Annotated in this window: 51 protein-coding genes (2 of these 51 running past the window's edge); 26 read left to right on the top strand and 25 right to left on the bottom strand. The window is 66.3% G+C overall.

What is annotated here, in order from left to right; all coding sequences use genetic code 11:
• Positions 1-469: the 5' portion of a prolipoprotein diacylglyceryl transferase gene (gene lgt / locus EC845_RS11655; protein ID WP_123298464.1), read on the bottom strand. The gene continues 356 nt to the left of window position 1, outside the view; the window shows 469 of its 825 coding nt (coding positions 1-469); the start codon lies at positions 467-469; its stop codon lies beyond the left edge, outside the window.
• 123 nt (positions 470-592) lie between these two features.
• On the opposite strand from lgt, the gene EC845_RS11650 reads away from it, so the two are divergent.
• Entirely contained in the window at positions 593-1561 is a 969-nt protein-coding gene (locus tag EC845_RS11650; RefSeq protein WP_123298267.1) for an aldo/keto reductase, read from the top strand.
• A 55-nt stretch (positions 1562-1616) separates the two neighbouring features.
• Here EC845_RS11650 and otsA read toward each other — a convergent pair whose 3' ends face one another.
• The 4 genes from otsA to EC845_RS11630 all read right to left on the bottom strand — a co-directional run bounded on the left by otsA (position 1617) and on the right by EC845_RS11630 (position 6868).
• Complete coding sequence (otsA, locus tag EC845_RS11645) at positions 1617-3005, bottom strand: alpha,alpha-trehalose-phosphate synthase (UDP-forming) (protein WP_123298266.1); 1389 nt, start codon at positions 3003-3005, stop codon at positions 1617-1619.
• Positions 3006-3048: 43 nt separating this feature from the next.
• Positions 3049-4878, bottom strand: coding sequence for a glycoside hydrolase family 15 protein (locus tag EC845_RS11640; protein WP_123298265.1), 1830 nt, complete (start codon positions 4876-4878; stop codon positions 3049-3051).
• A 46-nt stretch (positions 4879-4924) separates the two neighbouring features.
• Positions 4925-5740 carry a trehalose-phosphatase gene (gene otsB, locus EC845_RS11635; RefSeq protein WP_199739786.1) on the bottom strand — a complete coding sequence of 272 codons (816 nt, stop codon included), beginning with the start codon at positions 5738-5740 and terminating at the stop codon, positions 4925-4927.
• Between the two features lie 189 nt (positions 5741-5929).
• Positions 5930-6868 carry a LysR family transcriptional regulator gene (locus EC845_RS11630; RefSeq protein ID WP_123298264.1) on the bottom strand — a complete coding sequence of 313 codons (939 nt, stop codon included), beginning with the start codon at positions 6866-6868 and terminating at the stop codon, positions 5930-5932.
• Positions 6869-7001: 133 nt separating this feature from the next.
• Between EC845_RS11630 and ilvD the strand changes: the two genes are divergently transcribed.
• Positions 7002-8699: a dihydroxy-acid dehydratase gene (ilvD, locus tag EC845_RS11625; RefSeq protein WP_123298263.1), complete on the top strand. Its 1698-nt coding sequence runs from the start codon at positions 7002-7004 to the stop codon at positions 8697-8699.
• Positions 8700-8748: 49 nt separating this feature from the next.
• Positions 8749-9078, top strand: coding sequence for a c-type cytochrome (locus EC845_RS11620; RefSeq protein WP_123298462.1), 330 nt, complete (start codon positions 8749-8751; stop codon positions 9076-9078).
• Here EC845_RS11620 and pabB read toward each other — a convergent pair.
• Positions 9062-10873 (bottom strand): aminodeoxychorismate synthase component I, encoded by a 1812-nt coding sequence (pabB, locus tag EC845_RS11615; protein WP_123298461.1) that lies wholly within the window; start codon positions 10871-10873, stop codon positions 9062-9064. The two genes, EC845_RS11620 and pabB, sit on opposite strands and share 17 nt — an antisense overlap.
• A gap of 199 nt (positions 10874-11072) precedes the next feature.
• Between pabB and EC845_RS11610 the strand changes: the two genes are divergently transcribed.
• Positions 11073-11897: an amidohydrolase gene (locus EC845_RS11610; RefSeq protein ID WP_123298262.1), complete on the top strand. Its 825-nt coding sequence runs from the start codon at positions 11073-11075 to the stop codon at positions 11895-11897.
• Between the two features lie 66 nt (positions 11898-11963).
• Here the strand turns inward: EC845_RS11610 and EC845_RS11605 are convergent, their stop codons facing one another.
• The 9 genes from EC845_RS11605 to pstS all read right to left on the bottom strand — a co-directional run bounded on the left by EC845_RS11605 (position 11964) and on the right by pstS (position 21965).
• Complete coding sequence (locus EC845_RS11605; protein WP_370451302.1) at positions 11964-12629, bottom strand: LapA family protein; 666 nt, start codon at positions 12627-12629, stop codon at positions 11964-11966.
• Between the two features lie 160 nt (positions 12630-12789).
• Positions 12790-14775, bottom strand: a complete 1986-nt coding sequence (gene acs / locus EC845_RS11600; protein ID WP_123298261.1) for an acetate--CoA ligase — start codon at positions 14773-14775, stop codon at positions 12790-12792.
• Positions 14776-15033: 258 nt separating this feature from the next.
• Entirely contained in the window at positions 15034-16365 is a 1332-nt protein-coding gene (gene phoR / locus EC845_RS11595) for a phosphate regulon sensor histidine kinase PhoR (protein ID WP_123298260.1), read from the bottom strand.
• A gap of 154 nt (positions 16366-16519) precedes the next feature.
• On the bottom strand, positions 16520-17221 hold the full coding sequence (gene phoB / locus EC845_RS11590; RefSeq protein WP_123298259.1) for a phosphate regulon transcriptional regulator PhoB: 702 nt from the start codon (positions 17219-17221) through the stop codon (positions 16520-16522).
• Positions 17222-17294: 73 nt separating this feature from the next.
• Positions 17295-17996, bottom strand: coding sequence for a phosphate signaling complex protein PhoU (gene phoU / locus EC845_RS11585; RefSeq protein ID WP_123298258.1), 702 nt, complete (start codon positions 17994-17996; stop codon positions 17295-17297).
• Positions 17997-18052: 56 nt separating this feature from the next.
• Entirely contained in the window at positions 18053-18874 is an 822-nt protein-coding gene (gene pstB / locus EC845_RS11580; protein ID WP_233598036.1) for a phosphate ABC transporter ATP-binding protein PstB, read from the bottom strand.
• A 27-nt stretch (positions 18875-18901) separates the two neighbouring features.
• Complete coding sequence (pstA, locus tag EC845_RS11575; RefSeq protein ID WP_123298459.1) at positions 18902-19729, bottom strand: phosphate ABC transporter permease PstA; 828 nt, start codon at positions 19727-19729, stop codon at positions 18902-18904.
• Between the two features lie 74 nt (positions 19730-19803).
• A complete protein-coding gene (gene pstC / locus EC845_RS11570; protein WP_123298257.1) occupies positions 19804-20766 on the bottom strand; it encodes a phosphate ABC transporter permease subunit PstC in 963 nt (320 codons plus the stop codon).
• Positions 20767-20924: 158 nt separating this feature from the next.
• Entirely contained in the window at positions 20925-21965 is a 1041-nt protein-coding gene (gene pstS / locus EC845_RS11565; protein WP_123298458.1) for a phosphate ABC transporter substrate-binding protein PstS, read from the bottom strand.
• Between the two features lie 352 nt (positions 21966-22317).
• Between pstS and EC845_RS11560 the strand changes: the two genes are divergently transcribed.
• The 11 genes from EC845_RS11560 to EC845_RS11510 all read left to right on the top strand — a co-directional run bounded on the left by EC845_RS11560 (position 22318) and on the right by EC845_RS11510 (position 32125).
• Complete coding sequence (locus tag EC845_RS11560; RefSeq protein ID WP_123298256.1) at positions 22318-23856, top strand: Ppx/GppA phosphatase family protein; 1539 nt, start codon at positions 22318-22320, stop codon at positions 23854-23856.
• Between the two features lie 236 nt (positions 23857-24092).
• The gene (locus tag EC845_RS11555) at positions 24093-27044 is read left to right on the top strand and encodes a monovalent cation/H+ antiporter subunit A (protein WP_123298255.1); all 2952 of its coding nucleotides are present in this window, start codon (positions 24093-24095) and stop codon (positions 27042-27044) included.
• A 2-nt stretch (positions 27045-27046) separates the two neighbouring features.
• The gene (locus tag EC845_RS11550; RefSeq protein ID WP_123298254.1) at positions 27047-27397 is read left to right on the top strand and encodes a Na+/H+ antiporter subunit C; all 351 of its coding nucleotides are present in this window, start codon (positions 27047-27049) and stop codon (positions 27395-27397) included.
• Positions 27394-29151, top strand: coding sequence for a monovalent cation/H+ antiporter subunit D (locus tag EC845_RS11545; RefSeq protein ID WP_123298253.1), 1758 nt, complete (start codon positions 27394-27396; stop codon positions 29149-29151). Before EC845_RS11550 ends, EC845_RS11545 begins: the two co-directional genes overlap by 4 nt.
• Positions 29148-29645: a Na+/H+ antiporter subunit E gene (locus tag EC845_RS11540; RefSeq protein WP_123298252.1), complete on the top strand. Its 498-nt coding sequence runs from the start codon at positions 29148-29150 to the stop codon at positions 29643-29645. Before EC845_RS11545 ends, EC845_RS11540 begins: the two co-directional genes overlap by 4 nt.
• A gap of 5 nt (positions 29646-29650) precedes the next feature.
• Entirely contained in the window at positions 29651-29929 is a 279-nt protein-coding gene (locus tag EC845_RS11535; RefSeq protein WP_123298457.1) for a K+/H+ antiporter subunit F, read from the top strand.
• Positions 29926-30273 (top strand): monovalent cation/H(+) antiporter subunit G, encoded by a 348-nt coding sequence (locus EC845_RS11530; RefSeq protein WP_370451301.1) that lies wholly within the window; start codon positions 29926-29928, stop codon positions 30271-30273. The genes EC845_RS11535 and EC845_RS11530 overlap by 4 nt, the downstream gene beginning before the upstream one ends.
• A 33-nt stretch (positions 30274-30306) precedes the next feature.
• Positions 30307-30885 carry a flavin reductase family protein gene (locus EC845_RS11525; RefSeq protein WP_123298250.1) on the top strand — a complete coding sequence of 193 codons (579 nt, stop codon included), beginning with the start codon at positions 30307-30309 and terminating at the stop codon, positions 30883-30885.
• A 212-nt stretch (positions 30886-31097) separates the two neighbouring features.
• Complete coding sequence (locus tag EC845_RS11520; protein ID WP_158615682.1) at positions 31098-31532, top strand: RcnB family protein; 435 nt, start codon at positions 31098-31100, stop codon at positions 31530-31532.
• A gap of 65 nt (positions 31533-31597) precedes the next feature.
• A complete protein-coding gene (locus EC845_RS11515; protein ID WP_123298248.1) occupies positions 31598-31816 on the top strand; it encodes a hypothetical protein in 219 nt (72 codons plus the stop codon).
• 84 nt (positions 31817-31900) lie between these two features.
• On the top strand, positions 31901-32125 hold the full coding sequence (locus tag EC845_RS11510) for a hypothetical protein (RefSeq protein ID WP_123298247.1): 225 nt from the start codon (positions 31901-31903) through the stop codon (positions 32123-32125).
• Positions 32126-32193: 68 nt separating this feature from the next.
• Here the strand turns inward: EC845_RS11510 and EC845_RS11505 are convergent, their stop codons facing one another.
• From EC845_RS11505 to icd, 3 genes are all read right to left on the bottom strand, one after another.
• Positions 32194-32517, bottom strand: a complete 324-nt coding sequence (locus tag EC845_RS11505) for a putative quinol monooxygenase (RefSeq protein ID WP_123298246.1) — start codon at positions 32515-32517, stop codon at positions 32194-32196.
• Positions 32518-32521: 4 nt separating this feature from the next.
• Positions 32522-33175, bottom strand: coding sequence for an oxygen-insensitive NAD(P)H nitroreductase (gene nfsB, locus EC845_RS11500; protein ID WP_123298245.1), 654 nt, complete (start codon positions 33173-33175; stop codon positions 32522-32524).
• 184 nt (positions 33176-33359) lie between these two features.
• Positions 33360-34616: an NADP-dependent isocitrate dehydrogenase gene (gene icd, locus EC845_RS11495; RefSeq protein WP_123298244.1), complete on the bottom strand. Its 1257-nt coding sequence runs from the start codon at positions 34614-34616 to the stop codon at positions 33360-33362.
• A 365-nt stretch (positions 34617-34981) separates the two neighbouring features.
• On the opposite strand from icd, the gene EC845_RS11490 reads away from it, so the two are divergent.
• Positions 34982-35476: a DUF192 domain-containing protein gene (locus EC845_RS11490; protein WP_123298243.1), complete on the top strand. Its 495-nt coding sequence runs from the start codon at positions 34982-34984 to the stop codon at positions 35474-35476.
• A gap of 30 nt (positions 35477-35506) precedes the next feature.
• On the opposite strand, the gene xseA is transcribed toward EC845_RS11490, so the two are convergent.
• Positions 35507-36844: an exodeoxyribonuclease VII large subunit gene (gene xseA / locus EC845_RS11485; protein WP_233598035.1), complete on the bottom strand. Its 1338-nt coding sequence runs from the start codon at positions 36842-36844 to the stop codon at positions 35507-35509.
• Positions 36845-37208: 364 nt separating this feature from the next.
• On the opposite strand from xseA, the gene lpxK reads away from it, so the two are divergent.
• From lpxK to EC845_RS11450, 7 genes are all read left to right on the top strand, one after another.
• Positions 37209-38249 carry a tetraacyldisaccharide 4'-kinase gene (lpxK, locus tag EC845_RS11480; RefSeq protein WP_123298242.1) on the top strand — a complete coding sequence of 347 codons (1041 nt, stop codon included), beginning with the start codon at positions 37209-37211 and terminating at the stop codon, positions 38247-38249.
• 67 nt (positions 38250-38316) lie between these two features.
• The gene (locus tag EC845_RS11475) at positions 38317-38523 is read left to right on the top strand and encodes a Trm112 family protein (RefSeq protein WP_123298241.1); all 207 of its coding nucleotides are present in this window, start codon (positions 38317-38319) and stop codon (positions 38521-38523) included.
• Between the two features lie 24 nt (positions 38524-38547).
• Positions 38548-39318: a 3-deoxy-manno-octulosonate cytidylyltransferase gene (kdsB, locus tag EC845_RS11470; RefSeq protein ID WP_123298240.1), complete on the top strand. Its 771-nt coding sequence runs from the start codon at positions 38548-38550 to the stop codon at positions 39316-39318.
• Positions 39319-39615: 297 nt separating this feature from the next.
• Positions 39616-40272, top strand: coding sequence for an adenylate kinase (gene adk, locus EC845_RS11465; protein WP_123298239.1), 657 nt, complete (start codon positions 39616-39618; stop codon positions 40270-40272).
• Between the two features lie 329 nt (positions 40273-40601).
• Positions 40602-41279 (top strand): transcriptional repressor LexA, encoded by a 678-nt coding sequence (gene lexA / locus EC845_RS11460; protein ID WP_123298455.1) that lies wholly within the window; start codon positions 40602-40604, stop codon positions 41277-41279.
• A gap of 155 nt (positions 41280-41434) precedes the next feature.
• Complete coding sequence (locus EC845_RS22640) at positions 41435-41914, top strand: hypothetical protein (RefSeq protein ID WP_233598034.1); 480 nt, start codon at positions 41435-41437, stop codon at positions 41912-41914.
• A gap of 181 nt (positions 41915-42095) precedes the next feature.
• Positions 42096-43103, top strand: coding sequence for a D-2-hydroxyacid dehydrogenase family protein (locus EC845_RS11450; protein WP_123298453.1), 1008 nt, complete (start codon positions 42096-42098; stop codon positions 43101-43103).
• Between the two features lie 123 nt (positions 43104-43226).
• Here the strand turns inward: EC845_RS11450 and EC845_RS11445 are convergent, their stop codons facing one another.
• Positions 43227-44420 carry an enoyl-CoA hydratase/isomerase family protein gene (locus EC845_RS11445; protein ID WP_255416903.1) on the bottom strand — a complete coding sequence of 398 codons (1194 nt, stop codon included), beginning with the start codon at positions 44418-44420 and terminating at the stop codon, positions 43227-43229.
• A gap of 373 nt (positions 44421-44793) precedes the next feature.
• Here EC845_RS11445 and EC845_RS11440 point away from each other — a divergent pair, with 373 nt between their 5' ends.
• Positions 44794-46380, top strand: a complete 1587-nt coding sequence (locus tag EC845_RS11440; protein ID WP_123298237.1) for a TerC family protein — start codon at positions 44794-44796, stop codon at positions 46378-46380.
• A 219-nt stretch (positions 46381-46599) separates the two neighbouring features.
• Here EC845_RS11440 and EC845_RS11435 read toward each other — a convergent pair whose 3' ends face one another.
• A complete protein-coding gene (locus EC845_RS11435) occupies positions 46600-48591 on the bottom strand; it encodes a TonB-dependent receptor domain-containing protein (protein ID WP_123298236.1) in 1992 nt (663 codons plus the stop codon).
• 145 nt (positions 48592-48736) lie between these two features.
• Between EC845_RS11435 and EC845_RS11430 the strand changes: the two genes are divergently transcribed.
• Together EC845_RS11430 and EC845_RS11425 are read left to right on the top strand one after the other, a co-directional pair.
• Positions 48737-49519, top strand: a complete 783-nt coding sequence (locus EC845_RS11430; protein WP_233598033.1) for a response regulator transcription factor — start codon at positions 48737-48739, stop codon at positions 49517-49519.
• 9 nt (positions 49520-49528) lie between these two features.
• A complete protein-coding gene (locus EC845_RS11425; protein ID WP_199739784.1) occupies positions 49529-50962 on the top strand; it encodes an ATP-binding protein in 1434 nt (477 codons plus the stop codon).
• Positions 50963-51156: 194 nt separating this feature from the next.
• Here the strand turns inward: EC845_RS11425 and typA are convergent, their stop codons facing one another.
• The 4 genes from typA to infB all read right to left on the bottom strand — a co-directional run.
• On the bottom strand, positions 51157-52980 hold the full coding sequence (gene typA / locus EC845_RS11420) for a translational GTPase TypA (protein WP_123298234.1): 1824 nt from the start codon (positions 52978-52980) through the stop codon (positions 51157-51159).
• Positions 52981-53110: 130 nt separating this feature from the next.
• A complete protein-coding gene (gene truB / locus EC845_RS11415) occupies positions 53111-54106 on the bottom strand; it encodes a tRNA pseudouridine(55) synthase TruB (protein WP_123298233.1) in 996 nt (331 codons plus the stop codon).
• Between the two features lie 169 nt (positions 54107-54275).
• Positions 54276-54647, bottom strand: coding sequence for a 30S ribosome-binding factor RbfA (rbfA, locus tag EC845_RS11410; protein WP_123298232.1), 372 nt, complete (start codon positions 54645-54647; stop codon positions 54276-54278).
• Between the two features lie 51 nt (positions 54648-54698).
• A protein-coding gene (gene infB / locus EC845_RS11405; protein WP_123298231.1) for a translation initiation factor IF-2 crosses the window boundary here: on the bottom strand, positions 54699-56997 show its 3' portion. Its footprint extends 878 nt past the window's final position; 2299 of the gene's 3177 nt are visible here — the last part of the coding sequence; the start codon falls outside the window, past its right edge — the gene reads right to left on this strand; it ends in the stop codon at positions 54699-54701.

Raw genomic sequence — 56997 nt, 5'->3', positions numbered from 1 at the left:
CGGCAAAACGCCCCCACAGCTCGCCGTTGATGAAGTTGCCCAGCCGGCCCGCCGCCAGGCCCAGCGGCACGCAGGGTGCGATGAGGTCGGTGACCTGCAGCCAGGGCCGCTTGCGGCTGCGCGCAAACAGCACCATCGCCACGATCACGCCCAGCATGCCGCCGTGAAAGCTCATGCCGCCGCGCCACACGTAAAAGATCTCGAGCGGATGGGCCAGGTAGTAGCTGGGCTGGTAGAACAGGCAGAAGCCGATGCGCCCGCCGATCACCACCCCCAGCACGCCCCAGAACAGCAGGTCCTCGATGTCGCGCCGCTGCCAGCCCAACTGGGCATATTGCGGCTGCCGGCAACGCAGGGTGCCCGTCACGACAAACAGGACAAAGGCCACCAGGTACATCAGGCCATACCAGTGGATGGCGAGCGGGCCGACCTGCAGCGCGATGGGATCGAATTGGGGATGTATCAGCATGGTCGCATTGTGCCCAATTCGGCCGGCCTCCTGCATGAAATCGCCATGCGCTGCACAATCGTCCGATCACCGCGCGGCATTCGCGAATGCCGCCTTCCCTTGTTCAGAAGCAGGAGCTTTTTCATGTCCCTCCCCCTCAAGGAACTCGGCCGTTCGGGCCTGCAGGTGTCGCCGCTGGCCTTCGGCGGCAATGTGTTCGGCTGGACGGCCGACCCGGCGCAATCCTTTCGCCTGCTCGATGCGTGGCTGGAAGCGGGCTTCAACTTCGTCGACACCGCCGACGTGTATTCGCGCTGGGTCCCCGGTCATCAGGGCGGTGAATCCGAAACGCTGATCGGCCAGTGGCTGGCCCAGGGCGGCGGCCGGCGCGAACGCGTGGTGCTGGCCACCAAGGTCGGCATGGACCTGGGCGAAGGCCGTGTCGGCCTGCGGCCGGCCCATATCCGACAGTCCATCGATGCCTCGCTCAAGCGCCTGCGCACCGACCACGTCGACCTCTACCAGTCGCATCAGGACGACGCCGAAGTGCCGATCGAGGATGTGCTGGGCACCTATGCCGACCTCATCAAGGCCGGCAAGGTGCGGGCCATCGGCGCGTCGAACTTCACCGCCGCACGGCTGGCCCAAGCGCTGGATGTGGCCGAACAGCAGAACCTGCCGCGCTACGAGAGCCTGCAGCCGCTCTACAACCTGTGCGACCGTGCCGTCTTCGAACGTGAACTCGAACCGCTGGTGACCGCACGCGGCGTCGGCGTGATCAACTACTACGCACTGGCCGCCGGATTCCTGACCGGCAAGTACCGCAGCGCCGCCGATGCGGACAAGAGCGCCCGCGGCAAGAGCACCGTCGACAAATACCTCAATCCCCGCGGCCTGCGCATCCTGGCTGCCCTCGACGCCGCAGCCGAACAGCACGGCGCCACGCCTGCCGAAGTGGCGCTGGCCTGGCAGATCGCACGCCCCGCCATCACCGCCCCGATCGCCAGCGCGACCTCGCTCGAACAATTGGCCAAGCTCGCCAGCGCAGCCACGCTGCAGCTCGATGCGGCCAGCATTGCCGCCATCGACCGGGCCAGCCGCGAAGAAGGCTGATACAACTGCGGCGGTGTGCTGCCGCCGGCCGCTGCGGCCGGGGCCTCGTCGCCGTTCAGGGCGCGGTGACGGGCACGTTCTCCAGCGCCTCGAGGAAACTGCGCTGCCACCAGTGAATGTCGCGCTGCCGCAGCACGTCCATCAGGCGCTGGTGACGATTCACCCGCTCCTGCAGCGGCATCTGCAAGGCCACCTGCATGGCCTCGGCCGTGCCCGCCGTGTCGTAGGGGTTCACCAGCAGGGCATCGGCCAGTTGCTCGGCTGCGCCGGCAAAACGGGAGAGCACCAGCACGCCCGGGTCGGCCGGATCCTGCGAGGCGATGTATTCCTTGGCCACCAGGTTCATGCCGTCGCGCAGCGGTGTGACCAGCGCGACGCGCGCGGCGCGGTAGAGCCCGGGAATCCGCTTGCGCGCAATGGTGCGGTGGATGTAGCGCACCGGCATCCAGTCCAGTTCGCCATAGTCGCCGTTGATGGCGCCGCACAGCGTGTCCATTTCGCGGCGCAGGTCGGCATAGGCATCCACGCTTTCACGCGACGGCGATGCGATCTGGATCAGCGTGCTGTGCCCTCGGTTTTCGGGATACCGCTGGAGCAGTTCGGCAAACGCCTTCAGCCGCTGCGGCAGGCCCTTGCTGTAGTCGAGCCGATCGACCCCCACCAGCAGCCTGCGGTCGCGCGACTGGCGCCGCATGGTCTGGAACGTGTCCATCGACTCGCGGGTCTGGGCCAGGCGCTGGAACTCGTCGACATCGATGCTGATGGGCCAGGCCTGCACCACCACCGTGCCGTTGAACGCACGAAAGCGGTTGTCGTCGAGCCGTTCGGCATTGGCTTCGTTCATCACGTAGCGCGCGAAATGCGTCACGTCGGTCTGGCTCTGCAGGCCGATCACGTCGTACGCGAACAGTGAACGCATCAGCCATTCGTGTTGCGGAATGGCCGCCAGGATCTGGTGCGGCGGCAGCGGCACATGCAGAAAAAAACCGATGCGGTTCTTGCATCCCATGGCACGCAGTTCGCTGGCCAGCGGGATCAGGTGGTAATCGTGGATCCAGATCAGATCGTCCGGCCGCAGCAGCGGCATCAGCTTGCGGGCGAACAGGCGGTTGACCCGGCGATAGCCCTCGAGATGCCGGGGCTCGAACAGCGCCAGATCGAGCCGGTAATGAAAGACCGGCCAGAGCACACCGTTGCTGTAGCCCTCGTAGTAGTCCTGCTCGTCCTCCTGCGCGAGGTCGAGCTCGGCCAGCGTCACATCGCCGGCCTGATGAACATGCAACTCGCCCTCTCCGGGTGTGCCGTCGACGATGGTTTTTCCGCTCCAGCCGAACCAGAGCCCGCCGGTGTTGGCCAATGCATCGCTGAGCGCGACGGCCAGTCCGCCGGCGGCGGCTTTTCGGGGATCTGCCAAGCGATTGGAGACGGCGACAAGTCTTGGCATCGTGCGTAATCTTTCTGTGAAATGACCGGGTGGGCGCTGACGATCAGATCACGCTGTCCCACCGGGCCGACAGGCGCATGGCGCCGTTGATGATGCCGACCATGGAATAGGTCTGCGGAAAATTGCCCCACATTTCGCCGGTCACCGGATGGGTATCCTCGGAAAGCAGGCCCAGCGGATTGCGCACCGCCAGCATGGCCTCGAAGATGGCGCGAGCCTCCTTCTTGCGCCCGATGCGGGCCAGCGCGTCGATGCGCCAGAAAGCGCAGATGTTGAAGGCGGTCTCGGGCCGGCCGAAATCGTCAGGCGCTTCGTAGCGCCGCATGTAGGGGCCGTCGCACAGCACACGCTCGAGCTCGTCGACGGTCGAGATGAAACGCGGATCCTTGGGGTCGACGATGCCGACCTCGGCCATCAGCAGCACCGACGCATCCATGTCGCGGCCGCCGAAGCTCTCGGCGAAGGCCTGCCGCTCCTCGTTCCACGACTCCTTCAGGATACGCTCGCGCATGCCTTCGGCGTGCCCGGCCCAGTAATCGGCACGGTCGGGCAGCTTGAGCGTGGCGGCGATCTTGGCCAACCGGTCGCAGGCGGCCCAGCTCATGATGGCCGAAGAGGTGTGGATGCGGGCGCGCGTGCGCAATTCCCACATGCCGGCGTCGGGCTGGTCGAACACCCGCACGGCCTGCTCGCCCACGCGTTCGAGGGCCCGGAACTCGCGGGCCCCCGCACGATGCAGCAGACGGTGATCGTGAAAAGCCTGCGCCGCACCCAGGATCACGTTGCCGTAGACGTCGTGCTGGAAATGCTCCTGCGCCTGGTTGCCCACGCGCACCGGTCCCATGCCGCGGTAGCCGGGCAGGTTGTCGACGAAGCTCTCGGGCAGCGACTTCTCGAGGCCGATGCCGAACAGCGGCTGGATATGGCCCCCTTGGGAATCGATGACCACGTTGCTCATCCAGCGCAGATAGTCCTCCATGGTGGCCACTTCGGACAGGCTGTTGAGCGCACGCACCACAAAGAAGGCGTCGCGCAGCCAGCAATAACGGTAGTCCCAGTTGCGCGAACTGCCCGGGGCCTCGGGGATGCTGGTGGTCATCGCGGCGATGATGGCGCCGGTGTCCTCGTACAGCGACAGCTTGAGCGTGATGGCCGCACGGATGACGGCATCCTGCCACTCGAGCGGCAGTGCCAGGCGGCGGGTCCACTGGCGCCAGTAATCGGTGGTCTTCTGCTCGAAGTCGCGCGCGGTCTCGGCGATGCCGGTCTGCAGCGTCTCGTCCGATCCGAGCAGAAAGTTGAGCTCGCCCGGCAGCACGAAGGCGGTCTGCGCCAGCACATGCGACAGCGGGGCATTGGTATTGAGGCGCAGCGTCAGATCGGGGCCGACATACCGCAGATGGTTGCTGCCGCGCGTGATGTGGGGCTCGGTCCGGCCCCAGTCGAAACGCGGATTGACGCGCACCCGGATGCGCGGCCAGCCGTGCAGCGGGCGCACGCGCCGCACGATCATCATCGGCCGGAAATCCCGGTCGCGCGAGGTGAACCGGGGCGCGAAATCGGTGATCTCGACCGCCTGCCCGTGCTGGTCGTACAGCCGCGTGCGCAGCACCGCCGTATTGGGCACGTACATCTGCTCGGCATGCGAAAAGGCCTCGAGCTCGATGGCGAAATCGCTGCCCTTCTCGCTGTCGTCGAGCAGCGCATTGAACACCGGATCGCCATCGAAGCGCGGCAGGCAGCTCCAGACCAGACGGCCATGGGCATCGATGAGCGCGCTGAAGGCGCAGTTGCCGATCACGCCCAGGGACAGGGACGCAGGCAGCTTGGCATTGGAGCCGGGAATCGGATCGGGTGTGGGGGCTGATGTCATGTCGGCGGGCCTGGCGGGTGGAACAACATAAAACTCGGAATGCGCTTCAGGAAGCGGCCTGCGGCTGCGGTGCGAGTGCCTGGGCAGCCGCCTGCAGATAGGCCAGCACGGCTTGCGGGCTGGCCAGCCGGGCCTGGGCTGCGCTGGCGCCCTCGCCCACCTTGATGCCTGTGCCCCCCAGTTGCTGCGCCACGGCGATCGCCGCTTCGTCGGTGGTGTCGTCGCCCACGAAGAGCGGCCGGCGGCCGGCGAACGGTGCGCTCTGCATCAGCGCGGCGAGCGCGCGGCCCTTGTCCACTTCGGCGGACTTGAGCTCGACCACGGCCTTGCCGTGCAGCACCACCAATCCAGGCTGCTGTGCGGCCAGCGTATTCGCCAGTTCCAGGCAGGCCGGACCCAAATCGGGGGCGGCGCGGTAGTGCAGCGCCAGACCGTGGCCCTTGCGTTCGACCATCAAGCCGCTGTGCTGGCGCGAGAAATCGTCCATCGCCGCAATGGCACGCATCAGGTCGGGTACCGGTGCGTTCGACAGGACACCATCGGCAGCGCGGCGCACCGCCCCATGCTCGCCGGCTACCGCCAGGACCAGGGGTGCCAGGTAGTGGTCGACCTGATCGAGAGGCCGTCCGGTGATGATGCCCAGCGCACCGCCGAGCGCCTCGTGCAATCGAGCCAGCGTCTGCACCAGTCCGGTCGGCAGCACCACGCCGTCGGGCGTCTGTGCGATGTCCACCAGCGTGCCGTCGAAATCCAGAAACAGCGCGTGCTCGGCGCTGATCGCCGGCACCGGAATCTCCGGCCCTGAGCCTGCATGGGCCACGGGAGAATCGGTCGATGGAGAGGATGGAGAGGGGGTTGTCATCGTCAGCATTCCTCTAAAGATAGCATGGCACATGCTCTGGCCAACACCCTTGCGGCCACGTCCTACGACACAGATCGAAACACATGACGCGGTCCGGCCCCAGCTGTTCCCATCCGCTCATGCCCTCATGCAAACACCTTGCCAGCCCGTGGCGCGGCGTCGCGTGCGGGGCCTCCGGCCGAGCGGAATTCAGGCCGGATGCGGCGACAGCTGTTCGCGAACGAACGCCACGAACCCCAGCACGGCAGCCCGTTTCATGTGCTGCGGCCACACCAGGCTGGTTTCGCACCACAGCACCGGTTCGGACCAGGGCTGGCGGTAGACCACGCCCGGCCGGCGCAGTTGCGTCACGCTCTGCGGCACCCAGGCCAGCCCCAGGCCGGCGGACACCAGATTGACGATGGTCTGCATCTGCACCGCCTCCTGTGCCACCTGCGGACTTTGACCGACCGAGTGGTAGAGACCGAACACGGCGTCGTAGACCGAGGGCAGGCTGTGGCGCGGAAAGATCACCAGGGGCTCGCGCCAGACCTGCTCCAGATCGAGGGCCTGCTCGGCGGGCGTGCGGGCCAGCGGATGGTTGTGCGGCATGGCCAGCCACAGGGCTTCGGTGGCGACCGGCAGGCTGGCCATGCCCTTGGGCACGAAGCCCGGTGCATGCAGCACAAAGCCCGCATCGACCTGCCCCTGCTCGAGGCCCGCCAGTTGCAGGTCGCCGGTGGCCTCGATCAGCTCCAGCGTGACCTGCGGATGCTGGTCCCGGTAGGTGCGGACCCAGGCCGGCAGGCGGTCGTAACCGAAGGTCGAGACAAAGGCCAGCCGCACGCGGCCCACCTCGCCGCCGGCAATGGCACGGGCGCGCTCGGGCAAGGCGTAGGCGCGCGCAATGAGCTCCAGCGCATCCGGCAGCAGCGCCTGGCCTTCGGGCGTCAGCAGCACCCGGCGTTTGTTGCGGTCGAACAGCCGCACCCCCAGCAGGGCTTCGAGCTGCGCGATGGATTGCGTCAGCGGCGGTTGCGTCATGGCCAGGCGGGCCGCCGCGCGGCCGAAGTGCAGTTCCTGGGCCACGGCCACAAAATGGCGCCACGAGCGCAATTCGGGCGGCGGTGGCGGGTAGGGATTGCTCATACGCCAGACATATTAATCAAGAATTTAAAATGGATTGGAAATATTTCTGTCCGCATCGCATACTCGCGCCCCTGGCACCCGCCGGCCCGCACCGCCTGGCGCCGGCGACAACATCCCCCACGGAGACCCACCCATGAGCGACTCTCAGGATCTGGCGATCAACCGCCGCAGCAGAAACATCACGGAAGGCAAGTCCCGCGCCTCCAACCGCTCCATGTTCTACGGCATGGGCTACCAGGAGTCGGACTTCGCCAAGCCGATGGTGGGCGTCGCCAACGGCCACAGCACCATCACGCCCTGCAACTCGGGCCTGCAGAAACTGGCCGATGCCGCCATCGAGGGCATCGAGGAAGCCGGCGGCAACGCCCAGGTCTTCGGCACGCCCACGATTTCCGACGGCATGTCCATGGGCACCGAAGGCATGAAGTACAGCCTGGTCAGCCGCGAGGTCATCTCGGATTGCATCGAGACCTGCGTGCAGGGCCAATGGATGGACGGCGTACTGGTGGTGGGCGGCTGCGACAAGAACATGCCGGGCGGCATGATGGGCATGCTGCGCGCCAACGTGCCCTCCATCTATGTCTACGGCGGCACCATCCTGCCCGGCCGCTACAAGGGCCAGGATCTCAACATCGTCAGCGTGTTCGAGGCCGTGGGCCAGAACGCGGCCGGCAAGCTCAGCGACGAAGACCTGAACGAGATCGAGAAACGCGCGATCCCGGGCACCGGCTCGTGCGGCGGCATGTACACCGCCAACACCATGAGCTCGGCCTTCGAGGCCCTGGGCATGAGCCTGCCCTACTCGTCGACCATGGCCAATCCGCACGACGAAAAACAGAACTCGGCCAAGGAGTCGGCCAAGGTGCTGCTCGAAGCCATCCGCCAGGACATCAAGCCGCGCGACATCGTGACCCGCGAGGCGATCGAGAATGCCGTCTCGGTCATCATGGCCACCGGCGGCTCGACCAATGCCGTGCTGCACTTCCTGGCCATCGCCCACACCGCCGGCGTGGAGTGGACGCTCGACGACTTCGAACGCATCCGCAAGCGTGTCCCGGTGATCTGCGATCTCAAGCCCTCCGGCAAGTACATGGCCACCGACCTGCACCGTGCGGGCGGCATTCCGCAGGTCATGAAGGTGCTGCTCAATGCCGGCCTGCTGCATGGCGACTGCCTGACCATCACCGGCCAGACCATCGCCGAGACCCTGGCCGATGTGCCCGATGTGCCCCGGGCCGACCAGGACGTGATCCGCACCATCGACCGCGCGCTGTACAGCGAAGGCCATCTGGCCATCCTCAAGGGCAATCTGTCGCCCGAAGGCGCGGTGGCCAAGATCACCGGACTGAAGAACCCCGTCATCACCGGCCCGGCCCGCGTGTTCGATGACGAGCAGTCCGCGCTGCAGGCCATTCTGGATGGCCGTATCGTGGCCGGCGACGTCATGGTGCTGCGTTACCTCGGCCCCAAGGGCGGTCCGGGCATGCCCGAGATGCTGGCCCCCACGGGGGCCCTGATCGGCGCCGGCCTGGGCGAATCGGTGGGACTGATCACCGACGGCCGTTTCTCGGGAGGCACCTGGGGCATGGTGGTCGGCCATGTGGCACCCGAAGCCGCGGCCGGCGGCCTGATCGCCTTCATCCACGAAGGCGACTCGATCACGATCGATGCCCACGCGCTCAAGCTCGACCTGCTGGTGGACGAGGCCACCATCGCGCAGCGCCGCGAAGGCTGGACGCCGCCCAAGCCGCGGTACACACGCGGCGTGCAGGCCAAGTTCGCGTTCAACGCATCGAGCGCCACACGGGGTGCGGTACTTGACGATTACTGATCGCCCAGGGAATCGCGCAACCCGCCCGATGGGCCTGGGTGCGAGGCGGATGGTTCTCACGATCTGGGGGCTGGCGGCCGCCGTGGGCGCCGTGCCGGTCGCCGCGCAGGCCCAGGTGTCGGCCGAGCAGCGCATGGCGGCGAGCAAGAACTGCCTGTCCTGCCACGGTGTTCAGCGCAAGATCGTGGGACCGGCCTTCAAGGACATCGCCAGCAAGTACGCCGACCATCCCGAGGCCGCCACCCGGCTCGCCGACAAGATCCGCAACGGCGGCGGCGGTGTCTGGGGCCCGATCCCCATGCCTGCCAATCCCAAGGTCAACGAGGCCGAAGCCAGGCAACTCGCCGACTGGGTGCTGACTCTCAAGCCGGGCGGCTGAGCACCGCCGGCAACCAGCCGCGGCAGCTGTTGACGAACACGCACTGCGTCACGCGCGCCAGATCCTCCAGCCGCACCACGGATTCGGTCACCGGCTGGCCGGCATCGGCGCCACCCTCGGGCGGCACGCCGTGGTCGAGCACCCACTGCCGCCCCACGCCGTCGAGCAGGCCGCACGACAGCGCCGGCGTCACCCAGCGGCCATCGATCTCGAACACCGCATTGCCGCGCGTGAACTCGGTGATCTCGCCCTCGAGGTTGTAGAGCAGGCTGTCGAAGACATCCGGTGCCGTGGGCGCGAGCGCATCGTAATGGGCACGCCGGGTGGTCTTGAACCGCACGAATGCACCCTGGCTCCGGCGCAGCGGTGCATGGGCCAGCGCCACCTTGACCGGCAACGGCACCGCCGGCTGTGCCACCGCCTGCACCGTCAGCCCGCCCTCTGCCGACAGCAGCAGACGCAGCCGCCAGTCGCCGGCCGGATGGTCGCCGGCCTGGCTTTCGAGCAGCCCGCGCGCCTCTGCGGCGATCCCGGGGCTCCAGGGGTAGTTGAAACGGGCCGCCGCGCGCGCCATGCGGGCCAGATGCGCAGGCGCATGGGGCAGACGGCCGTCGCGCAGCAGCACGGTCTCGAGAATGTCGAAGACCTCGCTCGCCCGGACCAGGAAAGAGCGCTTGCTGCGCCATTCGCGCCGCTCTGCATCGGGTGTCGCATCGCTCGTGATGCCGCTGCCCACGCCGCACAGGGCGGCCCCCTCGCCGTCGAGCACCACGGTGCGAATGCCGACGCTGAACGTGGCCGCCCCGCCCGGCTGCAGCACGCCGATGGCTCCGCAGTACACGCCCCGCGGCGAGCGCTCGAGCGAACGGATCAGCTGCATCGCGCGGACCTTGGGCACGCCCGTCACCGAGCCGCAGGGAAACAGCGCACCGAACACATCCGACAGCCGCGTGCCGGGACGGCTCGCCGCGGTCACGTCCGAGGTCATCTGCCACACCGTCGGCCAGGCCTGGGTTTCGAACAGCCGCGGCACCTTCACCGTGTGCGGCAACGCCACACGAGAAAGATCGTTGCGGATCAGGTCCACGATCATCAGGTTTTCGGCCCGCTCTTTTTCGTTGGCACGCAGATAGGCGGCCTGCGCCGCGTCGAGCTCGGGCGTGGCACCGCGCGCGGCAGTGCCCTTCATCGGCCGCGACAGCAGCCGGCCGTCGCGCCAGTCGAAGAACAGCTCGGGCGAGACCGACAGAATGCGCGAGTCGCCCATGTCGATGTAGGCCGCATAACTCTGCGGCTGCGAGCGCAGCAGGGCCTGGAAAAAAGCGCGGGCATCGCCCTCGAAGCGGCCGTGCAGCCGCGTCGTGTAATTGACCTGATAGTTCTCGCCGTCCTGGATGGCTTGCGCGATGCGGGTCATCCCCCGAAGGAACTCGGCATCGTCGGTCTCGTCGCGCCAGTCGCCGGCCCGGTAGAAAGGCGCAGCGCCACCCGAAGGGTGCGGCCACTCGCCGATGCGGTCGAAAATCGCGAACCAGGCCAGCGGCCCGCGAACGGCAGCCCGAGCGCCATCGGCGGTTTCGAAAGCCCGGTCGAAAGCGGCTGCCGCTTCGTAGGCGACCCAGCCCACACACCATGCGCCGTCGCATGCAGCCCGATGGGCCCGGTCGAGCACGGCCGCGACGTCCTCGGGGCGGAAAGCCTGCAACACCTCGCGCGGCGGCCCGAACGCCCCACGCAGGGCGGGCTGGCCCGGGTCGGCGGCAACAAAATCGATCAGGACGGAAGCGGCATTCACAGTGGCAAGGCGGCGCAGGGCCGGCAGTCGAATCGGAAAACCCACAGGGCGGCTGGCCCGGAGCCCGTTCCTCGGGCAAAGCCTGCTTGGAACAGGCAGGTATTGTCACCCATGCCCCGGACGGCCCGGCGTTTGCGCCAAAATCTGCCAGCCTCACAGGCCGCCTCGCCGGCCCGCCCTACTCCGCTTCCTATCGACCATGCTCTACGACCGTCCCAAAATCGACTGCCATTGCCACGTCTTCGATCCCGACGCATTTCCCTACGCACCCGACACGCCGTATGCGCCGGCCGGCGGCGAGATCGCCACGGCGGACTATTTCGGCGCGGTGATGGACGCCTACGGTGTCCGCCACGCCCTGCTGGTCGGCCCCAACTCGGGCTACGGCCTGGACAACCGCTGCATGCTCGACGCCATCGCACGCGGTGCCGGCCGGTTCAAGGGCATCGCCGTGCTCGACCTCGACTGCGGACACGACGAGCTGCAGGAACTCAAGGCCCGTGGCGTGGTGGGCGCCGCCTTCAACGTCGCCATGCTGGGAGTGGATTTCTACGCCCGTGCCGACGCGCTGTTCGAACGCCTGGCCGCACTGGATCTGCTGGTTCAGGTGCAGGTCCAGCATGACGACATGGTCACCCTGGCGCCACGGCTGCGCGGGTGCGGCGCACGCATCCTGGTCGATCACCACGGACGACCCGATCTGTCGCAAGGCCTGGCAGGCGCCGGCTTTGCCGCCGTTCTGGCCCTGGCCGGCACCGGCCGCGCCTACGTCAAGCTGTCCGGTCACGACAAGTTCTCGCAGTTGCCCTACCCCTTTGCCGACACCGAGCCCTACACCCGCGAGCTGTTGCAGGCCTACGGCGCCAGCCACTGCCTGTGGGCCTCGGACTGGCCGCATCTGCGTGCCCGCCAGCGGCTCGACTACGGCACCACGCTGAGCCTGTTCGCCCAACGGGTGACCGACCCGGCGGACCAGCAGGCCATTCTTTGGGACACGCCACGCCGGCTGTTCGGTTTTGCCTGAGCACAAGACGTCAAAAAGCCCCGGTCCAGGGATGGACCGGGGCTTTGGTTTTTCAGGGGATCGGTATTACCAGCGTGGCGTATCCGGACCCGGGCTTGCCGGTGCCCGATCGGGATGCGGCACCGGATCCACCGGCTGTGCCGGAGAGAACGGCGGCACGGGCGTGGCGGTCACATCCAGCGGCGGCTCGCTGCGAAGCGGCTGCGACGACGGCGAAGGCTCGAAGGGCTGCGAGGCAACCGGCGCAACCGGGACGTCTGCGGCGCGGCGGTCGACACGGTCGCCGAGTTCACCGAAGAACGCGGCATTGGTATTGTCCGTCTGGTCCAGGCGTGCGGCCAGAGCCGTTTCCAGCGCCGCGATCCGCACCAGCAATTCCTGCTTGCCCGCGTCGTGACGGATCTTGCCGTCCTGACGCATGCCGTCGAGGAAGGTCCGCAGTTCGGTGAAACGCGAGGCTTCGGCGCGGTCGGCCAGCTCGCGCTGGTTCTGCAGTTCCTTGGTGTGCCGGCGTGTCTCGAACATCACCGTGCTGTGCAGATAGAAGATGTAGACCAGAAAAACGGCCGCCAGCAGGAGCGTCAGGCCGATCAGGATCAGGCCCAGCGGACCCTGCACCACGGTGAAGCCCAGCGAAATGGCCTGGATGGCCGCCAGAGACGACCAGTTGAGCGCGGCCAGCAATGCGATGGCGGCGCCGACGATGAGAAGAAGTAGCGTACGGATACTCATGGCGACTCGATGTGTTCAACGACAACGGGGTGGGCAGCGCACAGGCCACTCACCCCGACCTTGCCCGTTTGTACCTCAGTCCGGGGTTCTTCACATCCTCATCCGGACAAAAGTGACCCCCGTCCTACGCCGCGAGCCGTCCGTGGCCCGTGCCTCGCACTCAGTTCGACTTGCCGAGCTGCTCCAGGATCGCGGGGTTCTCCAGCGTGCTGGTGTCTTGCGTGATGGCTTCGCCCTTGGCGATCGACCGCAGCAGGCGGCGCATGATCTTGCCGCTGCGCGTCTTGGGCAGGTTGTCGCCGAACCGGATGTCCTTCGGCTTGGCGATCGGTCCGATCTGCTTGCCCACCCAGTCGCGCAGTTCCTTGGCGATGGCCTGGGCTTCCTCGCCCGTCGGCCGGGACCGCTTGAGCACCACGAACGCACAGATCGCCTCGCCCGTCACGTCGTCCGGACGCCCCACCACGGCGGCTTCGGCCACCAGGTCGGTCTTGGCCACCAGGGCCGATTCGATCTCCATCGTGCCCATGCGGTGGCCCGAGACGTTGAGCACGTCGTCGATCCGGCCGGTGATGCGGAAATAACCCCGGTCCTCGCTGCGGACCGCGCCGTCGCCGGCCAGATAGATCCGTCCGCCCAGCTCGGGCGGGAAATAACTCTTCTTGAAACGCTCCGGGTCGCCCCAGATCGTGCGGATCATCGAGGGCCATGGCTTCTTGATCACCAGGATGCCGCCTGCCCCGTTGGGAAGATCGTTGCCCGTCTCGTCGACGATGGCGGCAAAGATGCCCGGCAGCGGCAGCGTGCACGAGCCCGGCACCAGCGGCGTTGCCCCCGGCAGCGGCGTGATCACATGGCCGCCGGTTTCGGTTTGCCAGAACGTGTCGACGATGGGGCAGCGCTCGCCCCCCACGTTGCGGTGGTACCACATCCAGGCTTCGGGATTGATGGGCTCGCCCACCGTGCCGAGCACACGCAGGCTCGAGAGGTCGTACTGGCGCGGATGGATCTTTTCGTCGGCTTCGGCGGCCTTGATGAGCGAGCGGATCGCCGTGGGGGCCGTGTAGAAGATCGTCACGCCGTGGCGCGCGATCATGTCCCAGAAGCGTCCGGCATTCGGATAGGTCGGCACGCCTTCGAACACCACCTGGGTGGCACCCGCAGCCAGGGGGCCGTAGGTGACGTAGGTGTGGCCGGTGATCCAGCCGATGTCGGCCGTGCACCAGAACACGTCGTCGGGCTGCAGATCGAAGGTCCACTCCATCGTCATCTTGGCCCACAGCAGATAACCGGCCGAGGCGTGCTGCACGCCCTTGGGCTTGCCCGTCGAACCACTGGTGTAGAGGATGAAAAGCGGATGCTCGGCATCCACGGTTTCGGGTTCGCAGACGTCGGACTGGCCGTCGAGCGCCTGAGCGAACGTGAGGTCGCGGCCTTCGGCCATCGCGGTCGCCGTGGCCGTGCGCTCGAACACCAGCACGCTGTGCACGGCATCGCAGCCCCCGAGGGCAAAGGCATCGTCGACGATCGCCTTGAGCGGCAGTTCCTTGCCGCCACGCAATTGGTAATTGGCGGTGATGACCGCCACGGCGCCGGCGTCGACGATGCGCTCCTGCACCGCCTTGGCCGAGAAGCCGCCGAACACCACCGAATGCGTGGCGCCGATGCGCGCGCACGCCTGCATGGCGACGATGCCCTCGATGGTCATGGGCATGTAGATGACCACGCGGTCACCCTTCTTCACACCCCGGGCCTTGAGCGCATTGGCAAAACGCGAGACACGCGACAGCAGTTCCTTGTAGGTCACCCGGCTGACCTGGCCGTCGTCCGATTCGAAGACGATGGCGGTCTTGTTCTCGACCGGCGTGCCGATGTGGCGGTCCAGGCAGTTGGCCGAGACATTGAGCTGGCCGTCGTCGAACCAGCGGTAGAACGGCGCGTTCGACTCGTCGAGCGTGCGGGTGAAGGGCCGGGTCCAGACCAGGTGTTCGCGGGCGCGCTTGGCCCAGAATCCCTCGAAGTCGGCTTCGGCCTCGGCTTGCAGGGCCTCATAGGCTTGCATGCTGCCCACCCGTGCACCGGCGGCCAGTGCCGCGGGCGGCGGGAACACCCGGTTTTCCACCAAAACGGATTCGATCGTGCTCATTTCTGTTGTCTCCTAGAAATTCGACGCTGCTCGTCAGCAATTTCAGCAAGAAAAGCTGTATTACCGACTTGTTATACGCCTATTTATTGCCAAGCTGCGGGCTACTGTCGGCGCTGCGTCTTACAAGCCACTGACGCACAGGCCTCGTTCCGAATAGTCAAATCGGCCTGACAATCAGGAAAATCGAGTCTCAGCTCATCAAATTCAGGAGCAAAGCTCAAAGCACAGATTTCGGGAAATCCCTAGGATGGTCCCGGCTCAGATGTCCTCGCGTGTGCGCACCCGGCCGGCCGGCCACACCACCGCGAACACCGAGCCTTGGCCTGCGCGGCTGGTGATGCGGAGCTCGCCGCCGTGACGCTGCACCACGTGCTTGACGATGGCCAGCCCGAGCCCGGTCCCGCCCGTCTCGCGCGAGCGGCTGCGGTCGACACGATAGAACCGCTCGGTGAGGCGCGGAATGTGTTCGGGCGCGATGCCCGGGCCGTGGTCCTTGACGCTGAAGATGCCACGCCCGTCGGCCAGACGGCCCCAGCTCACCTCGATGGGCTGGCCCACCGGCGTATAACGCACCGCATTGGTCACGAGATTGGAGAACGCACTGTGGATCTCGGTCTCGCTGCCCGCGATCTCGTCGTCGAAGGCCAGTTGCACCCGCAGCGGGCGCTCCACCGGCGTCAGCGTGGCGCTCAGGGCCTCGGCCTCGGCGCGGAACTGCTCCATCAGCACACCGACCGGCAGCCACTGGCCGGCACCGGGCGGCGGGCTGCCCTCCAGGCGCGAAAGCGTGAGCAGGTCGTTGACCAGCGTCTGCATGCGCAGCGACTGCTGCAGCATCACGCCGAGGTAACGCTGGCGGTCTTCCGGTTCCAGCGGCACATGCAGCATGGTCTCGACAAAACCGGAGAGCACGGTCAGCGGGGTGCGGATCTCGTGCGAGACGTTGGCCACGAAGTCACGTCGCATGGCCTCGGCCTGCTCCAGCGTGGTCACGTCATGGCTGAGCAGCAGCGACCGCCCTTCGCCATACGGATGCAGTTGCAGCGACAGCCGCACGGGGTGCGTCGCCGTGCTGCTGCGGCCGGTGATGATGAGCGGACGCGCATAGTCGCCCATCGCGACATATCGGGCGAAGGCCGGCTCGCGCACCAGGTTGCCGAGATGCTGGGCCTGGTCGTTCACGGCGTCGAAACCGAGGTGTTCGGCGGCCGTCTGATTGCACCACTCGATGCGCTGATCGGCATCGAGCAGCACCACGCCGTTGGGCGAGGCCTGGATGCCGGCCAGCACGTCCTGACGGCGCTTCTCGACGATGGCCAGTTGCTGGTCCTTCATGCGGAACTGCCGGCGCACCCGATCGGTGATCTCGCCCCAGATGCCACGCACCTGCGGCGGTTCGCGTTCACCCGGCTGGCGCAGCCATTTCAGCAGCAGCGCAGCCCGCCACAGATCGACCGCGAACCACAGCGTGCCGGCCACCAGCACACCGGCCAGCCCGGCCGGCCACCGCAGATCGGGGCGCACGACAAGAATGGGCAGCACGGCGCCCGCACACAGGAAAAAGAAGAATCGACAGCAACGCCAGAGCATGTTGAATTGTGCAGGAGTCCCGGCGCGAGCCGGCCTTCCTCGTTTTTTTAGGGCGGGTTGCCGGGAGCCCCCGCCGAAGTCGGGGACCAGGGAACGGGAGGACCTGCGCCGCGCTCGGGGCACGCCGCAGGCCGGGTCTGCAGAGGCCTCTGGCTCAGGCCACTGCGCGCGGCTGCGACGTCATCCGGTAACCCGCACCGCGCACGGTCTCGACCATGCAACCGGCGCTGCCCAGTGCTTCGCGCAGGCGCTTGACATGCACATCCACCGTGCGCTCCTCGATGAAGACATGGTCGCCCCACACCTTGTCGAGCAGTTGCGAGCGGCTGTGCACGCGCTCGGCATGCTTCATGAAGTAATGAAGCAGACGGAACTCGGTCGGTCCGACCTTGAGCTCCTGACCCTGGAAACTCACGCGATACGTCTCTGCATCGAGGGCCAGCTCGCCCAGGGCCACGCTGTCTCGCACCTGCTCGGGGGCACGGCGGCGCAGCACGGCCCGGATGCGGGCCAGCAGTTCCTGCGGCGAGAACGGCTTGGTGATGTAGTCGTCCGCCCCGGCATCCAGGCCGGCGATCTTGTCGGGCTCGTCGCCGCGTGCGGTCAGCATCAGCAAGGGCACGGCCTTGATGCGGGCATCGCTGCGCCACTGGCGGGCGAGAGAAATGCCGCTTTGGCCGGGCAGCATCCAGTCGAGCAAGATGACGTCGGGAAGAATGGTGCTCATCGCGGCCTTGGCCTCGTCGCCGTCCCGTGCGATCACGGGGTCGAAACCGCCGTGTCGCAGATTGATGGCGAGCAGCTCGGCGATGGCCGGTTCGTCTTCGACGATGAGCACGCGGGGTTGCGGCTTCATGGGAGTCTCCTGTGCGCGGAAATGGATGTCATGCGGGCAAAAGCCTTTCTCGGCCCGTTGGGGTTCGGATCGATCAGCCGACGGCCGATTCGATGTCGCTCATGGACGCGTGGCGCACGTCCTCGCCCTTGACGATGTAGATGATGACTTCGGCGATGTTCTTGGCATGGTCGCCGATGCGCTCGATGGCCTTGGCCAGGAACAGCAGGTCCAGGCTCGACGAGATCGTGCGCGGGTCTTCCATCATGTAGGTGATGAGCTTGCGCACGAAGCCGTCGAACTCGGCATCGATCAGGTCGTCTTCCTTCAGGATGGACAGTGCCGCGGCGGTATCGAGACGGGCAAAGGCGTCCAGCGACTTGCGCAGCAGGGCCGAGGCCAGCTCGGCCGCCACGCGCAGGTCCGAAGTCGGCAGCGTGCGGGCCGTTCCGCTTTCGATGATGGCCTTGACCATGCGGGCCATCTTGCAGGCTTCGTCGCCCACGCGCTCGAGATTGGCCGTGGCCTTCGAGATCGCGATCAGCAGGCGCAGGTCGCGGGCCGTGGGCTGGCGGCGCGCGATGATCGAGGACAGCTCGCGGTCGATCTCGATTTCAAGGGCGTTGACCTTGGCCTCGATCTCGATGACCTCGTCGGCGGCCTCGACGCTGAACTGCGCCAGCGCGAAGATGGCCTGGCGGATCTGCGCCTCGGCATGGCCGCCCATGGCCATGACACGGCCCGAGACGGTGTTGAGTTCGCTGTCGAACTGGGTGGAAAGGTGTTTGTCTGCCATGTGTGTGCTCCTGGTTCGCGGACGTATGCGCGTGCTCGAGGCCTGCCGGTTGGCGATCAGCCGAAGCGGCCGGTGATGTAGTCCTCGGTCTCGCGACGCTGGGGCTTGAAGAACATCTGCTCGGTCGCGCCGAACTCGATGAGGTCGCCCAGGTACATGTAGGCGGTGTAGTCGCTGCAGCGGGCGGCCTGCTGCATGTTGTGGGTCACGATGACCACGGTGTAGTCGGTCTTGAGCTCGGCGATGAGCTCTTCGATCTTGGCCGTCGAGATCGGGTCGAGGGCCGAGCAGGGCTCGTCGAGCAGCAGCACTTCGGGCTTGATCGCGATGCCGCGTGCAATGCACAGGCGCTGCTGCTGGCCGCCGGACAGGCCGGAGCCGCTCTGGTGCAGCTTGTCCTTGACTTCGGTCCACAGCGCGGCCTTGCGCAGCGCCCATTCCACGCGGTCGTCCATGTCCGAGGCCCGCAGGTTCTCGAACAGGCGAACGCCGAAGGCGATGTTGTCGTAGATCGACATGGGGAACGGCGTGGGCTTCTGGAACACCATGCCGACCTTGGCACGGATCAGCGCCACGTCCTTCTTGGACGCCAGCAGATCTTCGCCGTCGAGCAGGATCTGGCCTTCGGCGCGCTGCTCGGGGTAGAGCTCGTACATGCGGTTGAAGGTGCGCAGCAGCGTCGACTTGCCGCAGCCCGAGGGACCGATGAAAGCCGTCACCTTGCCTGCCGGAATGGTCAGGTTGATGTTCTTGAGCGCGTGGAACTTGCCGTAGTAGAAGTTCAGGTTGCGCACGCTGAGCTTGACTTGCTCTTGCGCAGCGGCAGCTGCGCCGATGGAAGCAGCAGCCGGAATGGGACGTTCGATGGTGTGTTGCATCAGGAATACTCCTAGATAAGGCTGCGGTTACTTCTGGCGGGTCAGCACGCGGGCCAGGATGTTGAGGCCCAGCACGGCGACGGTGATCAGGAACACGCCGGCCCAGGCCAGCTCCTGCCAGTTTTGATAGGGGCTCATGGCGAACTTGAAGATGGTGACCGGCAGGCTGGCCATCGGCTTGCTCATGTCGCCGTTCCAGAACTGGTTGGACAGTGCCGTGAACAGCAGCGGAGCCGTTTCACCCGCGATACGGGCCACCGCCAGCAGGATGCCGGTGACGACGCCGGCACGTGCGGCACGCAGCGTCACCATCATGATGACCTTCCACTTGGGCGTGCCCAGTGCGTAGGCCGCTTCGCGCAGGCTGGCCGGAACCAGTTGCAGCATGTTCTCGGTGGTGCGGATGACCACCGGGATCACGATCAGCGCCAGAGCCACCACGCCGGCCCAGCCGGAGAAGCTGCGGAACTGGGCCACGACCACCGTGTACACGAACAGGCCGATCACGATCGACGGTGCCGACAGCAGGATGTCGTTGACGAAACGCGTCACGTTGGCCAGCCAGCCCGTCGTCTTGTACTCGGCCAGGTAGACACCGGCCAGCACACCGATGGGCGTGCCCACGAAGGTCGCCATCATCACCATCATGAACGAACCGAAGATCGCGTTGGCCAGGCCACCGCCTTCGTCGTTGGGCGGCGGCGTGGATTCGGTCAGCATGGCGAAGCTCAGCCCGCCCACGCCCAGGCGCACGGTTTCCCAGAGGATCCAGATCAGCCAGAACACACCGAAAGCCATGGCCGCCAGCGACAGCGTCAGGGCAATGCCGTTGACACGCTTGCGCGAGGCATACATCGCCCGGCGGGTCTTGTCGTCCGAGCCCGGCTTCTGAGGCGCAGGCCGTTTTTTGTCTTGATCGAGTACAGCGCTCACGACTTGGCTCCTTCGGACTTTTGCAGGCGGTTGAGCAGGATCTTGGAACAGGTCAGCACCACGAAGGTGATGAAGAACAGGACCAGGCCCAGATACATCAGCGAAGCCTGGTGCAGGCCCTCGCCGGCTTCGGCAAACTCGTTGGCCAGAGCCGAGGTGATGCTGTTGGCCGCTTCGAAGACCGACAGCGAACTCAGCTGGTTCATGTTGCCGATCACGAAGGTCACGGCCATGGTCTCGCCCAGTGCGCGGCCCAGGCCCAGCATGACGCCGCCCAGCACACCGGCCTTGGTATAGGGAAGCACGACCTTCCAGATCACTTCCCAGGTGGTCGAACCCAGACCGTAGGCCGATTCCTTGAGCAGCGGCGGCGTGACTTCGAACACGTCGCGCATCACCGAGGCGATGAAGGGGATGATCATGATGGCCAGGATGATGCCGGCCGACAGGATCCCGATGCCCACCGGCGGGCCCGAGACCAGCGCACCCAGGTAGGGAATGCCGTTGAAGGCCGCCTGCAGCGGCTGCTGCACGTAGGTCGCCAGGATGGGGCCGAAGACCATCAGGCCCCACATGCCGTAGACGATGGACGGCACCGCCGCCAGCAGCTCGATGGCGGTCCCCAGCGGACGCTTGAGCCAGGAGGGCGACAGTTCGGTCAGGAACAGCGCGATGCCGAAGCTCACGGGCACGGCGATCAGCAGCGCGATCGCCGAAGTCGCCAAGGTGCCGTAGATCATGACCAGGCCACCGTATTCATTGGTGACGGGGTCCCACTTGGCGGAAGTCAGGAAGCCCAGGCCGTACTCGGTGATGGCCGGCCAGGCACTGTAGATGAGAGAGCCCAGGATGGCCAGCAGCAGCCCCAGGGTGAACAAGGCAGCCCCTTTGGCCAGCCAGCCAAAAAGACGGTCAGCGAAAACGCCGGAAATCAGAGGTCGAGAAGGAGGTGGTGTCATGGATGTATCACGCCGGCCCTGATTGGCCGCTGCACGATCGATGGGCAGTGTAGAGGACACGTTGTCGATTCCCAAAACAAGGGCGCTTGGCGCGAGAAACCCGGGCCTGCAGAACAGAAGACTGCAAGACCCGGGTTACGGCTTGACGAAGTCGTGAATTACTTCACGCTGACGGCTTGACCCGACGTCGACTTGATGTCACCCCAGGACTTGTAGATGGCGTTCTTCACGCTGTCGGGCATCGGCACGTAGTCCAGATCGGCTGCGTTCTTGTCGCCGTTCTTGTAGGCCCACTCGAAGAACTTCAGCACGGTGGAAGCCTGTTCGGGCTTGTCCTGTTGCTTGTGCATCAGGATGTAGGTGGCGTTGGCGATGGGCCAGGCCTGTGCACCGGGCTGGTTGGTCAGGTTCTCGTAGAAGCTGGCGTCCCACTTGGCGCCGGCGGCGGCAGCCTTGACGGTGTCGTCGGTGGGCTGGACGAAGTTGCCGTCGGCGTTCTTCAGTTGCACGAAGGTCAGCTTGTTCTGCTTGACGTAAGCGGATTCGACGTAGCCGATCGAGTTGGGCAGACGGCCCACGAAAGCGGCGACGCCTTCGTTGCCCTTGCCGCCCGCACCGGTGGGCCAGTTCACGGCCGTGCCTTCGCCGACCTTGTCTTTCCACTCGGTGCTGACCTTGGTCAGATAGCTGGTGAAAATGTAGCTGGTGCCCGAACCGTCGGCACGGCGCACGGGAGCGATGGTGGCGTCGGGCAGGTTCACGCCGCTATTGATGGCGGCGATGGCGGGGTCGTTCCACTTGGTGATCTTGCCCAGGTAGATGTCGGCCAGGATGGGGCCGGTCAGCTTGAGTTCGCCGGGCTTGATGCCCTGGATGTTGACCACCGGCACCACGCCGCCGATCACGGTGGGGAACTGCACCAGGCCTTTTTCGGCCAGAGCATCGGCCTTCAGGGGGGCATCGGTCGCGCCGAAGTCCACGGTCTTGGCTTCGATCTGCTTGAGGCCGGCGCCGGAGCCCACGGACTGGTAGTTGATCTTGACGCTGGTCTGCTTGTTGTAGTCGGCAGCCCAACGTGCGTACAGGGGAGCAGGGAAGCTGGCGCCGGCGCCCGTGGCTTCGGTCTGGGCCATCGCTGCACCGGCGAAACCGGCAGCCATCATGCTGGCAGCCAGCAACTTGATCATCATCTTGTTCATGTCCATGCCTTTCGGGGTCATCAATCGGGTTGATCGGGTGATACCGCCCTCTCCATCCACTGGTTCGGCTCACCCTTGGGCGTAACTTTAAGAAGCTTGTGTGACACTCATATGACACAACAAAAACACACCGAAATCGCACACCGAAACGAACGAGGACTGCGCACCCGGCAGGAAACTGGGTATGCTCCAGCGCGCCGCACCGCCTCGCGTGGCGCGCTGCCCCTTTCGGGCAGAATATCTCCATACTCATAGCAGCATGGCCTTGTCGATGAACGCGTTTCCTGTCTCTTCCGAGGCAAGACAGGTTGCCGTCCACGACACTTGCAACAGATAAAGTACAGCTCACACCATGCAAAACGGAACTCGCCTGGCCGCCGTGGACCTTGGCTCCAACAGCTTTCGGCTGGAAATCGGCCGTTACGAACACGGCCAGATCAGCCGCACCGACTACCTGAAGGAAACCGTGCGGCAAGGCGCCGGCCTGGACGCCAACCGCAACCTCACGCAAGAGGCGATGGAGCGCGGCTGGGACTGCCTGGCCCGCTTCGGCGAACGCCTGGCCGGTTTCCAGGCCAAGAACGTGCGCGCCGTCGCCACGCAGACGCTGCGCGAGGCCCGCAACCGCGACGTGTTCATCCAGCGCGCCGGCGAACTGCTGGGATTCCCCATCGATGTCATCTCGGGCCCCGAAGAAGCCCGCCTGATCTACCAGGGCGTGGCCCGCCTGCTGCCGCAGTCGGCCGAGCGCCGCCTGGTCATCGACATCGGCGGCCGCTCCTCCGAACTGATTCTGGGCCAGCAGTATGTCGCCTCGGTGACCAGCTCGTTCCGCGTCGGCAGCGTGGCCTGGTCCATGAAGTATTTTCCCGATGGCCAGTTCACGCCACAGGCCTTCCAGATGGCCGAGATCGCCGCGCAGGCGGTGATGGACGAAGCCCAGATCACCCACGACCGCGCCCTGTGGGACGTCGCCTATGGCGCCTCGGGCACCGTGGGTGCGGTGGGCGAGGTGCTGCACGCCCTGGGCGGGCCGGCCGATGTCATCACCCGTGCCGGCTTGCACGAGCTGACCGACCGGCTGATCAAGGCCCAGAGCGCCGACCGGATCCGTCTCGAGGGCCTCAAGCCCGATCGCCGCGCCGTCATCGGCGGCGGCGTCAGCGTTCTGCGGGCCATCTTCGATCTGCTGCAGATCGAGGAACTGCATGTGGCGCAGGGCGCATTGCGCCAGGGCGTGCTCTACGACCTGCTCGACCGCGAACAGCCGGAGACGGATGTGCGCGAAACCACCGTGGCGGCGCTGGGCCGCAAGTTCGCGGTCGATGCCGCCCAGGCGCAGCGCGTGGCCCAGTTGGCCAGCCGCCTGTTCGCCGGCATCGAGCCCACGGATGCGGACGAGGCGGCGACTGCCGACCGGCCGGCCCCGGCCAGCCGCGCCCGCCAGACGCTGCAGTGGGCCGCCCAGTTGCACGAGATCGGCTGCCTGATCGCGCACGACTACTCGCATCGCCATGGCGCCTATATCCTCGAGAACACCGACGCGCCGGGTTTTGCCCTGCCCGATCTCACACTCATGGGCCGGCTGGTGCTGGGCCAGCGCGGCAAGCTGCACAAGCTGGCGCTGGACCTCGACGACACGCTCTACCTGCGCCAACTCGCCAGCCTGCGCCTGGCCGTTCTGCTGTGCCACGCCCGCCGCGATCCGCAGCTCGACGGCCTGGCATTCATGGCCGACGACGACGGTCTGTGCGTGAACATCACCCCGCAATGGGCCAGCCGTTTCCCGCAGTCCGCCCATCTTCTGAACGAGGAATCGCTGCTGTGGCAACGGCTGGGCATGTCCTACACCGTCAGCCCAGTCGCCGGAACAAGCCGTTCGGACGTCTGAAATAGTCGCGAAAATTCGGCGACGTTAGCCGACGTTGTCGACTTCATCACCCAAATTGGCACAAATTGACCCGAACAGGCATTTAAAACGTAGCAAATTCATCGGGTCTTTTTGCAGAAGAGGATGCCGCAGGATGCCGCCAGATACGGAGGTATTCTGCATAAATGATGAAAAATCCGAGGGAATTCACGTAAATTCCCACATCGGCGGCGCTCTGTTTATAGAATCAGAGAGCCATGCCCCTGTACACCCTCATCCTCTTGCCGTTCATCGGCAGTGTCCTCGCGGCGCTGCTGCCGACCAACGCGCGCAACACCGAGTCAACGCTGGCCGGTGTCATCGCCCTGGCCTGCGCGGTCCAGGCGGCGCTCTATTTCCCGGAAATCGCCCACGGCGGCGTGATACGGCAAGAAATCGCGTGGCTTCCCTCCATCGGCATCAACTTCATGGTGCGCATGGACGGCTTTGCCTGGATGTTCAGCATGCTGGTCCTGGGCATCGGCAGCCTGGTCGTGCTGTATGCCCGCTACTACATGTCGCCCGAGGATCCGGTTCCGCGGTTCTTTTCCTTCCTGCTCGCGTTCATGGGCTCGATGTCGGGCGTGGTGCTGTCGGGCAACCTGATCCAGCTGGCCTTCTTCTGGGAACTGACCAGCCTGTTCTCTTTCCTGCTGATCGGCTACTGGCATCACCGCAAGGATGCGCGCCGCGGGGCCCGCATGGCGCTGACGGTCACGGGTGCGGGCGGGCTGGCCCTGCTGGCGGGGGTGATGGTGCTGGGTCACATCGTGGGCAGCTACGACCTCGACGTGGTGCTGGCCGCACGCGAAGCGGTTCAGAACGATCCGCTGTATCTCACCGCCCTGATCCTGATCCTGATCGGCGCACTGACCAAGAGCGCCCAGTTCCCCTTCCACTTCTGGCTGCCGCGTGCCATGGCGGCGCCGACGCCGGTATCGGCCTATCTGCACTCGGCGACCATGGTGAAGGCCGGCGTCTTCCTCATGGCGCGGCTGTGGCCGGTCCTGGCGGGTAGCCCCGAATGGTTCTGGATCGTCGGCACGGCGGGCATCGTCACGCTGCTGCTCGGCGGCTACTGCGCCATGTTCCAGGACGATCTCAAGGGATTGCTGGCCTACTCCACGATTTCCCACCTGGGACTGATCACCGTGCTGCTGGGGCTCAACAGTCCCCTGGCGGCCGTCGCGGCGGTCTTCCACATCATCAACCACGCGACCTTCAAGGCCTCGCTCTTCATGGCGGCGGGCATCATCGACCACGAGAGCGGCACCCGCGACATCAACCGGCTCTCGGGGCTCTACAAGGCGATGCCCATGACGGCCACGCTGGCCATGGTGGCCAGCGCGTCGATGGCCGGGGTGCCGCTGCTCAACGGCTTCCTGTCGAAGGAGATGTTCTTTGCCGAAGCCGCGCAGCTCTCGGCCAGCGGCTTCCTCAACTACGGCATGCCGATCGCGGCCACGGTGGCGGGCATCTTCAGCGTCGCCTACTCGCTGCGCTTCAGCTACGACGTGTTCTTCGGCCCGCTGGCCAAGGATCTGCCCCTGGAGCCCCACGAGCCGTCGCGCCTGATGCGGGTGCCCGTCGAGCTGCTGGTCATCATCTGCCTGGTGGTGGGCATCCTGCCGGCCTACTCCATCAGCGGCATCCTCGATGCGGCGGCCCTGCCCGTGGTGGGCGGCGAGCTGCCGGAGTTCAGTCTGGCGGTGTGGCACGGCTTCAACGGCCCGCTGATGATGAGCCTGGTGGCCATGGCCGCCGGCCTGGGCCTGTACCTGCTGCTGCGCGGCCAGATGCGCAAGGGCCGCTTCACCGAGCCGCCGTTCGTGCACTGGATCAACGGCCAGCGCGTGTTCGACGGCCTGCTCGCCTGGGTCAGCTACGCTTCCTGGCGCCTGCGCCACCTGCTCACCACGCGCCGTCTGCAAAGCCAGTCGCTGCTGCTGATCTGCGCCGTGCTGCTGGCCGGCGGCGCGCCGCTGTGGAACAGCGGCCTGCAACCCGGCCACCTGCCTCTGGCGCCGTTCTCGCCGGCTTTTGCCGTGCTCTGGTTCATCGGCGGACTGGCCGCGCTGGCCACGGCCTGGCAAGCCAAGTACCACCGGATGGCCGCCCTGACCTTCCTGGGCATGGCCGGCCTGTGCACCTGCCTGACCTTCGTCTGGTTCTCGGCCCCCGATCTGGCCCTCACGCAGCTGACCGTGGAAGTGGTCACCACCGTGCTGATCCTGCTGGGCCTGCGCTGGCTGCCCAAACGACTGGAAATCCCGCCCCAGAACGACATGTGGGGCGCCATCAAGGCCCGTGGCCGGCGCGGCCGCGATCTGGCCGTGGCCACCCTGTGCGGCGGCGGCATCGCTGCGCTGTCGTATGCCATGATGACGCGGCCGTTCGAGCAGAGCATCTCCGAATTCTTCCTCGAGCGCGCGCTGCCCGAAGGCGGCGGCACCAACGTGGTCAACGTCATGTTGGTCGACTTCCGCGGCTTCGACACGTTCGGCGAAATCGTGGTGCTGTGTACCGTGGCGCTGACCGTCTACGCGCTGCTGCGCCGCTTCCGCCCGGCCCGCGAGACCATCGACCTGCCGCTGCAGCAACGCGTTCTGCCGCACGATCTGCTGACCGACCTCGTCAATCCCCGCAACGCACGCGATACCGCCGTGGGCTACCTCATGGTGCCCGCCGTGCTGATCCGCCTGATGCTGCCCCTGGCCACGGTGGTCGCGGTCTACATGTTCATGCGCGGACACAACGAGCCCGGCGGCGGTTTCGTGGCCGGCCTGATCCTGTCGATCGCGCTGCTGCTGCAGTACATCGTCTCGGGTTCGCAGTGGGTGGAAGCCCATCTGCAGCTGTTCCCGCGCCGCTGGCTGGCCGTGGGCCTGCTGGCCTCGCTGGTCACCGGCACGGGCGCGCTGCTGTTCGGTTACCCCTTCCTGACCACGCATACCGCCCACCTGCACCTGCCGGTGCTCGGCGAGATCCACGTGGCCAGCGCACTGTTCTTCGATGTCGGCGTGTTCTCGGTGGTGGTCGGCTCCACCATCCTGCTGCTCATCGCACTGGCCCACCAAAGCATACGCAGCCACCGACTGCCCGGCAAGGACGAAGACGACGATGTCAGTACCGGTCCGGCCCAGATCGGCAAAGCTGCGGGAGGACTCTGACCATGGAAATCGTGATTGCCCTGGCCATCGGCGTGATGACCGGCTCAGGCGTGTGGCTGCTGCTGCGTCCGCGCACCTTCCAGATCGTGATGGGTCTGGCGCTGGTCTCGTACGCCGTCAACCTGTTCATCTTCAGCACCGGCCGGCTCAATGTCGACCGTGAACCCGTCATCCGACTCGGATCGCCACCCACTTTTGCCCACTACACCGATCCGCTGCCCCAGGCGCTGGTGCTCACCGCCATCGTGATCGGCTTTGCCATGACCGCCCTGTTCCTGGTGGTGCTGCTGGCCTCGCGCGGCCTGACCGGCACCGACCACGTCGACGGCACGGAAAGCAAGGGCCGCGAATGACAGAACTGGCCCAACGACTCATGCCCCACCTCATGGTGGCGCCCATTCTCCTGCCCATGCTGGCGGCGGCGATCATGCTGCTGTTCAAGGAAAGCCAGCGCAAGACAAAAGCCCTCGTCAACGTCGTCGCCATCGTGCTGGGCCTGGGTTCGGCCCTGCTGCTGATGGCCTGGGTCGACGCCTACGACGCACCGTCCGAAGCCGGCGTCTACCTTGCCGGCAACTGGCGCGCGCCGTTCGGCATCGTGCTGGTGGCCGACCGGCTGTCGGCCTTGATGCTGGTGCTGACGTATTCGGTCGCCTTGTGCAGCGCGGTGTTCTCGCTCAGCCGCTGGGACCGCGCAGGCGTGCATTTCCATCCGCTGTTCCAGTTGCAGCTGATGGGCCTGTCGGGCGCCTTCCTCACGGGCGATCTGTTCAATCTCTTCGTGTTCTTCGAGATCATGCTGGCCGCCTCGTACGGGCTGCTGCTGCACGGCTCCGGGCGCCCGCGGATCTCGGCCGGCCTGCACTACGTGGTCATCAACCTGATCGCCTCGTCCATCTTCCTGATCGGCGTGTCGATGCTCTACGGCGTGACCGGCACGCTCAACATGGCGGACATGGCGGTCAAGATCGCATTGGTGGCCGATGCCGACCGGCCGGTGCTGCATGCCGCGGCCGCCATCCTCGCCGTGGCCTTCCTGACCAAGGCGGCGATGTGGCCGCTCAACTTCTGGCTGGTGCCCGGCTACAGCCACGCGACGGCACCCGTCGGCGCGCTGTTCGCGATCATGACCAAGGTCGGCATCTACACCATGCTGCGCCTGTACACGCTGATGTTCTCGCCCGATGCGGGGGGCAGCGCAGGCTTCGGCGGCCTCTGGATGATCTACGGCGGCCTGGCCACGCTCGCCTTCGGCGCCGTCGGCATGATCGGTTCGCAGCGGCTGGGCAACATGGCCGGCTATTCGGTCATCGTGTCGTCCGGCACGCTGCTGGCAGCAGTCGGTTTCGGGCGCGAGGGCCTGACCGGCGGCGCGCTCTATTACCTGCTGAGCTCGACGCTGACGGCCAGTGCGTTTTTCCTCATCACCGACGTGATCGAACGCTGGCGCAACGACGGTTCGTCCATCGCCGGCTATGAACAGGAAGACGTCGCGCCGTATCTCAACGTCGACCTCGAACAGCAGGAAGGCGTGAACCTCGACGAGGAAGAAGAAGCGCTGATCGGACGTCCCATTCCGGCGGCGACGGCTTTCCTGGGCCTGGGCTTCATCTGCATCGTGCTGCTGGTATCGGGCATGCCGCCGCTGTCGGGTTTTGTCGGCAAGGTGGCCATGCTCTCGGCCCTGCTCAACCCGCACGGCCTGCAGCAAGGCGCCTCCATCCTGACCGGCACCATCACCTTGCCGATGGTGCTGCTGGCCCTGCTGATCCTGTCGGGCCTGTGTGCGCTCATTGCCATGTCGCGCGCCGGCATCCGGCACTTCTGGGCCGTCGAAGGGCGCGGCACCCCACGCGTCCGCCTCGCCGAAGGCCTGCCGATCGCCGCGCTGCTGATCGCCTGCATCGCACTCACCGTGAAGGGCGACCCGGTGCTGCGCTACACCTACGCCACGGCGCAGTCGCTGCACGATTCCAACCGGTACATCTCGGCGGTGCTCGACAAGGAACCCAAGCCCGGCAAGGTCGCGCCCACGTATGCGCCGGCCTCGTCGCCCACCCTGCCGGCGCCCGACGGCGCGGCCAACGCTCCCGGAGTGCTGCGATGATCAAACGCCTGCTGCCTTCGCCCATTTTGTCGCTGGTGATTGCCGTGCTGTGGCTGATGCTCAATCAGTCCCTGGGCGCAGGCGACCTGCTCATGGCGCTGCTGCTGGCCTGGGTGGTGCCGCTGTTCACCAACAGCCTGCGGCCCACGCCCGTGCGCATCCGCAAGCCCTGGCTGTTCGCCAAGCTGGTGCTGCTGGTCAACTACGACATCCTGGTCTCCAACCTCAAGGTCGCCCGGCTCATCCTGCGCCCGGGCGCCAACGACGTGCCCTCGCGTTTCGTGCGCATTCCCCTCGACGTGCGCGACCCCAACGCACTGGCCGTGCTGTCCATCGTGCTGTGCCTCACCCCGGGCACGGCCTGGGGCGAGATCGCGCTCGACCGTTCCGCCCTGCTGATGCACGTGCTCGAACTCAAGGAGGAAGAGGCCGACGATTTCGTCGCCATGATCAAACGCCGTTACGAACGCCCTCTGATGGAGATCTTCGAATGAACCACATGACGCCTTTCCTGGCCTGGTGTCTGACCATCGGCCAGTTCCTGCTGGTCAGCGCCATGGCGCTGGGTGCCCTGCGGCTGATGCGCGGCCCTTCCGCGCAGGATCGCATCCTGGCACTCGACAACGTCTACATCAGCGGCATGCTGCTGATCCAGGTGTTCGGCCTGACCTTCGGCACCAAGGCGTATTTCGAGGCCGCCTTGCTGATCGCCATCTTCGGTTTCGTGTCCTCGACGGCCATGGCCAAATTCCTGCTTCGCGGCGAGGTGATCGAATGATGGAACACGACATTCCCGACTGGGTCCAGGCCATCGTCGGCATCCTGGTGGTGGCCGGCAGTCTGCTGGCGTTCATCGGTGCGCTCGGACTGGTGCGGCTGCGTTCGTTCTTCCGCCGCGTGCATGCGCCCGCGTTGGGGGCGACCTACGGCAACTGGTGCATCGTCTTCGCCATGCTGCTGTACTTCTCGCTGGCCCAGGGCACCATCGCCACCTTCGCATTCCTCATGTCGGGTTTCATCGGCCTGACCAATCCCATCACCAGCATTTTCCTGATGCGCACGGCCCTGTTCCGCAAACGCCAGATGGGGGCCAAGGTGCCTCCCTCGTTGAGCCGCCGCTGATCCCACAGCCACCCCGCGCGCCCATCGCCAGCCATGTCAGCCAAAGCAAAAAACGCCGCCATCAAGTCCCGTCCGGACTTCCCTGTCGCCCAGGCCCGCCGCTACCTCGAGCCCGGTCCCATCGTGCTGGTGTCCTCGCACCACGAGGGCCGCGACAACATCATGACCATGGGCTGGCACATGGTCATGGAATTCACGCCGTCGCTGGTCGGCTGCGTGATCGCGCCCTCCTCCCACAGCCACCGGGCGATCCGCGAGAGCGGCGAGTGCGTGATCAACATTCCCACGGTGGCCCTGGTCGACAAGGTGGTCGGCATCGGCAACACCAGCGGTGCCGACATCGACAAGTTCGAACACTTCAAGCTCACCCCCGAGCCGTCTCGCGTGGTGCGTGCACCGCGCATTGCCGAAAGCCACGCCAGTCTGGAATGCCGGGTGCACGATGCCAGCCTCGCCGAGCGTTACGGCTTCTTCATTCTCGAAGTGGTGCGGGCCTGCGCGGCCAAGGCGCCGCAAAACCCCGAAACCCTGCACTACCAGGGCGATGGCCGCTTCATGGTGGCCGGCAAAGTGATCAGCCGAAAAGGCATGTTCCAGCCCCACATGCTGTGATGCCGCACTCGGCCCTGTCGTACCCCATCCGGCCCCTCGCCGGGCCCGGGCAACGGGGCGGCATGGCCGGACAGCGCGCCGTCTTTGCGATGCGTTGACATCATTTACCGATGGTTTACCGGGGTAGCGGCTCGTCCTACATCGAGTAGCCTGAACCGATTCTTATGCTTGAGCCACGGTCGGATTCCGGCCGCTCTGAAGGAGCAAGCATCATGAACACCCCCCGCAAACACCCCTCGTTTGCCGCTCGCGCCGGCAGTCTGCTGGTCGCCGGCGTGCTGGCTGCGGTCAGTCTCTCGGCCCAGGCTCAAGGCGGCCCGCAACGCCCCGACGACCACCGGGGAGGCGACAGGCCGGCCGCCTCGCGGCCCCATGCCGAACCGCATCGCGCCCAACCCTCGGCCGGACATCGTGGACCGTCTGCGCATGCCGGCCGTCCGGCCCATGCCGCCCACCGCGGTGGCGATTTTCGCCGTGGCCAGAACCTGCCCAGCCGCTACCGCGGCAAACAATACGTGGTGCAGGACTGGCACGGCCATCATCTGAAACGCCCGCCGCGAGGCCAGCATTGGCTCAACGTCAACGGTGACTACGTGCTGGTCGCCATGGCCACCGGCGTCATCACCTCGATCGTGCTGGGTCACTGAACATCGCCCAGGCCCGGTGCCATTCATTGCGGCCTGTCTCCCTCCCTCGGTTCAAGGAAAAAACCATGAAATACAGACACATCCTGGCTGCCGCAGTGGCGGCGCTGACCCTCTCGGCCTGCTTCTGGCCCCCGCCTCCCGGCTGGGGCGGCGGTGGAGGCCCCGGTGGCGGGCACGGCGGCGGCGGCGGAGGGCGTGGCGGCCCCGGCTACGACCAGGGCCATCCAGGCCGCGGCGGCGACAGCCAGCCGGGCTATGGCCAGGACGGTGGCTGGCGCCGCTGAGCCCCGGCCACGAGCCGAGTAGCCCTCGCACGGGGACGGCCTATCGGGCTCGTCCCCTTGCCGCAGGCAGGATAATGCGGCCGCATGGAATATCTCAAAGTCTTTCTGTTTTTGTTTGCGCCCTTCCTGACCTGGGTCGCCACAGCCAAGATCCTGGGCGGCCGCGGCGTCGGCGGGCCCCAGCGCCATGCCATCGGCATCGTGCTGGGCTTGGCGGTGCTGATCGGGGCCATCACCCTCATCGCCAGGACGACGGAGCGCACCCTGCCCCCACCCAACGCGGGCGCGGGCGTGCAAGTGCCCCTGTAAGGCACCCGCACCTCAAACCGCGATCCGCACGCCCCAGTGTTCGCGCTGTTTGCGCTGGGCGCTGCGGATCAGCCCAGTTTCACCAGCGGCAGCAGTTTCAGCGGCTCGCCCAGCAACTGCGGGCAGCGGCCTTTGAAATCCAGAAAATAATCCGTTTCGCAATGCGCATCGAAAGCCGCCTGGCTGATGAACGACTCCCGCATGAAAAATGTGCCTGGACGATCCTGCGCTTCGAACAGCACATAGTCCAGGCAACCGGCCTCCTGCCGGGTCGGCTCGAGCAAGGCCTGCAGAGCGGCTGCGAGCGCGTCGCGCTGGCCGGCCGCCGCCGTGAGCACGGCGATCTTGAACAGCGGGCCCGTGGCGCTGCGTTGAAGGCGTTGAGTGCGCATGGCGTCAGATCTCGGTGAGCACGGCCTCGAGAGGCAGACGTGACTTGGGCAGCTTGCGATTGAAATCGTCCTCGGCGCGGTAGCCCAGCGAGACGATGAGGGTGGCCGTCAGCCCTTTTTCGTGCAGGCCCAGCGTCTGGTTCAGCACCGCGGCGTCGAAACCCTCGATCGGCGTGGCGTCCACGCCCAGCGCACCGGCGCCCAGCAACAGCGTGCCTGCAGCCAGATAGACCTGCTTGTCCATCCAATGCTGCGCATCCTTGAGTTCATAGCGGTGCATGTTCACGAAGAACGAGCGTCCCTTGTGCTGGCCGGCGCGGCTCTCGTCGCTGGTCAGGCGGCCATCTTCCGTCTCCTGGGCCAGCACACGCTGCAGATGGGCTTCATCCATTTGTGTGCGCGTGCAGAAGACCACCACGTGCGAAGCGCGCAGCACCTTGTCGCGGTTGAATGCGTAGGCACCGTCGGTCGAACGCGCCACCTTGACTTTGCCTTCATCCGTGCCGGCCAGGAAAAAATGCCAGGGCTGCGCATTGGTGGACGACGGTGCGTAGCGCAGCAGGGCCTTGATCTGCTCGATGACGGCGGGCTCGATGCTGCGCTGTGCATCGTAGGCCTTGGTGGCATAGCGGGAATGAAGAATCGGAACGAGGTCCATGACAGGCAGTCGCTGAGTTGAAGAGATGCCTGTGATGGTAGAGAGACGCCGCCGCGCGAAAAAGCCGCGCCGACAAGAAACACTTTCAGCGGATTTCATCAAATCACCGCGTGCACCCGCACGGCATGCCTCACCCGCAAGGCCGAACCGACCCCCTCGGCATGCAGCCGGCCCCAGGGCCGAATCACATGTTGGCGATCATCACCTGCCCGAATCCCGAGCAGCTCACCTGCGTCGCGCCGTCCATCAGCCGGGCGAAGTCATAGGTCACCTTCTTGCTCTGGATGGCTGCACGCAGCGAAGCGATGATGAGGTCGGCCGCCTCGGTCCAGCCCATGTGGCGCAGCATCATCTCGGCAGAAAGGATCTCCGAGCCCGGGTTGACATAGTCCTTGCCCGCGTATTTGGGTGCCGTGCCGTGCGTGGCCTCGAACATGGCCACGGTATCCGACAGGTTGGCGCCGGGCGCGATGCCCACGCCGCCCACCTGCGCCGCCACGGCATCGGAAATGTAGTCGCCGTTGAGGTTGAGCGTGGCGATCACGCTGTATTCGCCGGGACGCTGCAGCACGCGCTGCAGGAAGGCATCGGCCACCACGTCCTTGATCAGGATGTCGCGTCCGGTCCGGGGATGGCGCAGGCGCATCCACGGACCGCCGTCGATGCGCTCGGCACCGAATTCGCGCGCCGCGAGACCGTAGCCCCAGTCGCGAAAACCGCCTTCGGTGAACTTCATGATGTTGCCCTTGTGCACCAGCGTCACATTGGGCTTGTCGTGGTCGATCGCGTACTGGATGGCCTTGCGCACCAGCCGCTCGGTGCCTTCGCGGGAAACCGGCTTGATGCCGATGGCCGAACTGTCTGGGAACCGGATGTTCTTGACACCGAACGACTGCACCAGCAGTTCGATGAGCTTGCGGGCAGGCTCGGAGCCGGCGGCGAACTCGATGCCGGCGTACAGGTCTTCGGAGTTCTCGCGGAAGATGACCATGTCGGTCTTGTGCGGCTCTTTCAAGGGCGAGGGCACGCCGTCGAAATACTGCACCGGACGCACGCAGGCATACAGGTCGAGCGCCTGGCGCAGGGCGACGTTGAGCGAGCGCATGCCGCTGTCGGGCGGCGTGGTGATCGGCCCCTTGATGGAGACCACGTGCTCGCGCACCGCGTCCAGCGTTTCGGCGGGCAGCCACTGGTCGGCGCCGTAGACCTGCGTGGCCTTCTCGCCGGCATAGACTTCCATCCAGTGGATCTTGCGCTCGCCGCCATAGGCACGGGCCACGGCCGCGTCGACCACCTTGAGCATCACCGGCGTGATGTCGCGACCGATGCCGTCGCCTTCGATGTAGGCCACGATGGGCTGATCGGGCACGTTGAGCGTATGGTCCGCGTTGACGGTGATCTTCTGGCCTTCGGCCGGAACCTGGATGTGTTGGTAGGACATGGATGTGGGCATCTGCGGTGGGGGCCGGCGCGCACGGCCGATCCGATCGGGAGCTCGGGAACGCTGGCGATGCGGCGCGCCGGCCAAGACCAGGGACCTGCACGCGGCTCTCGAGGCTGTGGCAACGCGCAGCGAGCGCAGGCCATTCTAGCCGCTAACAAACCGCAGTTCCGGGCCCTGCCGCCGCCGACTGCCGGGTGCATTCCCTGACGCCGGGCGGCGAACGCCGACGGCCGATGCGCGTTGTTTTCCGAGGCACGCGCCCGGATGCTGACACCGGCGCCGGGCAAGCCGGCCCGCGCCGATTTATGCTTGCGGCCATTGCCTCTGCGTGAAGCCCGTTTATGAACGCCTCATTCCTGCCCATGACTCTCTTCGTCGAATCCGCCGCCCGCCTGCGCCTGGCAGCCACTGCCCTGCTGGCGGTCGCCGCCCTGGGCCTGGCCTCGGGCGCGCACGCCCAAGCCAGCCCCACAGGCCAACCCCAGACGCAGTTGCCCCGGATCGAGCTGACGAGCGGCATGTACCGCATCCAGGCCCAGGTCGCCTACACCCCGGAGCAACGCGAGATCGGCCTGATGCACCGCAAGGAGATGCCCCAGCAGGAAGGCATGCTGTTTGTGTTCGAGCGCCCGGGCGTCCAGTGTTTCTGGATGAAGAACACCTTGCTGCCGCTGACGGCCGCCTTCGTGGCCGACGACGGCCGCATCGTCAATCTCGCCGACATGCAGCCGCAGACGCTGGATTCCCACTGCTCGGCCGAGCCGGTGCGGTATGTGCTCGAGATGAACCAAGGCTGGTTTGCCAAAAAGAACATCCAGGCCGGCACGGTGCTGGGCGGCGACGTGTTCCGCCGCTGAGCCGCGCAGCGGGCAACGCCGTCCCCCGGCTCAGCGTTGCGGCCGAACGGCGCGGACTTCGAGGTCGGCCTGCCCGTCGGCCAGCGTGGCCCGCACGGTTTCGCCCGCCACCAGGGCCGACGCCTGGGTGATCGCCCGGCCCCGTTCGTCCTCCAGCCATGCATAACCGCGCCGCAGCACCAGCGCCGGGTCAAGGGCCTGCAGCCGCAGGGCCATGCGCTCGACCCGCTCATGCTGGCGTTGCCCATGCCGCTCGACGGCGCGGCCGAGCCTTTCCTCGAGCCCCCGCAGCCTGTCGGCCTGGCGCTGGCCCTGCCCTTGGCGGACATGGCGCATGCGCTGTTCGAGTGTCGCCAGCACGGCCTGCTGGCGCCCCACCAGACCGGACGGCCGTCCGAGGCGCGCGGCGCCACGATCCAGCCGCTGCGCCTGCACGTCCAGATGGCGCCCGGCGGCATCCTGGAGCGCCTCGGCCAGACCGTCGAGTTCGTCGAGCCCATGGCTGCGCGGCTGCGCGCACAGTTCGGCGGCCGCAGTGGGTGTCGGTGCGCGCAGGTCGGCAACGAAGTCGGCGATGGTGAAATCCGTTTCATGACCCACCCCGCTCACGACCGGAACCGGGCTGGCGGCGATGACACGGGCCAGCGCTTCGTCGTTGAACGCCCACAGGTCTTCCATCGAACCGCCCCCGCGGACCAGCAGCAGCACGTCGAGTGCAACGCCCCCCGGCTGGCCCCGCGCATGGCGCAGGCTCAATTCGCCCAGCGCGCGCAGCGCACGCGCCAGTTCCTGGGGCGCAGCGGTCCCCTGCACGCTGGCGGGCGCCAGCACCACAGGGATATGCGGGCTGCGGCGCGTCAGCGCGGTGACCACGTCGTGCCAGGCCGCGGCCCCCAGAGACGTCACGACCCCGATGCCACGCGGCAGCGCGGGCAATGCCCGTTTGCGTGCGGCATCGAACAGGCCTTCCTCCTCGAGCCTGGCCTTGAGGCGCACGAATTGCTCGAACAGGTTGCCCTGGCCGGCACGGCGCAGGGATTCGACCACCATCTGCAATTCGCCCCTGGGCTCGTAGACGGCCAGACGGCCCCGGATCTCGACCAGATCGCCCTCGCGCGGGAGGAAGTCGAGCAGTGCGGCCGCCCGCCGGAACATGGCGCAGCGCAGTTGCCCGCCTTCGTCCTTGAGCGTGAAGTAGCAGTGGCCACTGGCCGCGCGCGTGAAGCCCGAGATCTCGCCCCTCACCGCCACCGGATTGAAGCGGGCCGACAAGGCATCGGCGATCGCACGGCACAGCGCACCCACGCCCCAGACCCGCGGTGCGGCAGCAGCGAAACCAGGATTTTCACCGTTGGTCAAGCCATTCACACGATGTCCTTTTCCGAACAGGTACTCTTCCACAGCCCGGCCCCGGCGGCCCGATCGGAGGTGTGGCCTGCGGCATGCTCAGAATCGCACGGCTTTACGTAGAAGATCATTGTTTTTATTCAAGAAAATACTGTTCAATTTGTCATCAATCCGTTACAGGCCATGATTTATGCGGCCCAAATTGATTTATCCCTGTGGTTGTTCACACAGTTATCCACAGAAATTGTGGGTGACATTCGGCGATCGACGTACGAAATATGAATGACATGGCCCGGCCGGCGAGCCGTGACCATCATACAAGTTGACCGATACTCGTCCCCTGGACTCTCCGCCCTTTCCCGCCTCCGGCCCTTCCGGCAAACCCATGACGACGCCCACGCCCCGACCCAGACGCCATCGTGCACCGGCCACCCCAGACCACTGGCTGGCCCGTGGTGCCCGTGCTCGCCTGTTGTGGCCGTTCTCGGTGCTCTATGGGGCGCTGGCCGCGCTCGATCGCCTGCGCCACCGCGTCTCGCGTGTGCCGCAGCGCCTGCCCGTGCCGGTGGTGGTGGTGGGCAACGTGGTCGCGGGCGGGGCCGGCAAGACACCCACGACGCTGGCGCTGGTCCGGCACCTGCGGTCCAGGGGATGGCGGCCGGGCGTGATCTCGCGCGGTTATGGCCGTGAAACGCCGCCCGGCGAACCCGATGTCCGCGCCGTGCCGCCCGATGCCAGTGCCCGCTGGGTCGGCGACGAACCCTTGCTGATCGCACGCCAGTCCGGCGTGCCGGTGTTTGTGGGCCGCCGCCGCGCCGAGGCCGGGCAGGCTCTGCTGGCCGCCTATCCGCACACCGACATCCTGGTGTGCGACGACGGCCTCCAGCACCACGCCCTGGGGCGCGACCTGGAGATCTGCGTGTTCGACGAACGCGGCATCGGCAACGGCTGGCTGCTGCCGGCCGGCCCGCTGCGCGAACCCTGGCCGCCTCGCCGGGAGCCGGTCTGCCCCCGGCTGGTGCTGCACACCGGCCAGCGCGTGGCCCCTTCGCTGGCGGGTACCGGCTGGCATGCCCCGCGCCGGCTGGCCGACTACGCCCTGCGGGCCGACGGCGGACGGGTCGCGCTGCAAGCCCTGGCCGGCCGGCCCCTGGCCGCTGTCGCAGGCATCGCGCGCCCCCAGGCTTTTTTCGACATGCTGGCCCAGGCCGGCCTGCAGATCGGCACGCAGGTTCCGCTGCCCGATCACGACGATTTCTCGGGTGGCCTGCCGCCGTCGTGCGACGGCCTGACGGTGCTGTGCACGGAAAAGGATGCCGTCAAGCTGTGGCCCGTGGTGCCCGGCGCGCTGGCGGTGCCCATGGTGCTGGATATTCCGTCCGCATTCTGGGACGCCCTGGACAAGGCCCTGCCGCCCATCCGCTAACATCGGCACTCCGGCCGTGCCAACGTGCCCGCCCGCCCCCATCTGCCTCTGAAAACGTATTGCCGCCATGGACTCCAAACTGCTCGATCTGCTCGTCTGCCCAGCCACCAAAGGTCCGCTGGTCTACAACCGCGAGCGCCAGGAACTGCAATCGCGCTCGGCCCGCCTGGCTTACCCGCTGCGTGACGGCATCCCGTTGCTGCTCGAGAGCGAGGCCCGTGCCCTCAGCGACGAGGAAGTCGCCGAACTGCCCGCCCCCACCCAACTGGCCTGATCGGTCCGGCCCGCGCAGACAGCCATGAGCTACACCGTCATCATCCCCGCACGCCTGAGTTCCACCCGCCTGCCGGACAAGCCCCTGGCTCTGCTCGGCGGCATCCCCATGGTGGTGCGGGTGGCCGAGCGAGCCGCGCAATCCGGTGCCTCGCGCATCGTGGTCGCGACCGACAGCGAGGCGGTGCTCGCCGCCTGTGCCGCGCACGGCGTCGAGGCGGTGGCCACGCGTGCCGACCACCCCTCCGGCACCGACCGGCTGGCCGAAGCCAGCGTGGCACTGGGCCTGGGGGCCGACGACATCGTCGTCAACGTGCAGGGCGACGAGCCGCTGATCGCGCCGTCGCTGATCGATGCCGTGGCCCAGGCGCTGGCGGGTTCGCCCGCCCCGATGAGCACCGCCGCGCATCCGCTGGCCAGCGTCGAGGAATTCGGCAATCCCAACGTCGTCAAGGTCGTGCTCGATGCCGGCAGCCATGCGCTGTATTTCAGCCGCGCCGGCATCCCCTTTGCGCGCGACTTTCCGATCGAGACCTGGTTCGAGGGCAACGGTCCGCGCCGCCCTGACCATCCGCTGCGCCACATCGGCATCTACGGCTATCGCACCCGCTTCCTGCAGCAATTTCCGCTGCTTGCGCGTTCCCCGCTCGAGGTCACCGAATCGTTGGAGCAGCTTCGCGTGCTGTGGCATGGCCATCGCATTGCGGTACATGTCACCCAGGATGCCCCTGGCACCGGCGTCGACACCCCGCAGGATCTGGCCCGTGTCCGCGCCATTTTCGACAACCGGGGCTGAGATACCGGCCCCGCACGGAGAGCCGCAGCGGGTCTTCGGCAAGGTCCTGCGGCAACTTCTGGCAAAATGCTTCCGTTTTTTCAGTAAGAACTGAAATCCGTTCGATATGCCCCGCCGGAATCCTCGCTCTGCCTGCATGACAGCCAAAAGCTCGCGTCAGGTTCATGCGGGATTCACATGCTATTCTTGATGTCCGTCCTGTCCGACCATGCCTCTGGGTTTCCACTTACAGAACAATGCTGAACCTGGCAGCCGGACTGTCGAACGCCCCCATTCAAAACCATCCGAGGAACAACAATGAAGCTCATCCTGCTGGGCGCACCCGGTGCCGGAAAAGGCACACAAGCGGCCTTCATCTGCAAACAGTACGGCATCCCGCAGATCTCGACGGGCGACATGTTGCGCGCGGCGGTCAAGGCCGGCACGCCCCTGGGCAAACAAGCCGAGGCCGTGATGAAGTCCGGCGGGCTGGTCAGCGACGACCTGATCATCAATCTGGTCAAGGAACGCATCGCGCAGTCCGACTGCGCCAACGGTTTTCTCTTCGACGGTTTCCCGCGCACCATTCCCCAGGCCGACGCCATGAAAGAGGCGGGCGTGGACCTCGACTACGTGCTTGAAATCGACGTGCCCTTCGAAGCCATCATCGAACGCATGAGCGGCCGCCGCAGCCATCCCGCCAGCGGCCGGACCTACCACACGGTCTTCAATCCGCCCAAGACACCCGATGTCGACGACGTGACCGGCGAAGCCCTGGTCCAGCGCGACGACGACAAGGAAGAAACCGTGCGCAAGCGCCTGGACGTCTACAGCGCCCAGACCCGCCCGCTGGTCGACTACTACTCCAGCTGGGCTGAAAAAGACCCGGCCAAGGCGCCCAAGTACCGTGCCATCAGCGGCATGGGCAGCGTGGAACAGATCACCGAGCGCGCGCTCAAGGCCCTGGCCGACTGATCTTGCGATCGGGCGAGCGACGGCCCGCCTTCGGCAGCGTCACCGTGCGTTGCCCACGGCCGGGGCCTCGGACCACCAGCCCCTTGCCTCCTGCCGAAGAAGCCCCGTACCCACGGGGCTTTTTTGCGTCTGCAGGCGTGCCGATTGGCCAATCGGGGCACGCCTGCGCAACACCCAAAGCACGAAACACTTGCCAAAGCCGGAAAACTGAACAAAAATACAGTTACTGGATATGCAAACAGCTTACGGTCCGGATTCGAACGAATCTCCCCGCCGTCCACGCTGTTGCACCTCAAGAGCACGAAGAGCAAGGACGGAACGTGATGGCCATGAACCCAAGCAAACCCAGCAAGCTGACTGCACGCCAGCAGGAAATCCTCGACCTCATCCGCGAGGCCGTGACACGCACCGGCGCCCCGCCCACGCGGGCCGAGATTGCCCGCCAGTTGGGCTTCAAGTCGGCCAATGCGGCGGAAGAGCACCTTCAAGCACTGGCACGCAAGGGGGCCATCGAACTGGTCAGCGGCACGTCCCGCGGCATTCGCCTGCGCAGCGAGACCCTGCGCCACATCCATGAAACCCGGCAGCAGCTCGCCTTCCCGGTTTCCGGTCTGTCGCAGCTCGCACTGCCGCTGGTAGGCCGGGTCGCGGCCGGCTCGCCCATCCTGGCCCAAGAGCATGTCGACCAGACCTACCAGGTCGAAAGCAGCCTGTTCCAGCACCGTCCCGACTACCTGCTGCGCGTGCGCGGCATGTCCATGCGCGATGCCGGCATCATGGACGGCGACCTGCTGGCCGTGCAATCCAGCCGCGAGGCACGCAACGGCCAGATCGTCGTGGCCCGGCTGGGCGAGGAAGTCACCGTCAAGCGCCTGCAGCGCCGCAACGGCGTGATCGAGCTGCACGCCGAGAACCCCGACTACAAGACCATCGTGGTCGATCCGGGCGAAGCCTTCGAAATCGAAGGCCTGGCCGTGGGCCTGATCCGCAACACCATGCTGATGTAAGGCATCGCAAGGTCGCGCCCCCCCCGGGGGGTGGGCAGACCTTGCCTCTACTTGTCCCGTTCGCTTCCGCTCCGCTGGCGCAACCTGTGCGCGCCGGCGGGTGGGTGGCTGCGCGCCCGCGCACCCTGTTCCTTCGTTTCTTCCTGGAGTTCGCCATGGATCTCAGCAACGTCGCCCCCATCAGCGGTCTGGCCCGCAGCCCGTTCCGTGCCCTGCATGCGCTGGTCGAGTTTTTTGCACCCTGGCAGAAGGAAGACCGGCAACACGCCGCAACGCGGCTGGCACAGCCCGCCAGCCCGCCTCGTTCCCAGGAGAGTCCGCATGCCCTGCGGGTCGCCCATGCCTTGCGCGCCGACACGCAGGCGGCACGCCGCGCGGCTCAATTGGTCGTGCTGCCACGCAGCCGGGACAGCGCCGGTGCCGCCGCCACGCAGGTGGCATGCCGCGACACGCCGCGGCTGGCAGCCAACCAGGCCCACCTGGCACAACCGCCGCGGCGCCCGCTGCGCGTGACACGTGCCGTCGAACCGCGCATGCCGGCCAATGCATCCGGCCGCATGGTCATTTCCGGCCGCATGGCCGATGTCTGTGCGGAGCTCGAACGTCTGTCCGATGCAGCCCAGGCCCACGCCTGAAGGCACCGACAGCGGCCCTTCCGTACCCGACGACCGTTTTCATTCCGTCCAGGCCCACGTACCGCCCGCATTTCAGGCGGACAGGGGATGAAACAATCCGCAGCAAACCGGAACTTTTTCGTATGTCGGACAGATGCTGAAAGTGCGCCCGGACCAAGGCCAACGCAGGCACAATGCGCGCATGAACATCGTGATTCTTGACGACTACCAAGATGCCGTGCGCAAGCTGCCCTGTGCCAGCAAGCTCGAGACTTTCAATGCCAAGGTCTACACCAACACCGTCAAGGGACTCGGCCAGTTGGCCATCCGGCTCAAGGATGCAGACATCATCGTCCTGATTCGCGAGCGCACGGTGCTCAACCGGGCGTTGATCGAAAAACTGCCCCGACTCAAACTCATCGCCCAGACCGGCCGCATGGGCAACCACATCGACATCAATGCCTGTACGGAACGCGGCATCGCCGTGGCCGAAGGCGTCGGTTCACCGGTTGCGCCCGCCGAACTGACCTGGGCGCTGGTGATGGCGGCCAGCCGGCGCCTGCCGCAGTACATCGGCAACCTCAAGCACGGGGCCTGGCAGCAGTCCGGGCTCAAGGCCTCGTCCATGCCGCCCAACTTCGGTCTGGGCACGGTGTTGCGCGGCAAGACCCTCGGCATCTGGGGTTACGGCAAGATCGGGCAACTGGTTGCAGGCTATGGCAAGGCCTTCGGCATGCGCGTCATGGTCTGGGGCCGCGATTCGTCGCGCGAACGCGCCCTGCAAGACGGCCTGGAGATCGCCACCAGCCGCCAGGCCTTCTTTGCAGAATCCGATGTCCTGAGCGTGCACTTGCGCCTCAACGATGAAACCAAGCACTCGATCACGCTCGACGACCTTTCGGGCATGAAGCCCTCGTCGCTGTTCGTGAACACCTCGCGCGCCGAGCTGCTCGAACCCGATGCCCTGATTGCAGGCCTCAACCGGGGTCGCCCGGGCCTCGCCGCCATCGACGTGTTCGAGACCGAGCCGCCGCTGCAGGGCCATGCACTGCTGCGACTCGAGAACTGCATCTGCACGCCCCATATCGGTTATGTCGAGCTCGAAAGCTACGAGCGTTACTTCAATGCGGCCTTCGACAACGTGGTGAACTACATCAAGGGCACCCCGACCAACATCGTCAATCCGGGCGCGCTGCAGGTTCGCCGCTGAGCCGTTCGCGATCTGGCAAGAGGCCGCGTGGACCGATCCACGCCAAGGGCCTCACGCCAACGGCACCGCACAGATGACGCCTGCAGAAAACAGCGCCGATTCGGCAGTCGCCAGCGGGCGGCCTCAGTGCCAATGCCCCAGTCTCAATCCTCGCAAGGGATGAGCCGCATCGGGCCAGGGCGGCTCGAAATACGGGGCGACCTGCTGCGGCGTCACCTCTTCGATGCGCGCCGGGTTCCAGCGCGGCGTGTGGTCCTTGTCGACCGCCAGAGCCCGGATGCCTTCGACGGTTTCGCCTGCCGCGCCGGGCCGCACCGTGAAACAGCGACGCACGAGGTTGCGCTCGAGCATCAGATCCTCGGCCAGATCCAGGCCACGGGCCCGTCTCACCAGTTCCAGCACCACATGCAGCATCAGCGGCGACCGCTGCCGCAACGTGGCCGCGGTGCGCTGCGCCCAGTCCTCGCTGTCGGCTTCCAGCGCTTCGATGATCCCGGCCACATCGGGCAGACCAAAAAACCGGTCGATGCGCACGGTGTCGATCACCGAGGGCGCCAGCGGCGAAGCCGGGGCGAAGCGGCGGGCCCAGTCGGCCTGCAGGGCGGCCACATCGGGCCAGCGCCAGTCGGCCAGGTCGTCCCACAGCGCCGGCAGATTTGCGCTGTCGACCGTCAAGTCGGCCAGGCCCAGCGCCACCGCATCGGCCGCGCCGATGGTGTTGCCCGTGAGCGCCAGGTATTCGCCGGCATGGCCTGGCGTACGGCTCAGGAAGTAGCCGCCGCCGACGTCCGGAAACAACCCGATGGCGGTCTCGGGCATGGCCATGCGGGTCCGTTCGGTGACCAGCCTGAGCGAAGCGCCCTGGCTGAGGCCCATGCCCCCGCCCATGACCACGCCGTCCATGAACGCGACATACGGCTTGGGATAGGTATGGATGAGATGGTTGAGCGCATATTCCTCGGTGAAGAAATCGTCCACCCGCGGGTCTCCGGAGAGCACGCCCTGATGCACAAAACGGATGTCGCCGCCCGCGCACAGGACGCCGAACGGCCCCTCGCGCCCCTGCCCCCGCAGTGCAACCGCATCGATCCGGTCGTCGTCGGCCCAGGCCCGCAGCGCGGCGTAGAGACCGCGCACCATGCCCAGCGACAAGGCGTTGAGCGCGCGAGGCCGGTTGAGTGTGATGCAGCCCAGGCGGCCCCGAACCTCGACGACGAGCTCGTCGTCGGCCGCAGGCGCAAGGGCCGGCGACGAAGCGGGCGAAACCGGGGCGGATGAAGAAGATGGCGCCTGAGCGCCGTGCAGCGGGGATGGCACGGGTGGAGTCTCCTGTTGCTGTTGTCGGCGGGCCGCCTCGATCGGGCGGCAGGTCGGGACCATTTTGCATGAGCCCGGATGCGGCCGTTCGCGGCGAGTCCGGGCCGCGTCATCCGTGCGACAGGCCGCCAGCGGGCACCCGGAACCGTCACAAGCTGTCACAGGACCTGCGCTAGAATGGTTTGCTTATGGAACCTCCCCCTGCGGCGTACGCGCCACACATCCCTCTCCCCTGCACTGCGGCCACGCATGCATCCCAGGCCTCGATGCCACCCCGAACCACCGGCTTCCCAGCCGCTCTGCGTTCGACCCCCTCCCTCAACAACTACCCTCACTCGGCCTCGGCATCCCTGCGCGCGGCTGACACTTCATCATGGAATGGTTAAGCGACCCCGCTGTCTGGGCGGGCCTGCTCACGCTCATCGTGCTCGAGATCGTGCTCGGCATCGACAATCTTGTCTTCATCGCCATCCTGGCCGACAAACTGCCGCCGCACCAGCGCGACAAGGCCCGGGTGATCGGGCTGAGCCTGGCGCTGTTCATGCGGCTGGCACTGCTGACCGTGATGGCGCAGCTCATCAAGCTCACGCAGCCGCTGTTCGAGTTCTGGGTCTTCTCGTTCGCGGGACGCGACCTGATCCTGCTGTTCGGCGGCCTGTTCCTGCTGTGGAAGGCAACGACGGAGCTGCATGAGCGCCTCGAAGGCGTGGAGCATGCGGGCCCGGCGCGCAAGGGCTACGCCAACTTCGGCCTGGTGCTGGTGCAGATCGTGATCCTGGACGCGGTGTTCTCGCTGGACTCCATCATCACGGCCGTGGGCATGGTCGAACATCTCGAAGTGATGATGATCGCCGTGGTCGTGGCCATGCTGGTGATGCTGGTGGCCTCCAAGCCGCTCACGCGCTTCGTCAATGCCCATCCCACGGTGGTGGTGCTGTGCCTGAGCTTCCTGCTGATGATCGGTTTCTCTCTGGTGGCCGAAGGCCTGGGCTTCCATCTGCCCAAGGGCTATCTGTACGCCGCCATCGGTTTCTCGATCATGATCGAGTTCTTCAACCAGTGGCGCCAGCGCAACCTGCTCAAGAACGAGGCCCGCGTGCCCATGCGCGACCGCACCGCACGCGCCGTGCTCCGCATGCTGGGCGACCGGGCGGGCCTGCAGGCCCACGACAGCAGTCCGCAGGAACAGATCGCCGCGGCGCTCCCCTCGGCCTTCGGGCGGGAAGAACGCAACATGGTCAGCGGCGTGCTGACGCTGGCCGAGCGCTCGGTGCTGTCCATCATGACGCCGCGCAACGACGTCGACTGGCTGGACATCAGCGAAGAAGCGGACGTGCTGCGCGAGCAGCTCAACGACAAGCCGCACGGCCTGTTCCCGGTCTGCGAACGCACGGGACTGGACCAGGTGATCGGTGTCGGCCGTGCCAAGGACCTGCTGGCCGACCTGGTCAAGCATGGCGAGATCCGGCGCGACGAGAGCCTGCGCCCGGCGCTCATCGTGCCCGAGACCATCAGCGTGATCCGCCTCACCGAGGTGCTGCGCCAGTCGCGTGGCCACATGGCGCTGGTGAGCGACGAATACGGCACCATCCTGGGCCTCGTCACGCCCATGGACGTGCTCGAGGCCATCGCCGGCGAGTTCCCCGACGTGGGCGAGGACCTGTCGGTGCAGCCCATCGGCCCCAACCACTGGGTGGCCGATGGCCTGGTCGATCTGCACACGCTGGAGATGGCACTGGGCGTGCCCGATCTGGCCCCGGCCGACGACGACTACAGCACCCTCACCGGCCTGATCCTGGCGCACTCCGAGCAATTGCCCTCGGTGGGTCTGGTGGTCGAGGCCCAGGGTCTGCGTTTCGAGGTCATGGCCGTCGAGGAGCGCCGCATCACCAGCGTCGACGTCAAGCGCCTGTCCCACGACGCGGACGGGCACATGGCGCACGCCGGTCAGGCCGGCTGACGTCCGGCTCGCATGGGGGCCTGAAAACCGCCCCCGCAGGCACCGGCCCGATCCCCGGAATCGGCCGGCTGCATCGCCGCCCCAATCGTCAAGAAAAGGCCGCCCACACCCGTGTGAGCGGCCTTTTGGCATGGGCCGATGGGCACCGAATCGTGCGCCCCCCGAGACGCAGAGGTCATGCAGCGGGGGCCGAAGCTCAGGGCCTGCGCGGCCCGGGGCTTAGAAACGCACGCTGGCACCCACCCACAGGCGTCGGCCCTGGTTGGTGGTGCCGAAGGTGTCCTGGTCGAGTTGCTTGTCGCCGATGTTGTAGAGCGCCGCATTGAGCGTGACGGACTTGCTCCAGGCGTACGAGCCGCCCAGATTGGCGGTGGTGTACGACGGTGCGGCCTCGGCCGAAACGGTCGTGCCGTATTCCTTGCCGTAGTAGTTGATCGAACTCCACAGCGACGTGCGGGCGTTGGCCTGCCACTCGGCACGCAGGTTGGCGGTGTGCTCGGGCGTCAGGCTCAGAGGAGCGCCCTTGTTGCTGCCGCTCTGCTGCTTGGAGTCGAGGTAGGTGTAGTTGGCCTTGAGGCTGACGCTGGGCATGACTTCCCAGGACCCCTGCAGTTCGAGACCGGCGATGCGCGCCTTGTCGACGTTGACGCGGTCCATGATGATGTAGCCGTTCCAGCGCTCGGTGGTCGTCACGGTCGAGAGCTTGTCCTTGAAGTCGTTGTAGAACACCGTCGCGCTGGCCGACAGGTTGCTGCGATTCGACCACATGGCCGCGACTTCGTAGTTGGTGCTGGTCTCGGGCTTGAGGTCGGGATTGCCCAGCATCACGTAGGTGTTGCGGCGCAGGTAGGCATAACCGGGCACCACGGCCCGGATCTCGGGCGCCTTGAAGCCCCGCGAGACACCGCCCTTGAAGGTCCAGGCCGGGGTGGCACGCCAGTTGGCGTACAGGCGCGGGTTGTAGTGCAGGCCGTACTGCTCGTGGTCGTCCACCCGCAGGCCGCCCGTGAGGGCCAGGGTGTCGGTGATCGACCATTCGTTCTCGACGAACAGCGCCTTCTGCACCACGCCGTACGTGTAGCGCTGTTGGTCGTTGAGTCCCGGGTTCCAGTCTTCCAGGCTCGTGCGGTTCCACTGCAGGCCGGTGGTCAGGATGTGCGCACCCAGAGGGGTGACCAGCTTGGCATCGAGCACGGTGTTGGCGACCTCGGGCTTGCGCAGCGCGAACTCGGCCTGCGCCGCCGTGCCGTTGCTGACGCCGACGCGGCTGGCTTTTTCCCAGGCCAGCGAGACTTCGGATGCCGACCAGCCCCATCGCCCCTTGTGAGTGACCGAGGCATGGTCGCGGTTGTTTTCCTGCTCGCGGGTCGCCCAGTTGGCACTGGTTCCCTTGCCATTCTTCAGGCGTGTGGCACCGGCCTCGAGCAGGATGTCCTGGTTGCGTGTGGGCGTGATCGACAGCCGGGCCGTCAGGTCGCGGTGGCGGCCGCGCGCCACACCGCCGCCGTCCAGGTCGTCGTCGGCCTGGCGATTGAGCTGGCGGCCCCACAGTTGCAGTCCCAGCAGATCGTCCTTGAGCGGGCCGTTCAGGAAGAACTGCGCCTGCGCGGCATTGCCGTACTTGTCGTGCTGCTGCGCGGTGTAGTCCATGCTGACCGAGCCCCCCCAGGTCTTGGCGACCTTGCGGGTGATGACGTTGATGACGCCGCCGATCGCATCCGAACCGTAAAGCGACGACATCGGTCCACGAACCACCTCGATGCGCTCGATGGCCTCGACCGGGGGAATGAAGCTCTGTTCGAACCCGCCGCTGCCGTTGACGCGGGCATCGCGCGAACCCTGGCGTTTGCCGTCGACGAGGATCAGCGTGTAGCTGCCGCCCATTCCGCGGATCGAGATGTCGGCTTCGTTGGCGCCGCCGTTGACCACCACGCCTTCCACGTCGCGCAGGGCATCCGTCAGGTCGCGGTAGGCCCGCTTGCGCAGCTCTTCGCCCTTGATGATGCTGATCGATGCAGGCGCGTCCTCGATCTGCTGCTCGAAGCCGGTGGCAGTGACCACCACTTCCCCCAGCGTCACATCGTCCGTCTCCGTGGAGGCGGACGGGGACTGGGCGTGCAGCGTCTGACTGCAGGCCAGCAGGAGACCGCAAGCCACCACGGTGGCCCGGGGCATGGCGATCAGGGGTTGAAGCGAAGTCGCGCGGTGCATGAGAAAATCCCTCTTGTTTTAAAGAAAACAAGAATCGTATTCATCAGCATCCCCGGTTTTTGGACAGTTTGTGACAGCCCTGCGCAGCTCCCCGCCCGATTCTCCGACGTGCCCACTCGATCCGGCACGCGATGCCGCCTGCCGCGTGCTGGTCGTCGATGACCACCGCAAGATCCGCGACCCGCTGGCCGCCTACCTGCGCCGCGAAGGCGTGGACGTGCGCACTGCGGGCGATGCAGCCGCCATGCAGTTGCTGCTGCAGCACGAGCGGTTCGATGCGCTGGTGCTCGACGTGATGCTGCCCGATGGCGACGGCAGCCTGCTGTGCTCGGGTGTTCAGCAGCGCTACGGGCTGCCGGTGATCCTGCTGACGGCCCGGGGCGAGATCGACGACCGGGTGCAGGGGCTGGAACGCGGCGCCGACGACTACCTGGTCAAGCCTTTCGACCCGCGCGAGCTGCTGGCTCGCATCCGCAGCGTGATCCGCCGACGCGGCAGGAGCCTGCCCCCCGCGGGCGGTCGTGCCGAACCGGCCGACAGCAGCCCTACGCCGCCTGGACTTGCATGGCCCTTGCAGCCGGCTGCCGACCGCCGCCCGGTCTACCGCTTCGACAACTGGCACCTGGATGCCGCGCTGTGCCGCCTGGAACGCGACGACGGCCTGCGCTTTGTGCTCAGCGACACCGAATGCAGGCTGCTGGAAGTGTTCCTCAACCATGCCAATACCGTGCTCAGCCGAGACGATCTGCTGAGCCTGACGCAGACGGCCGGCCGCCACGCCGAACAGGCCTTCGACCGGACCATGGACAGGCAGGTCAGCCGCCTGCGCCGAAAGCTGCAGGACCCGGCGCGCGAGGCCGAAACCATCCGCACCGTGCGGGGCGGCGGCTACGTGCTGGTCTCCCGCGTCACCCCTCACAATGCCTGAGGCCCCGACGTGAAGCACGCCCGCACGCCTGGATGGTGGCCGCAGCGCATGGCCCATCAATACGGACTGCTGCTGCTGCTGGCCCTGCTGGCCTCGCACCTGCTGGCCATTCTGCTCATCCAGAGAACGGGCGAACTGATCCATCCGCTGTCGCGGCAGCAGGCCTTGTCCACATTGACTTCGGCCTACCGGCTTGCCGCTCTGGAATCCTCGCGCCCGGACGCCTTGCTGGCGGCACTGGGCCCCCCCTCGGCGAAATCGGCTGGCGTGGCCCCCGGCCTTGAACCTGCACAGCCGGCCCGGCTGTGGCTGTCCGCCCAAGCGGATGTGGACGGGTTCGAGATGCGCCAGGAGGAACAGCGACTGGCTGCCGATGTGCGAAAGGCGCTGGAACTGGGTGCGTCCGTGCCGGTGTGGATCCAGATCGAACGCCTGTCCGGCCAGCACGCCCGCTCGGGGGTACTCAGCACGGCAGGATGGGAGCCGCTGCAACTGCGCGCCAGCATCGCGCAGCCCGGCGGCCGCTGGCTCAACGCCCGGCAGAGTCTGCATGGCGGCTACGACTGGACCCGCATCCTGGCTTTTTCCCTGCCGGTCAGCATCGTGCCCGTGCTGGTCGTGGCCTGGTTGCTCGCGCTTCGCCTGATCCGCCCGCTCAAGGCCCTGATCGCGGCGACGGCCCGGGTGAACCATGGCCGGCCCCTGCCACCGCTGCCCGTGCACGGCCCCCACGAAGCCCGTGAACTCATCACCCAGTTCAACGCCATGCAGGACCGCATCGCCCGCCATGTCGACGGCCGCACGCGTCTGCTGGCGGCCATCAGCCACGACCTGCGCACGCCCGTGACGGCCCTGCGCCTGCAGGCCGAGCTGATCGACGACGACACGCTGCGGCAGGACATGCTCGAAAGCCTGGCGGAACTGCAGGCCATGGTGGAAGAGACGCTGGACTTCGCCCGTGCCGAAGGCCAGGCGGAAGCCTGGCGCACGCTGGACATGGCCCGCACCGTGGCCGACATCGTCGAACGGTACCGGCATCTGGGGCAAGCCGTTCGATGGGTGGGTGCGCCCCCGGTCCAGCCCATTCCATGGCCGTGCAAACCCATTGCGCTCAAACGCGCCATCGCCAATCTGGTCGACAACGCCCTGCGTCACGCCGGTGATGTGCAAGTCGACATCGGCATCGACCGGCAACCCGGCGGCGGCACCCTGCTGATCGTCGTGCAGGACCGGGGGCCGGGCATCGCCAGCGATCAGCTGGAGCAGGTCTTCGAGCCCTTCCACCGGCTCGATGCCTCGCGAGGCCGGCAGGATGCCGGCCTGGGGCTCGGTCTGTCGATTGCACGGGCCTGCGTGGTCTCTCAAGGGGGGCAACTGGTCCTGGCCAATCGCGATGGGGGGGGCTTGCGCGCCAGCATCACCCTGCCCTGGGTCGAGGCCTAGGCGGCCGTGGACTTCGACGACGGCGCACGACCACGCCTCGTCCTGAAACGAAAAAGCCGCCCTGCACCATCGTGCGGGGCGGCTTCGGGGCCTCTTGCATGCAGCCGGAGCCGATGCAGACTGGCCACCAGGGCCGGCGGTTCAGCGAACCGCTAGCCCGAGCGCCTGCGGCATGGGGCCGCAGGGCTGGCCGATCAGGAACGGCCTGCGCGCTTGCGTTCGTTTTCCGTCAGGAAACGCTTGCGCAGACGGACGCTCTTGGGCGTGATTTCGACCAGTTCGTCGTCCTCGATGAACTCGACGCCGTATTCCAGCGTGAGGTCGATCGGGGGCGTGATCTTGATCGCGTCTTCCTTGCCGCTGACGCGGAAGTTGGTCAGCTGCTTGGTCCGCGTGGCGTTGACGATCAGGTCGTTGTCACGGCTGTGGATGCCCACGATCATGCCTTCGTATACCGGATCGTTCGCCTTGACGAACATGCGGCCGCGGTCGTCGAGCTTGCCCAGGGCGTAGGTGAAGATTTCACCGTCGTCCATGGAGATCAGCACGCCGTTCTTGCGGCCGCCGATTTCACCCTTGTGCGGCTCGTAGCCTTCGAAGATGTTGCTGATCAGGCCCGAACCACGGGTCAGGTTCAGGAACTCGTTGGTGAAACCGATCAGACCACGCGCCGGGATGCGGTATTCCAGGCGCACGCGGCCACGGCCGTCCGGCTCCATGTTGACCAGTTCGCCCTTGCGCTCGCCCAGGGCCTGCATCACGCCGCCCTGGTGGTTCTCTTCGATATCGGCCGTCACCAGCTCGATCGGCTCGTTGCGCTCGCCGTCGATGTCCTTGAACACCACGCGCGGCTTGGACACAGCCAGTTCGTAGCCTTCACGACGCATGTTTTCCAGCAGGATGGTCAGGTGCAGTTCACCACGGCCCATCACTTCGAACACGCCTTCTTCGTCGGTTTCCTTCACGCGCAGGGCCACGTTGTGCTGCAGTTCCTTCTGCAGACGGTCCCAGATCTGACGGCTGGTCACGAACTTGCCTTCGCGGCCGGCCAGCGGGCTGGTGTTGACGCAGAAGTTCATGGTCAGGGTCGGCTCGTCGACCTTGAGCATGGGCAGCGGCGACGGGTTGGCCGGATCGGTCACGGTCACACCGATACCGATGTCGGCAATGCCGTTGACCAGCACGATGTCGCCGGGGCCGGCTTCGGTGACCTGCACGCGGTCCAGACCCTGGAAGGTCAGCACCTGGTTGATGCGGCCCTTGATGGTCTTGCCGTCCGGGCCTTCCATCACGACCACATCCATGCTGGGCTTGATGGTGCCCTGGCTGATGCGGCCCACGCCGATGCGGCCGACAAAGGTCGAGAAGTCGAGCGCCGAGATCTGCAGTTGCAGGGGTGCCGAAGGATCGCCTTGTTGCGGGGGCACGTGCTTGAGGACGGTGTTGAAGAGCGCCGACATGTCGGGGCCCCACTGTTCACCGGGGGTACCTTCTTCGAGCGAGGTCCAGCCGTTGATGCCCGACGCGTACACCACGGGGAAATCGAGCTGTTCGTCGGTCGCGCCCAGCTTGTCGAACAGGTCGAAAGCGGCGTTGACGACCTTGTCCGGATTGGCACCGGGCTTGTCGACCTTGTTCACCACCACGATGGGCTTGAGACCCAGGGCCAGGGCCTTCTTGGTCACGAAACGCGTCTGGGGCATGGGGCCTTCCTGCGCATCGATCAGCAGCACCACGCCGTCGACCATGGACAGCGCGCGCTCGACTTCACCGCCGAAGTCCGCGTGACCGGGGGTGTCGACGATGTTGATGTGGGTGCCTTCCCAGCTCACGGCACAGTTCTTGGCCAGGATAGTGATGCCGCGTTCGCGTTCGATGGCGTTGTTGTCCATCACGGTGTCGACCACTTTTTCGTGGTCGGCGAAGGTGCCGGACTGGCGCAGCAACTGGTCGACCATGGTGGTTTTGCCATGGTCAACGTGCGCGATGATGGCGATGTTACGGATCTGTTTACTCATAATTCACTCGTTTCAAAACTGTCGAGAGGCTGGGCAGGACCTGTGCCGCGCCTGAAGAAAAAATTCCCGGTCCGGGTGGATCAGCGGATGCGACGTTCAGGCGCCTCGCACTTGTCGAAGAAAGATCGGTTCATGGCTGGCCGTCCGCAATGACAACAGGCGGGACAGCGGCACCGGCAGACTGCTGCGCCTGGATCTGCCCCACTTCGATCGGGCTGAGCAGGCGGGTGGGAATCAACTCGCCGCCCCGGATATGGGCCGAACCCAGCAAGGCCCGCGGCGGCTCGCCCCAGACCTGCACCCGCGGCGCATCCGAAGACTGAATCCGCCGGCGCATGCCGCTGAGAAAACGCCCTGCATCGTCGGCGCCCAATGTGACAATCTCGTGATGCCCCAACAAGGCCTCGACAGGCAATAGCCGTGCCAACCGCGTATTTTCGTCCATTGCCTCGAGTTCGGCCAGCGTCACGGCCTGCTCCACGCCAAAATCGCCGGTCTTGACGCGCCGCAGGAACACCAGGTGGGCGCCGCAGCCCAAGGCCTTTCCCAGGTCTTCGCCCAGCGTGCGGATGTAGGTTCCCTTGCTGCAGCACACCTGGATGCGCAACTGGGGCCGACCCTGTTCGTCGCGTTCGAGCGACAGTTTCAGGTCGTGGATGACGACATCGCGCGCCGGACGATCGATCTCGATGCCGTCGCGGGCGTACTCGTAGAGCGCCTTGCCGTCCTTCTTGAGCGCCGAATACATCGGCGGCACCTGCTGGATGGGTCCCGAGTAGCGGCGTGTCAGTTCGGCCAGCCGCTCGGCCGTGATGTCGGGCACGGGCAGCTCGGCCAGCACCTCGCCTTCGGCATCGCCCGTGGTGGTGGTCACACCGAGCAAGGCGACGGCTTCGTAGGTCTTGTCGGCATCCAGATGCAGCTGGCTGAACTTGGTGGCCGCACCGAAGCACAGCGGCAAGGCGCCGGTGGCCAGCGGATCGAGCGTGCCGGTGTGGCCCGCTTTTTCGGCGCGCAGCAGCCACTTCACCTTCTGCAAGGCGTCGTTGCTGGAATAGCCCAGGGGCTTGTCGAGCAGCAGCACGCCATGGATGGGGCGTCTCTGGATACGGACTCGGGTGGTCATGGCGAATCGGTCAGGTCATCAGGTCGGACAGCAGGCCTCGAGGCCGGCGAACACGGAAAACGCGAGAAAAACAACAAAAAGGCCGGCACCGCAGTGCCAGCCTTTTGTATCCGCATCAGGCCGCCGGTTCCCGATTGCAAGAGCGCTCGGGGCTGGCGGCTGGGCGGATTCAGTCTTCGTCTTTTCCGCGCGAGGCGACCGCCTTGGCGATCAGCGCATTCATGTCGGCCGCCCGCTCGGGCGTGCGATCGAAATGGAAATGCAGGGTCGGCACGGTATGGATGTGCAGGCGCTTGAACAGGCCATTGCGCAGGAAACCCGCGGCCTGGTTGAGCGCCAGCTCGGTCTGCTCCGGATCGCCGGTCAGCAGGCTGAAGTAGACCTTGGCATGAGCGTAATCGGGCGTGACTTCCACGCCTTGCAGCGTCACCATGCCCACACGCGGATCCTTGAGCTCGCGCGCGATCAACTCGGTCAGGTCACGCTGGATCTGATCGGCGACGCGGTAGCTGCGATTGGGTGTGGTACTTTTTTTAGGCATGTATTCGTGAACGTGACCGCCACGGTCCGGTTGGGGACCGTGGCACGTCCTTTACAACGTACGGGCGATTTCCTTGATTTCAAAGACTTCGAGTTGATCGCCTTCCTTGATGTCGTTGTAGTTGCGCAGCTTGATACCGCACTCGAAGCCTTCCTTGACTTCCTTGACATCGTCCTTGAGGCGCTTGAGCGACTCGATCTCGCCGGTGTAGATGACCACATTCTCGCGCAGCAGGCGGAAATGCGCGTTGCGCGTGACCATGCCGGACGTGATGTACGAACCGGCGATGGTGCCGATCTTGGTGGCCACGAACACGGTGCGGATCTCGGCGGTACCGATGATTTCCTCGCGGCGCTCGGGGGCCAGCATGCCCGACATCGCTGCCTTCAGCTCATCGACGGCGTCGTAGATGATGTTGTAGTAGTGGATGTCGACGTCGTTGGCTTCGGCATGCTTGCGGGCATTGGCATCCGCGCGCACGTTGAAGCCGATGACCACGGCCTTGGAGGCGATCGCCAGGTTGATGTCGGACTCGCTCACACCGCCCACGCCTGCGTACACCACCTGGACCTTGATCTCGTCCGTCGACAGCTTGAGCAGCGAGGCAGCCAGGGCTTCCTGCGAGCCTTGCACGTCGGCCTTGATGATGACGGGCAGCGTCTTGACTTCGCCCGCCGAGATGTCGGCAAACATGTTTTCGAGCTTGGCAGCCTGCTGCTTGGCCAGCTTGGTGTTGCGGAACTTGCCGGCACGGTAGGTCGCGATTTCGCGGGCACGGCGCTCGTCGGTGAGCACCATGAACTCGTCGCCGGCCTGCGGGACTTCGGTCAGACCCTGGATTTCCACCGGGATCGAAGGACCTGCCTCCTTGGCGGCGCGGCCCGTCTCGTCGAGCATGGCGCGCACGCGGCCATAGGTCTGGCCGGCCAGCACGATGTCGCTGACCTTGAGGGTACCGGACTGAACCAGCACCGTGGCAACCGGGCCGCGGCCCTTGTCCAGGCGGGCTTCGATGACCAGGCCCTTGGCATGCGTCTGCACGGGTGCCTTGAGTTCCAGCACTTCGGCCTGCAGCAGCACTTGTTCGAGCAGATCGTCCACGCCGTGGCCGGTCTTGGCCGACACGCCCACGAAAGGCGAGTCGCCGCCGTACTCTTCGGGCAGCACCTCTTCGGTCACCAGCTCTTGCTTGACGCGGTCGAGGTTGGCATCGGGCTTGTCGACCTTGGTGATCGCAACCACGATCGGCACCTTGGCGGCCTTGGCGTGCTTGATGGCTTCCTTGGTCTGGGGCATGACGCCGTCGTCGGCGGCCACCACCAGAATGACGATGTCGGTGGCCTGTGCACCGCGGGCGCGCATGGCGGTGAACGCCTCGTGGCCGGGGGTGTCGAGGAAGGTCACCATGCCGCGCGGCGTGTCGACGTGATAGGCGCCGATATGCTGCGTGATGCCGCCGGCTTCGCCGGAAGCGACCTTGGTGCGGCGGATGTAGTCCAGCAACGAGGTCTTGCCGTGATCGACGTGACCCATGACGGTGACGACCGGGGCGCGCGACACCAGTTCGGCGCCGGTGTCGGTGTGCTCGTCGGCGGCAAAGGCTTCCGGATCGTCCAGCGCGGCAACCTTGGCCGTGTGTCCCATTTCTTCCACGACGATCATCGCGGTTTCCTGGTCCAGCGGCTGGTTGATGGTGACCATCTGGCCCAGCTTCATCAGGTGCTTGATGACTTCCGAGGCCTTCACGCTCATCTTGTGAGCCAGTTCGGCCACGGTGATGGTTTCGGGCACCAGGATTTCAAGAACCTTGAACTCGGTGGGCGCCACGAAGTTCGATTCGCGCTGCGAGTCGTTGCGATCGTGGCGACGGCCGCCACGTGGGCCGGCACGCCAGTTGGAACCGCGACCGGCGGAGGTGTCGCCGCGGGTCTTGATTTCCTTCTTCTTGCCGGCTTCGCCTGCACCGCCGCCCCAACTGGACGACAGCTTTTCGGACTTGAGTTCCTTGCGGCCACCGGCGCCGGCCGTCGTGCTGCCGGGTGCGGCAGGCGTACCTGCGGGCTTGGCAGCCGTGGTCGTGCCCGCCGGCTTGTGCAGCGTGCCCTTGATGGTGGACTTGGGTTCTTCCGGCTTCTTGGCGACGAGCACGCGCTTGGGCGCATTCATCATGTCGCGAATGGCGGCGGCTTCGGCTTCTGCCTTGCGACGGCGAGCATCCTGCTCGCGGGCACGGGTGGCTTCGGCTTCGGCCTGCTGAGCGCGGGTGTCGGCAGCCGACACGCGGCGCAGACCGCCCGGATGGGGCGTTGCCGGAGCGGCGGCAGCAGGCGCAGCGGCAGCGGTTGCAGGC

The organism is Comamonas sp. BIGb0124, from assembly GCF_003752175.1.
Lineage (GTDB): Bacteria > Pseudomonadota > Gammaproteobacteria > Burkholderiales > Burkholderiaceae_C > Comamonas_F.
The sequence above is the reverse complement of the archived record's forward strand: the minus strand, read 5'-3'. Positions and strand labels throughout refer to the sequence as shown.

Bases quoted from the DNA above. Each gene is read 5' to 3' on its own strand.
- EC845_RS11650 (WP_123298267.1), top strand. From the start codon at position 593: ATGTCCCTCCCCCTCAAGGAACTCGGCCGTTCGGGCCTGCAGGTGTCG.
- otsA (WP_123298266.1), bottom strand. From the start codon at position 3,005: ATGCCAAGACTTGTCGCCGTCTCCAATCGCTTGGCAGATCCCCGAAAA.
- EC845_RS11640 (WP_123298265.1), bottom strand. From the start codon at position 4,878: ATGACATCAGCCCCCACACCCGATCCGATTCCCGGCTCCAATGCCAAG.
- otsB (WP_199739786.1), bottom strand. From the start codon at position 5,740: ATGACAACCCCCTCTCCATCCTCTCCATCGACCGATTCTCCCGTGGCC.
- EC845_RS11630 (WP_123298264.1), bottom strand. From the start codon at position 6,868: ATGAGCAATCCCTACCCGCCACCGCCGCCCGAATTGCGCTCGTGGCGC.
- ilvD (WP_123298263.1), top strand. From the start codon at position 7,002: ATGAGCGACTCTCAGGATCTGGCGATCAACCGCCGCAGCAGAAACATC.
- EC845_RS11620 (WP_123298462.1), top strand. From the start codon at position 8,749: ATGGTTCTCACGATCTGGGGGCTGGCGGCCGCCGTGGGCGCCGTGCCG.
- EC845_RS11610 (WP_123298262.1), top strand. From the start codon at position 11,073: ATGCTCTACGACCGTCCCAAAATCGACTGCCATTGCCACGTCTTCGAT.
- EC845_RS11605 (WP_370451302.1), bottom strand. From the start codon at position 12,629: ATGAGTATCCGTACGCTACTTCTTCTCATCGTCGGCGCCGCCATCGCA.
- acs (WP_123298261.1), bottom strand. From the start codon at position 14,775: ATGAGCACGATCGAATCCGTTTTGGTGGAAAACCGGGTGTTCCCGCCG.
- phoR (WP_123298260.1), bottom strand. From the start codon at position 16,365: ATGCTCTGGCGTTGCTGTCGATTCTTCTTTTTCCTGTGTGCGGGCGCC.
- phoB (WP_123298259.1), bottom strand. From the start codon at position 17,221: ATGAAGCCGCAACCCCGCGTGCTCATCGTCGAAGACGAACCGGCCATC.
- phoU (WP_123298258.1), bottom strand. From the start codon at position 17,996: ATGGCAGACAAACACCTTTCCACCCAGTTCGACAGCGAACTCAACACC.
- pstB (WP_233598036.1), bottom strand. From the start codon at position 18,874: ATGCAACACACCATCGAACGTCCCATTCCGGCTGCTGCTTCCATCGGC.
- pstA (WP_123298459.1), bottom strand. From the start codon at position 19,729: ATGTATGCCTCGCGCAAGCGTGTCAACGGCATTGCCCTGACGCTGTCG.
- pstC (WP_123298257.1), bottom strand. From the start codon at position 20,766: ATGACACCACCTCCTTCTCGACCTCTGATTTCCGGCGTTTTCGCTGAC.
- pstS (WP_123298458.1), bottom strand. From the start codon at position 21,965: ATGAACAAGATGATGATCAAGTTGCTGGCTGCCAGCATGATGGCTGCC.
- EC845_RS11560 (WP_123298256.1), top strand. From the start codon at position 22,318: ATGCAAAACGGAACTCGCCTGGCCGCCGTGGACCTTGGCTCCAACAGC.
- EC845_RS11555 (WP_123298255.1), top strand. From the start codon at position 24,093: ATGCCCCTGTACACCCTCATCCTCTTGCCGTTCATCGGCAGTGTCCTC.
- EC845_RS11550 (WP_123298254.1), top strand. From the start codon at position 27,047: ATGGAAATCGTGATTGCCCTGGCCATCGGCGTGATGACCGGCTCAGGC.
- EC845_RS11545 (WP_123298253.1), top strand. From the start codon at position 27,394: ATGACAGAACTGGCCCAACGACTCATGCCCCACCTCATGGTGGCGCCC.
- EC845_RS11540 (WP_123298252.1), top strand. From the start codon at position 29,148: ATGATCAAACGCCTGCTGCCTTCGCCCATTTTGTCGCTGGTGATTGCC.
- EC845_RS11535 (WP_123298457.1), top strand. From the start codon at position 29,651: ATGACGCCTTTCCTGGCCTGGTGTCTGACCATCGGCCAGTTCCTGCTG.
- EC845_RS11530 (WP_370451301.1), top strand. From the start codon at position 29,926: ATGATGGAACACGACATTCCCGACTGGGTCCAGGCCATCGTCGGCATC.
- EC845_RS11525 (WP_123298250.1), top strand. From the start codon at position 30,307: ATGTCAGCCAAAGCAAAAAACGCCGCCATCAAGTCCCGTCCGGACTTC.
- EC845_RS11520 (WP_158615682.1), top strand. From the start codon at position 31,098: ATGAACACCCCCCGCAAACACCCCTCGTTTGCCGCTCGCGCCGGCAGT.
- EC845_RS11515 (WP_123298248.1), top strand. From the start codon at position 31,598: ATGAAATACAGACACATCCTGGCTGCCGCAGTGGCGGCGCTGACCCTC.
- EC845_RS11510 (WP_123298247.1), top strand. From the start codon at position 31,901: ATGGAATATCTCAAAGTCTTTCTGTTTTTGTTTGCGCCCTTCCTGACC.
- EC845_RS11505 (WP_123298246.1), bottom strand. From the start codon at position 32,517: ATGCGCACTCAACGCCTTCAACGCAGCGCCACGGGCCCGCTGTTCAAG.
- nfsB (WP_123298245.1), bottom strand. From the start codon at position 33,175: ATGGACCTCGTTCCGATTCTTCATTCCCGCTATGCCACCAAGGCCTAC.
- icd (WP_123298244.1), bottom strand. From the start codon at position 34,616: ATGTCCTACCAACACATCCAGGTTCCGGCCGAAGGCCAGAAGATCACC.
- EC845_RS11490 (WP_123298243.1), top strand. From the start codon at position 34,982: ATGACTCTCTTCGTCGAATCCGCCGCCCGCCTGCGCCTGGCAGCCACT.
- lpxK (WP_123298242.1), top strand. From the start codon at position 37,209: ATGACGACGCCCACGCCCCGACCCAGACGCCATCGTGCACCGGCCACC.
- EC845_RS11475 (WP_123298241.1), top strand. From the start codon at position 38,317: ATGGACTCCAAACTGCTCGATCTGCTCGTCTGCCCAGCCACCAAAGGT.
- kdsB (WP_123298240.1), top strand. From the start codon at position 38,548: ATGAGCTACACCGTCATCATCCCCGCACGCCTGAGTTCCACCCGCCTG.
- adk (WP_123298239.1), top strand. From the start codon at position 39,616: ATGAAGCTCATCCTGCTGGGCGCACCCGGTGCCGGAAAAGGCACACAA.
- lexA (WP_123298455.1), top strand. From the start codon at position 40,602: ATGAACCCAAGCAAACCCAGCAAGCTGACTGCACGCCAGCAGGAAATC.
- EC845_RS22640 (WP_233598034.1), top strand. From the start codon at position 41,435: ATGGATCTCAGCAACGTCGCCCCCATCAGCGGTCTGGCCCGCAGCCCG.
- EC845_RS11450 (WP_123298453.1), top strand. From the start codon at position 42,096: ATGAACATCGTGATTCTTGACGACTACCAAGATGCCGTGCGCAAGCTG.
- EC845_RS11440 (WP_123298237.1), top strand. From the start codon at position 44,794: ATGGAATGGTTAAGCGACCCCGCTGTCTGGGCGGGCCTGCTCACGCTC.
- EC845_RS11435 (WP_123298236.1), bottom strand. From the start codon at position 48,591: ATGCACCGCGCGACTTCGCTTCAACCCCTGATCGCCATGCCCCGGGCC.
- typA (WP_123298234.1), bottom strand. From the start codon at position 52,980: ATGAGTAAACAGATCCGTAACATCGCCATCATCGCGCACGTTGACCAT.
- truB (WP_123298233.1), bottom strand. From the start codon at position 54,106: ATGACCACCCGAGTCCGTATCCAGAGACGCCCCATCCATGGCGTGCTG.
- rbfA (WP_123298232.1), bottom strand. From the start codon at position 54,647: ATGCCTAAAAAAAGTACCACACCCAATCGCAGCTACCGCGTCGCCGAT.